Origin of the sequence: Streptomyces sp. NPDC048257, from assembly GCF_043201855.1 — a bacterium.
Taxonomy (GTDB): Bacteria; Actinomycetota; Actinomycetes; order Streptomycetales; family Streptomycetaceae; genus Streptomyces.
In genome coordinates, this window is sequence record NZ_JBICZI010000024.1 from 55634 (window position 1) to 103500 (window position 47867).

General features: G+C 71.2%; 35 protein-coding genes, 2 tRNA genes, 1 rRNA gene and 1 pseudogene (1 of these 39 cut by a window edge). 20 read left to right on the forward strand and 19 right to left on the reverse strand.

All coding sequences use genetic code 11. The features are described 5' to 3' along the window. The 5 genes from ACGFZK_RS31195 to ACGFZK_RS31215 all read left to right on the forward strand — a co-directional run. Positions 1-397, forward strand: partial view of a CrcB family protein gene (locus ACGFZK_RS31195; protein WP_393852197.1) — the 3' portion only. Its footprint begins 116 nt before the window's first position; only the last 397 of its 513 coding nucleotides appear in the window; its start codon lies beyond the left edge, outside the window; its stop codon occupies positions 395-397. Continuing rightward, complete coding sequence (crcB, locus tag ACGFZK_RS31200) at positions 394-768, forward strand: fluoride efflux transporter CrcB (RefSeq protein ID WP_393852198.1); 375 nt, start codon at positions 394-396, stop codon at positions 766-768. The genes ACGFZK_RS31195 and crcB overlap by 4 nt, the downstream gene beginning before the upstream one ends. A 100-nt stretch (positions 769-868) precedes the next feature. Beyond that, the gene (locus ACGFZK_RS31205; RefSeq protein ID WP_393852199.1) at positions 869-1405 is read left to right on the forward strand and encodes a hypothetical protein; all 537 of its coding nucleotides are present in this window, start codon (positions 869-871) and stop codon (positions 1403-1405) included. Positions 1406-1682: 277 nt separating this feature from the next. Then, a complete protein-coding gene (locus ACGFZK_RS31210; RefSeq protein WP_393852200.1) occupies positions 1683-4046 on the forward strand; it encodes a DEAD/DEAH box helicase in 2364 nt (787 codons plus the stop codon). Between the two features lie 180 nt (positions 4047-4226). Beyond that, a tRNA-Lys gene (locus tag ACGFZK_RS31215) sits at positions 4227-4299 on the forward strand. Between the two features lie 34 nt (positions 4300-4333). Here the strand turns inward: ACGFZK_RS31215 and xerC are convergent. The 8 genes and pseudogenes from xerC to ACGFZK_RS31255 form a co-directional block, all read right to left on the reverse strand. After that, positions 4334-5464 (reverse strand): annotated as a pseudogene (gene xerC / locus ACGFZK_RS31220) (tyrosine recombinase XerC); the annotation flags it as partial. A 32-nt stretch (positions 5465-5496) separates the two neighbouring features. Next, positions 5497-6549: a hypothetical protein gene (locus ACGFZK_RS31225; RefSeq protein ID WP_393852201.1), complete on the reverse strand. Its 1053-nt coding sequence runs from the start codon at positions 6547-6549 to the stop codon at positions 5497-5499. Further along, positions 6546-7568, reverse strand: coding sequence for a glycosyltransferase (locus ACGFZK_RS31230; protein WP_393852202.1), 1023 nt, complete (start codon positions 7566-7568; stop codon positions 6546-6548). Before ACGFZK_RS31230 ends, ACGFZK_RS31225 begins: the two co-directional genes overlap by 4 nt. A gap of 1 nt (position 7569) precedes the next feature. Continuing rightward, entirely contained in the window at positions 7570-8862 is a 1293-nt protein-coding gene (serS, locus tag ACGFZK_RS31235; RefSeq protein ID WP_393852203.1) for a serine--tRNA ligase, read from the reverse strand. Then, complete coding sequence (locus ACGFZK_RS31240; protein WP_393852204.1) at positions 8855-9571, reverse strand: histidine phosphatase family protein; 717 nt, start codon at positions 9569-9571, stop codon at positions 8855-8857. The genes serS and ACGFZK_RS31240 overlap by 8 nt, the downstream gene beginning before the upstream one ends. Continuing rightward, entirely contained in the window at positions 9568-10494 is a 927-nt protein-coding gene (locus tag ACGFZK_RS31245; protein WP_393852205.1) for an aminoglycoside phosphotransferase family protein, read from the reverse strand. The genes ACGFZK_RS31240 and ACGFZK_RS31245 overlap by 4 nt, the downstream gene beginning before the upstream one ends. Then, positions 10494-11744, reverse strand: coding sequence for a methionine adenosyltransferase (locus tag ACGFZK_RS31250; RefSeq protein ID WP_393852206.1), 1251 nt, complete (start codon positions 11742-11744; stop codon positions 10494-10496). The genes ACGFZK_RS31245 and ACGFZK_RS31250 overlap by 1 nt, the downstream gene beginning before the upstream one ends. 76 nt (positions 11745-11820) lie before the next feature. Further along, positions 11821-12717 (reverse strand): phosphotransferase, encoded by an 897-nt coding sequence (locus ACGFZK_RS31255; RefSeq protein ID WP_393852207.1) that lies wholly within the window; start codon positions 12715-12717, stop codon positions 11821-11823. Positions 12718-13067: 350 nt separating this feature from the next. Here ACGFZK_RS31255 and ACGFZK_RS31260 point away from each other — a divergent pair, with 350 nt between their 5' ends. Continuing rightward, positions 13068-14126, forward strand: coding sequence for a hypothetical protein (locus ACGFZK_RS31260; RefSeq protein WP_393852208.1), 1059 nt, complete (start codon positions 13068-13070; stop codon positions 14124-14126). 18 nt (positions 14127-14144) lie between these two features. Further along, the gene (locus ACGFZK_RS31265; RefSeq protein ID WP_393852209.1) at positions 14145-14879 is read left to right on the forward strand and encodes a creatininase family protein; all 735 of its coding nucleotides are present in this window, start codon (positions 14145-14147) and stop codon (positions 14877-14879) included. Positions 14880-14907: 28 nt separating this feature from the next. Here ACGFZK_RS31265 and ACGFZK_RS31270 read toward each other — a convergent pair whose 3' ends face one another. Then, complete coding sequence (locus ACGFZK_RS31270; RefSeq protein WP_393852210.1) at positions 14908-15444, reverse strand: hypothetical protein; 537 nt, start codon at positions 15442-15444, stop codon at positions 14908-14910. 441 nt (positions 15445-15885) lie between these two features. Between ACGFZK_RS31270 and ACGFZK_RS31275 the strand changes: the two genes are divergently transcribed. The 3 genes from ACGFZK_RS31275 (at position 15886) to rrf (ending at position 18728) form a co-directional block, all read left to right on the forward strand. Continuing rightward, positions 15886-16743: a DUF4231 domain-containing protein gene (locus ACGFZK_RS31275; protein WP_393852211.1), complete on the forward strand. Its 858-nt coding sequence runs from the start codon at positions 15886-15888 to the stop codon at positions 16741-16743. Between the two features lie 939 nt (positions 16744-17682). Beyond that, on the forward strand, positions 17683-18465 hold the full coding sequence (locus tag ACGFZK_RS31280; RefSeq protein ID WP_393852212.1) for a hypothetical protein: 783 nt from the start codon (positions 17683-17685) through the stop codon (positions 18463-18465). A 146-nt stretch (positions 18466-18611) separates the two neighbouring features. Then, positions 18612-18728, forward strand: a 5S ribosomal RNA gene (gene rrf, locus ACGFZK_RS31285). Positions 18729-18885: 157 nt separating this feature from the next. On the opposite strand, the gene ACGFZK_RS31290 is transcribed toward rrf, so the two are convergent. Further along, entirely contained in the window at positions 18886-19506 is a 621-nt protein-coding gene (locus ACGFZK_RS31290; RefSeq protein WP_393852213.1) for a BsuBI/PstI family type II restriction endonuclease, read from the reverse strand. 81 nt (positions 19507-19587) lie between these two features. On the opposite strand from ACGFZK_RS31290, the gene ACGFZK_RS31295 reads away from it, so the two are divergent. Beyond that, complete coding sequence (locus tag ACGFZK_RS31295; RefSeq protein ID WP_393852214.1) at positions 19588-20100, forward strand: GNAT family N-acetyltransferase; 513 nt, start codon at positions 19588-19590, stop codon at positions 20098-20100. Positions 20101-20171: 71 nt separating this feature from the next. Here ACGFZK_RS31295 and ACGFZK_RS31300 read toward each other — a convergent pair whose 3' ends face one another. Beyond that, positions 20172-21428, reverse strand: coding sequence for an LPXTG cell wall anchor domain-containing protein (locus ACGFZK_RS31300; protein WP_393852215.1), 1257 nt, complete (start codon positions 21426-21428; stop codon positions 20172-20174). Positions 21429-21762: 334 nt separating this feature from the next. Here ACGFZK_RS31300 and ACGFZK_RS31305 point away from each other — a divergent pair. The 3 genes from ACGFZK_RS31305 (at position 21763) to ACGFZK_RS31315 (ending at position 24585) form a co-directional block, all read left to right on the forward strand. Next, positions 21763-21836, forward strand: a tRNA-Met gene (locus ACGFZK_RS31305). Between the two features lie 196 nt (positions 21837-22032). Beyond that, positions 22033-23238 carry a PP2C family protein-serine/threonine phosphatase gene (locus ACGFZK_RS31310; protein ID WP_393852216.1) on the forward strand — a complete coding sequence of 402 codons (1206 nt, stop codon included), beginning with the start codon at positions 22033-22035 and terminating at the stop codon, positions 23236-23238. Positions 23239-23550: 312 nt separating this feature from the next. Beyond that, positions 23551-24585, forward strand: a complete 1035-nt coding sequence (locus ACGFZK_RS31315) for a M23 family metallopeptidase (RefSeq protein WP_393852217.1) — start codon at positions 23551-23553, stop codon at positions 24583-24585. On the opposite strand, the gene ACGFZK_RS31320 is transcribed toward ACGFZK_RS31315, so the two are convergent. The 4 genes from ACGFZK_RS31320 to ACGFZK_RS31335 form a co-directional block, all read right to left on the reverse strand. Next, a complete protein-coding gene (locus ACGFZK_RS31320; protein ID WP_393852218.1) occupies positions 24494-25879 on the reverse strand; it encodes a PrsW family intramembrane metalloprotease in 1386 nt (461 codons plus the stop codon). The two genes, ACGFZK_RS31315 and ACGFZK_RS31320, sit on opposite strands and share 92 nt — an antisense overlap. A 43-nt stretch (positions 25880-25922) precedes the next feature. Then, complete coding sequence (gene trmB / locus ACGFZK_RS31325) at positions 25923-26669, reverse strand: tRNA (guanosine(46)-N7)-methyltransferase TrmB (protein WP_393852231.1); 747 nt, start codon at positions 26667-26669, stop codon at positions 25923-25925. 295 nt (positions 26670-26964) lie between these two features. Further along, positions 26965-28197, reverse strand: coding sequence for an L-2-hydroxyglutarate oxidase (gene lhgO / locus ACGFZK_RS31330; protein WP_393852219.1), 1233 nt, complete (start codon positions 28195-28197; stop codon positions 26965-26967). A 45-nt stretch (positions 28198-28242) separates the two neighbouring features. After that, positions 28243-30078 (reverse strand): sporulation protein, encoded by a 1836-nt coding sequence (locus ACGFZK_RS31335; RefSeq protein ID WP_393852220.1) that lies wholly within the window; start codon positions 30076-30078, stop codon positions 28243-28245. 630 nt (positions 30079-30708) lie between these two features. On the opposite strand from ACGFZK_RS31335, the gene ACGFZK_RS31340 reads away from it, so the two are divergent. Beyond that, complete coding sequence (locus ACGFZK_RS31340; protein WP_393852221.1) at positions 30709-32901, forward strand: asparagine synthase-related protein; 2193 nt, start codon at positions 30709-30711, stop codon at positions 32899-32901. A gap of 110 nt (positions 32902-33011) precedes the next feature. On the opposite strand, the gene ACGFZK_RS31345 is transcribed toward ACGFZK_RS31340, so the two are convergent. Further along, a complete protein-coding gene (locus ACGFZK_RS31345) occupies positions 33012-34289 on the reverse strand; it encodes an MFS transporter (RefSeq protein ID WP_393852222.1) in 1278 nt (425 codons plus the stop codon). Positions 34290-34425: 136 nt separating this feature from the next. Between ACGFZK_RS31345 and ACGFZK_RS31350 the strand changes: the two genes are divergently transcribed. Then, positions 34426-34932, forward strand: a complete 507-nt coding sequence (locus ACGFZK_RS31350; RefSeq protein WP_393852223.1) for a MarR family winged helix-turn-helix transcriptional regulator — start codon at positions 34426-34428, stop codon at positions 34930-34932. Positions 34933-35420: 488 nt separating this feature from the next. Beyond that, on the forward strand, positions 35421-38672 hold the full coding sequence (locus tag ACGFZK_RS31355; protein ID WP_393852224.1) for an ATP-binding protein: 3252 nt from the start codon (positions 35421-35423) through the stop codon (positions 38670-38672). On the opposite strand, the gene ACGFZK_RS31360 is transcribed toward ACGFZK_RS31355, so the two are convergent. Further along, a complete protein-coding gene (locus tag ACGFZK_RS31360) occupies positions 38659-40695 on the reverse strand; it encodes a sigma-70 family RNA polymerase sigma factor (RefSeq protein ID WP_393852225.1) in 2037 nt (678 codons plus the stop codon). The genes ACGFZK_RS31355 and ACGFZK_RS31360 overlap by 14 nt on opposite strands. A 147-nt stretch (positions 40696-40842) precedes the next feature. Further along, the gene (locus tag ACGFZK_RS31365; protein ID WP_393852226.1) at positions 40843-41616 is read right to left on the reverse strand and encodes a TetR/AcrR family transcriptional regulator; all 774 of its coding nucleotides are present in this window, start codon (positions 41614-41616) and stop codon (positions 40843-40845) included. 338 nt (positions 41617-41954) lie between these two features. Between ACGFZK_RS31365 and ACGFZK_RS31370 the strand changes: the two genes are divergently transcribed. Both ACGFZK_RS31370 and ACGFZK_RS31375 read left to right on the forward strand, forming a co-directional pair. Then, a complete protein-coding gene (locus ACGFZK_RS31370) occupies positions 41955-43373 on the forward strand; it encodes an NAD(P)/FAD-dependent oxidoreductase (RefSeq protein ID WP_393852227.1) in 1419 nt (472 codons plus the stop codon). A gap of 135 nt (positions 43374-43508) precedes the next feature. Beyond that, a complete protein-coding gene (locus ACGFZK_RS31375) occupies positions 43509-45326 on the forward strand; it encodes a SpoIIE family protein phosphatase (RefSeq protein WP_393852232.1) in 1818 nt (605 codons plus the stop codon). An 80-nt stretch (positions 45327-45406) separates the two neighbouring features. Here ACGFZK_RS31375 and ACGFZK_RS31380 read toward each other — a convergent pair whose 3' ends face one another. Beyond that, positions 45407-46726, reverse strand: coding sequence for an MFS transporter (locus ACGFZK_RS31380; RefSeq protein ID WP_393852233.1), 1320 nt, complete (start codon positions 46724-46726; stop codon positions 45407-45409). A 124-nt stretch (positions 46727-46850) separates the two neighbouring features. Between ACGFZK_RS31380 and ACGFZK_RS31385 the strand changes: the two genes are divergently transcribed. Further along, the gene (locus ACGFZK_RS31385) at positions 46851-47387 is read left to right on the forward strand and encodes a MarR family winged helix-turn-helix transcriptional regulator (protein ID WP_030292304.1); all 537 of its coding nucleotides are present in this window, start codon (positions 46851-46853) and stop codon (positions 47385-47387) included. The last annotated feature ends 480 nt before the right edge of the window (positions 47388-47867 follow it).

Here is a 47867-nt window from a genome sequence, read left to right on the forward strand (position 1 = left end):
GGCGGGCGGCGCGCTCGGGGGCGCGGCGCGGTACGGGGTCTCCCTGCTGTGGCCGGCCGGGGCCGGGGCCTTCCCGTGGGCGACCCTGTGGATCAACGCCTGCGGCAGCGCGCTGATCGGCGTACTGATGGTGCTGATCAGCGAGGGCGGCCGGACGGCCCCGCACCCGCTGCTGAGGCCCTTCGCCGGGGTGGGCGTGCTCGGCGGATTCACCACCTTCTCCACCTACGCGCTGGACTTCTCCCGGCTCCTGGACGAGGGAGAGGCGGGCACCGCGCTGGCCTACGCCGGGCTCACGGTGGTGGCGGCGCTGGGTGCGGTGTGGGCGGCGGCTTCGGTGACCCGGCTCGCGGTCCGGGGGCGCGGGCCGGGCCGGGCCGACCGGGCCGCGCCGTGAACTGGCTGCTCGTCGTGGCCGGCGCGGCCGTCGGTGCGCCGCTGCGCTATCTGATGGACCGTGCGGTGCAGGCGCGGCACGACTCCTCCTTCCCCTGGGGCACCTTCGCGGTCAACGCGAGCGCCTGCCTGGTGCTCGGGGTGCTGGCGGGGGCGGCGCTGGCCGGGGCCGCCGGCTCGCGGCCGCAGTTGCTGCTGGGGACCGGGCTGTGCGGGGCGCTGAGCACGTACTCGACGTTCTCGTACGAGACGCTGCGGCTGGCCGAGCGCGGACACCGGTTCCTGGCCGCGGCGAACGTGGTGATGTCGGTGCTGGTCGGGCTGGGTGCGGTGCACCTCGGTTCGCAGGTGGCGCGGCAGCTCTTCGCCTGAGGCCCTTCGGCCGAGGGCGTGTCCCTTACGGGCCCAAGGGAGTTGGGCACATTGACCCGCTCATGCGGAATGTTCACCCTCAGGCTCCGGAGGTGCCCCCGTGCGCCAGTTGTCCGCTTCCCTCCGACTGGCCGTCACCGCGCTCGCGGTCGCGGCGACGGCCGGCTGCATGAGCGTCGGCGAGGACGCGGCGAAGCCGGGGCCCGCCGCTTCGGGGGACCGCCGCAGCGGCGCCGAGGCGGGCGCGGGGACCGTCTCGGGGCGGGGCTCCGGGGTCCACGGCAATGGGCACGGCACGAAGGACGGTACGGGGAACCAGGACGGCAGGCCCAAGGAGGACGGCAAGGCCTCCGGTGCGACCGGGGCCTCGCCGAGCGCGGGCGCGCCGAGCGGCCCGCCGGGAGTGCCCGCGCCGTCGGCGGGACCGGGCGGCGGGGCGGGCGGGCAGGGCTCCCAGCAACCCCCTTCGGGCGGGTCGGGCGGCGGATCCGGCGGCCCGGGCGGTCCGGGTGGCGGGCAGCAGTCGGCCAGTCCGACTCCGGAGCCGCCGGCCACCCTTCCCCCTGTGACGGAACCCACGCCCGAACCGCCGAGCCCGCAGCCGGAGCCGACCACCCAGCCGGCGCCGGAATTGTAGGCCCGGCGGCCGTCCGACGGTGTCCGTCCGGCGCGGCCGGGCGCCGGACCTCGGGGCGTTTATGCAGGTCAGAGGCGCTATTGCCGGAGCGACTTGCCAGACCCCGGGGAGGGTGCGTATGGTTATAGATCGTTTGATCCCATTGCCCGGCGCCGAATCCGAAGAGCGCCGTGTGGCGCGTACTCTCCCTAGCCGTGGCTGACCGCATTGAGGCGGTCGATTTGCGATTCACGGAGTTTGGGCGCGTGCCGAGACTCCGGAAGGTTTCGCATTTCGCATGTCCATTTCCAGCTCTGACCGTTCCGTCATGCCCGAGAACGACTCCAACGAGATCATCGACGCCGAGGCCCTTGTGGTCACCGAGGCGATCGAGGCCGCTGAGGCGGACGAGATCATCGAGGCTCTTGAGGCCGACGTGAACACCGACGAGTCCCTCGAGGACTCGACCACCGACTTCGACGACGACGCGGACGCTGACGCCGACGCCGAGCCCTCGATCACCTTCGGCGACCTCGGTCTCCCCGAGGGCATCGTGCGCAAGCTCGCGCAGAACGGCGTCACCGCCCCCTTCCCGATCCAGGCCGCGACCATCCCGGACGCCCTGGCCGGCAAGGACATCCTCGGCCGTGGCCGCACCGGCTCCGGCAAGACCCTCTCCTTCGGTCTGCCGACCCTGGCCTCGCTGGCCGGCGGCCACACCGAGAAGAAGAAGCCCCGCGCCATCATCCTCACGCCGACCCGTGAGCTCGCGATGCAGGTCGCGGACGCGCTCCAGCCCTACGGCGACGTGCTCGGCCTCAAGATGAAGGTCGTCTGCGGCGGTACCTCCATGAGCAACCAGATCTTCGCTCTGGAGCGCGGTGTCGACGTCCTCGTCGCCACCCCCGGCCGTCTGCGCGACATCATCAACCGCGGCGCCTGCTCCCTGGCGAACGTCCAGGTCGCGGTCCTCGACGAGGCCGACCAGATGGCCGACCTGGGCTTCCTGCCCGAGGTCACCGAGCTGCTCGACCAGATCCCCGGCGGCGGCCAGCGCATGCTCTTCTCCGCCACCATGGAGAACGAGATCGGCACCCTGGTCAAGCGCTACCTGACGAACCCCGTCACGCACGAGGTCGACAGCGCGCAGGGCAACGTCACGACCATGACGCACCACGTCCTCGTCGTGAAGCCGAAGGACAAGGCGCCGGTCACGGCCGCCATCGCCGCCCGTAAGGGCCGCACCATCATCTTCGTCCGCACCCAGCTGGGCGCCGACCGCATCGCCGAGCAGCTCGTCGAGGCCGGCGTGAAGGCCGACGCGCTGCACGGCGGCATGACGCAGGGCGCCCGTACCCGCGTCCTCGCCGACTTCAAGGACGGCTACGTCAACGCGCTCGTCGCGACCGACGTCGCCGCCCGCGGTATCCACGTCGACGGCATCGACCTGGTCCTGAACGTGGACCCGGCCGGCGACCACAAGGACTACCTGCACCGCTCGGGCCGTACCGCCCGCGCCGGCAAGTCCGGCGTCGTGGTCTCCCTCGCGCTGCCGCACCAGCGCCGCCAGATCTTCCGCCTGATGGAGGACGCGGGCGTCGACGCCTCGCGTCACATCGTCCAGGGCGCCGGCGCCTTCGAGCCGGAGGTCGCCGAGATCACCGGTGCCCGTTCGCTGACCGAGGTCCAGGCCGACTCCGCGAACAACGCCGCCAAGCAGGCCGAGCGTGAGGTCGCCGAGCTGACCAAGCAGCTCGAGCGCCTGTCGCGCCGTGCCGTGGAGCTGCGCGAGGAGGCCGACCGCCTGGTCGCCCGCTCCGCGCGTGAGCGTGGCGAGGACCCGGAGGCCGCTGTCGCCGAGGTGGCCGAGGCCGCCGAGGCCGAGGTCGCGGCGGCTGCCGCCGCCGCTGCCGCCGAGCTGGCCGCGCAGGAGCGCCGCGAGGAGCAGCGCGCCCAGCGTGACGACCGTGGCAACTTCGAGCGTCGCGACAACCGCGGTGGCGACCGCGGTGGTGACCGTGGTGGCTTCCGCCGTGACGACCGCGGTGACCGCGGTGGCCGTCCGTCGGGTGGCTTCAACCGTGACGACCGTGGTGGTGACCGTGGTGGTTTCCGCCGCGACGACCGTCCGTCGGGTGGCTTCCGCTCCGGTGGTGACCGTCCGTCCGGTGGTGGCTTCCGTCGTGACGACCGTCCGTCGGGTGGCTTCAACCGTGACGACCGTGGTGGTGACCGTGGTGGTTTCCGCCGCGACGACCGTCCGTCGGGTGGCTTCCGCTCCGGTGGTGACCGTCCGTCCGGTGGTGGCTTCCGTCGTGACGACCGTCCGTCGGGTGGCTTCAACCGCGATGACCGTGGTGGCGACCGTGGTGGTTTCCGCCGCGACGACCGTCCCTCCGGCGGCTTCAACCGTGACGACCGCTCCTCGGGCGGCTTCAACCGTGACGACCGTCCGTCCGGTGGCTTCCGCGCCGGTGGCGGCGACCGCCCGTTCAACCGCGACCGTCGTGACGACCGTCCGTCCGGTGGCTTCCGCGCCGGTGGCGGCGACCGCCCGTACGGCCGCCGCGACGACCACCGTCCGTCCGGCTCCGGCTCCGGTTCCACCGGCGGCTTCGGCGGCCGCCGCGACGACAAGCCGCGCTGGAAGCGCAACGGCTGACCGCAGCTGAGCTGAACCCCTGAGAGGGCCCGTACGACACCCAGGTGCCGTACGGGCCCTCTCTCGCTCCCGGAAACTGATGGTGCGTAACTCCCCCGGACCGGCGGCGACAGGCCGGTCGGTGGATACCCGATCGGCTGACCGGCGCGCTCCGGCTATGCTCTGGGGTGAGCACCCGGAGGGCCATTAGCTCAATTGGCAGAGCAGCGGACTTTTAATCCGTTGGTTGTCGGTTCGAGTCCGACATGGCCTACTGCTCGCAGGCGGGGGTTAACCCCTCTGACCTGCTACTTAGCGCCTCGATTGGCTTCGGCCGGTCGGGGCGCTTCGTCATTCACGGCCCCGTGCGGGAGCGATGCGGGAGCGGCGGTGCTGGAACTCCCGTTCGTCGCCACCGCCGGACGCGCCCTCGGCACCAGCCGAGCGGCTGCCTCCGCTGCGGCCTTGTCGACCTCGGGCAGCAGGCTCGTGTACGTGTCCGAAGTCAATGTGATGGTGGAGTGTCGCAGCGTCTCCTTGATGGTGTGGAGGTCGCCACCGCCGGCGTGGGTGAGGGTCGCCGTCCCGTGCCGCAGGTCCCGGAGGTTGATGGGCGGCAGGCCGATCTCCTCGTAGAGGCGCCGGAACTCCTTGGAGACGGTGTCCGGGTGCAGCCAGGTGCCGTCCTCCTTGGTGAAGACCTTCCCCGTGTTCTGCCAGCCCTTGCCCCACTTGAGGCGCTCTTTGTTCTGCCGGACCCGGTGCGCCCGCAGAACGGCCACGGTGTCGTTGTCCAGGCCGATGGTGTTCGCGCTGGAGTCGGTCTTCGGCTCCGACTCGTACGGCGTCCACCCGTCCTGCACGATTTCGCTCGCGACGGTGAGGAGCCCGGCGTCAAGGTTCACGTGCGTCCAGTCCTGGCCGACGCCCTCGCCGCGTCGGAGCCCGCGGAACGCGATCAGGTGGAAGAACGCGTACAGCCGGTGGTCTGACGCGTGGTCAAGGAAGGCCCCGAGCTGCGCCGGCATCCACACCATGACCGGGCTGGGCTTCTCGCCGGTCTCCAGCCACCGCTCCACGCGCTCAGCTGTCCACAGGAGCGGCTTGGGCCGCTTGCCCGACTCAAGCTCTACGTGCGCGGCCGGGTTGAAGGTGACGAGCTGCCGAGCGATCGCCGCGTTCAGGGCGGCCCGCAGCGTCCGCCGGATGCTCTGACGGGTCGCAGGACCCGTGAGCTTCCGGAACGGCTTCATCTCGGCGAGCTTCTCCTTCTCCAGGGCCAGCCTGGCCCGCTCGGCCGCCACGGGCCGCCCCGCCTTGCTCGGCTTGCACAGTGCGATCTGATCACGGCGCTCCTGGTTCTCGGCCGCGATCACCTCGTTCTCGTCGGCGATGGCGTCGAACATCTCCACGAGGTGCCCGACGCTGAGCCGGTCCAGCAACGGCCCGAAGAGGAAACGGCCCACCATCGTTACGTGCACGGTTGCGAGCGACCGGTCGATGCGTCTCCCACGCGCAGGAGACGGCGTGACTGGCCGTGCAACTCCGCTTCCATGGCAGCGGTCACAGAGGCCCACGGGACGGTGGGAGTCCCGAAGAGCGACCAGTAGTCGTACAGGTCTCGGACCACGGCGCTGACGCCGAGGCGCACAGCGGCTGGATCAATCGAACCGATGACCCGCCGCGTGATTCCGCCCGCTCCTCGGGCCGCAGGAGTAATCCCGTGGCTGAGGAGGAGCGTGGCGGTGCGGATGGCGTCCAGCGTCTCTGCTGGTGCTGCCTGGGCGAAGCGGCCGTAGATCAAGTCGTGCCAGCCCAGTTGGGTGCGCGCCCATGCCAGACGTTCCAGTCCGGTGCCGAGGTCCACGGCCATGTGCTCCGGGCTCTCGACGTTCCAGAGGAGGACGATGTCGCCGAGGGTGAGGTCCAGGTGGCGAAAGCGCAGCGTTACGCCTTCGACCTGTCGTCGCCGCCACGTCGTGAGACTGCCGTAGATGCTCAGATGCCGGCTGTGGAAGCCGAGCTGGGACAGGACAGACAGCCAGCCATCGAGGATGGATCCGTACGCGTCCAAGTTCTGCACGGGTTGGACGCGGGAGATGTTGACGAAGGAGGTCAGGAATCCTTCGCACAGGGCGCCGGCGGTGTCGCGCTGGCCGGTGAAGCGTACGACGGGCTGAGGGAGGAAGCCGGTCCGGTACGTGTGGGGCTTGCCCTCCTTGAGGAGTGGGTCGAGGGCTTGGACCGCGGAGATGGTCAGTTCGGTCTCACGGCCCCATCGGAGCGGGAGACAGAGGGCACGCGGGGCGCCGTCCCTTGCGAAGCTGCTCTCCAGCTCGTCGAGGAGTTCCCGCCATGAGGGCGGGCGGCGGGGTGGTCGATAGGGGGTACCACGCTGCGGATGCCGGATCTCGATGCGGGAGTCGGCGACGGTGAACTCCCAGTGCCCGCCTAACGCCGCATGGAGCGCAGCGGGTATCCGTTCCGACAGAGACTTTCCGTCTCCACTGGCCGTGCTGGTCATGCTGACCGTGCCGCCATCGCCCGGAAGTGCCGGGCGGGATCGAATCGGTGCTGCCCGATCTCCTGGACCTGCCGGTGGTCGAGGCTCTCCGCTCGCTCGATGGCTTGAGCCAGCTGGCGGGCCGCTGTCTCGTCGTCCTCGTCTGGGTTGCCCACGGTGATCGCGCCGGTCTGGTCGCAGAGGGCGGCTTCGGCACAGGTGCCTGTGCGCCAGGTGAGGGCGGCCATGGGGGTGCCGGCGCGGAGGGATTCGCCGAAGACAGCGGCGCCGGCCTCCACGTAGGTGCGGGCGTAGGTATAGACGAAGACGGACGCGTCGCGGATGGCGGCGGTCTTGGCGGGGCCGCCGAGTTCGCCGACCCACTTGACGTGGTCCGCGCTGAAGAGCCGGTCGTGGCGTCGTACGTAGCCCTCGTCGAAGACCGGTCCGACGATCCGAATCCGGCGGCCGAGTATCTGAGCAGCACGTACGGCGATGTGCGGAGCCTTCTCCTCGTCGATCCGGCCGAGCCACACGAGGTCGGTACCGGCGACCGCCGCCGGTTCCTCCTCGTTGAGGCCGAGGTGCACGGCCAGCTCGGGGATCGGCTGGTGGTCGGCGTACCGCTCGATCATCTCGGGCGAGTAGCAGTAGAGCCGTGACCTTTTGCCGTCGAAGGCGGTAGCGGCGTGCTGGAACACCGGAGAGTGCTGGAACGTGGCGACGTCGCAGTCCAGTTCGGTCCACGTCCGGGTCCAGGCGGGCAGCGAGGGGTACTCGTGCCCCACGACCAGGAGGTCGTATCGGGCGCCGCGGAGCTCGCGCTCGGCGAGCGATCCGGCGGTGATGTCCTCCAGGCGGACCGGCTTACGGACCCAGTCGTTCTCCAGGTCCGTGAGCCAGCCCGGCCCCAGGAGGTGTACGTCGGCGCCTGCGGCTCGGGCGCCTACGGCGACCGCCCACAGCCATCGTTCGATCCCGCCGTACCCGGCGGGTGGAAAGGCGTAGCTACCAGGGAAGTCGCAGACGCCGACGAGCACGTTATGCCTCCGGTGTTCCGTCCGCCGAGATACGGCGGAAGCCGAGGTACGGGAAAAGGGATTCGGGAAGGACGAGGGAGCCGTCCTGCTGCTGGCACTGTTCGAGGAGCGCGGCGACGGTGCGGCCGATGGGGAGGCCGGAGCCGTTGAGGGTGGCGACGAGCTTGGGCTTGCCGTCCTCGCCTCGGGTGCGGATGTTCGCCCGGCGGGCCTGGAAGGTGCCGAAGTTCGAGATCGAGGAGATCTCGCGGTACGTGTTCTGGCTCGGGATCCAGACCTCGATGTCGTACGTGAGCTGGGCGGAGAAGCCCGTGTCACCGGCGGCCAGCTTGACGACTCGGTAGGCGAGGCCGAGTTCCTTCAGGCACGCCTCGGCGTGGCCGACCATCGTCTCCAGCGTGGCGTCCGCGTCCGCCGGGTCGACCATCTGGACGATCTCGACCTTGGCGAACTGGTGCTGGCGGATCAGGCCCCGGGTATCGCGGCCGTACGAGCCTGCCTCGGACCGGAAGCACGGCGTGTGCGCGGTCAGGGACAGCGGCAGGTCGGCCGGCGGGATGATCTCGTCGGCATAGAGGTTGGTCAGCGGTACCTCGGCCGTCGGAATGAGGAACAGCTCACGGTCGGCTACGCCGGTCTTGAACAGGTCCTCCTCGAACTTCGGCAGCTGTCCGGTGCCGGTCATCGTCTTGCGGCTGACCAGGTACGGAACCGCGTGCTCGACGTACCCGTGCCGACGGGTGTGGATGTCGAGGAAGAGCGTCGCCAGGGCACGCTCCAGGGCGGCTCCCGCCCCGCGGGAGACGACGAACCGGGGGCCCGACAGCTTCGTCGCCCGCGCGAAGTCGAGCATGCCGGTGCTCTCGCCGAGGTCGACGTGGTCCTTCGGCTCGAAGGAGAAGGCCGGCGGGGTGCCGACACGGCGGACCTCGACCGCGAACTCGTCAGAGTCGCCGTCCGGGGCTGCGTCGTCCGGCAGGTTCGGGATGGTCAGGAGCAGCTCGGTCAGCTCCTCCTGCACCTGTTCCTGCTCGGCGTCGATGTCCCGGATCTGGTCCTTCAGCTCGCGGGCACGCTCCTTTAGCTTGGAGATGTCGCCGCCCTGCTTGGCCGTCTGCTGGACCTCGCTCGCCGCCCGCTTGGCCTCCGCCCGCAGCTCGTCGGCTGAGCGGATGCTCTGGTTGCGCCGGGACTGGAGGTCTTCCAGCCGGGACAGGTCCAGGGAGTAACCGCGACGAGCGAGCCGACGAACTGCTTCGGCACCCATTTCAATCAGGGCGCGGGCGTCATGCATGAGGAAGATCCTTTTTATCCAGCGAGTGGGATGGGGATACCGCATCGACGGTAGCAACCGTCGACCCCTCACTGATCCGCAATATCGTCGAGTCACCATCGGTGGCTGATTCGTGGTGATCGCTCGTATCAAGATCGTCCAACAGTGCCGTGATGAGGATGGGGAGCTCGTCATCGGGTATGGCGACCGGCTCGACGTACGGGGCCTCCGGGAAGAACAGCGGGATGGGGTCGTCTGGCGAGCGGTCCCGGTGCCAGAGCAGTACGGAGACGAGCAGACCGTGGCTGACGAGTACACGGGGACCGGGGTGCTCCAGGGCGGCGAGGACCCCGGAGAGCATCCTCCGGATGCCCTCGCGCTGGGATTCTGCGGCACCGGGTGGACGCTGCCCCGCACCGTGAGTGTCGAGCCAGACCGCGTATTCGAGGAACGGGCTGCCCTCGAATTCCCCGTAGTCGAGTTCGTTCAGCCGGCCATCGACAACCAGCGTGGCCGCGGGAACGCCCATCAGAAGAGAAGTCGTCTGCTTGGCTCGCGGGAATTCGCTGGTCAGCCACGTGGACACGGAGTGTAAGGGGAGGATGGTCCAGGCACGGCTCAGTGACTGCCGGCCTTCCTCGTTGAGGTGGATGTGCTTGGTCGGGTCGCCATTGACGAGGTACCGCTTGCTGTAGTTCGTCTGGCCGTGGCGAACGATGTAGGTGGTCACGTTCCGCTCCGTGGAGTTGATGCCGAGAGGTCGGAGAGCACTTCCGCCATCTGCGGTGCTCTCGGGTCGTCGGTCTCCAGGTAGAAGAGGAGACCGTCGAGGGCGAGCAGGCGGCACCAGGGCGCGAGTACGGGGATGGGGATCCGGGAGATGCGTGAGGCAGTGGTCAGCCGCTCCCCGGTCCTGCGGGCGAGGTCGTAGTAGACGGTCCAGAACGCCCAGTCGAACGCCGGGTCACCCACCATGGGGAGCGGGTCGATCAGGCGCGGGTGCGCCAGCCAGTCGAAGGGCACGTTCTCCCGGTACAGGTCCGCGTGCAGGACCGTCACCCGGCTCGGGTCTTCCTCAAGGTCGGTGAGTGCCGGCAGGGTGGCGTCAACGAGAGGGCGCCAGGCGCCGGTGTCGAGCGCGTGCTCCCGTCGCTGGATCCGGGGGAAGACTTCCCCGCCGAGGTAGGTGGCGAGCCGGGGGAAGTCGTTCGGTCGGTTTCTGCGCCGCCCGAGGGTGTGGAGTCCCTGGAGGGCAGCGGCGACCATCGGCGTCTCACGCGTCGGCCGATCCGCTCCCCCGGGCCGCCCCCCTACGAGTTCGAGGGCGGCCACAGCCAGATCGTCCGCAGCCTCCAAGACGTCTGCCGTGGGTCCACCGGCCCACAGGCGCAGAGCGTCCACCTCGTGGCGGTAGCGGTCGGGGTCGAACCAGGCTTTGAGGAGCAGCGGACGCCCGTCGAGGTCGGTCGCCGTGGCGATCACCGAGGCGTGTCCGGCGTCGAAGTAGTCCCCGAACGAGAGCTTCCAGCGTTCCGCAGCCACCGCTAGCAGGCCCGGGGCTGCATCGAGCCAGCCCTCGGCTCCGTTGCCGTAGTGCGCGAACAAGCGCCGCCGGCAGCCTGCGGGGATCTCTCCGAGCGTCCGCTTCAGCATCAGCTCAGCACGATCCCGTCGGAGACGAGTTCGTCCGTGAGGGCCGGGAACTCGGTGAGGATCTCCGCGACCAGGGCCTGCACCTTGTCGACCTCGGCGTCAGGAGCGGAGAGGCGGACGAGGATGCGCCAGGGCTCGTCGAGCCGCTGCCCGGTGGTGCTCACGAGGTGCACCTCCGCGTGGCCCGCGGTCGCCTCGTGGAGCCGGGAGGCCAGCCGCTGCGCGGCGATGTTGTAGAGCTTGCCGACGTGGTAGACGGGGTTCTTGCCGTTCGCCCCCTCCAGGTTCATCGGCCGCAGCGGGGTGATGAGACCGTTCACGCGGTTGCCTCGGCCGACGACGCCCTCGTCACCGGACTCGATGGAGCTGCCGGTGTACGTCAGGTACAGCTCGTCCTTCTCCGGCACGTCCCGGGCGTTCAGCCGGAAGCGGGTCTCCGCCCCGGACATCCGGAGGGCGGCGAGCCGGTGGCACTCGGCCAGAACGCTCTCCGAGTTGCGGACGTACTCCGCCCGGCTGGCGACATGGCGCGACTTCTGGGGGACGCACAGCACGACGTCCGCCCGGTCTCCGTCCCAGTAGCCCATGAGCTTGACGTCGGAGCCGCACCAGGCGTGGGCGAGGGTGAACTCACTCTCGCCGGAGAAGTGGTCCACCAGCTCGCGGACGAACGACTCGAACGGGTTCTCCGGCGCCCAGCCCGTCCCGAGGGACGTGTCATTGGAGAGCCGCACCCGCCGCTCGCGGAGGTCGTCGATGGAGCGCGGGTTGAACCAGCGGGTGCGGTCCGGTACTCCGTCACCGGTGAGGACGGCGCCCGGGCTGGAGTTGCTGGTGATGTTGAAGGTGATGTCGAGGTGGTTCGACACCTCGGGGAGCCGCTCGGCGAAGAAGGCCCCGACCTCGGCCTCGACGATCTCCTTGACGGGGATTCGTTCCCCGCCGCACATGGGCGCGGCTCGCCCGTTGACCAGGACGCGGACGGGGGACGTCATCCCGCCGGCGCCGTAGCGGACCTCGCTGGCCCCACCGAGGAGGGCGAGCTTGTCGAAGTTGTGGTGCAGGACGGCACCGAAGTGCTGAACGGTGTAGTGGCTGTAAGCGCGGGACAGCCGCTCGGCGAGGTGGTCCGCCAGGGTGTCGGGGTGGCCGAGGCCCTTGCGCTCCACGATGGTCGTCGCGTCCGGCGTGGCCCTGCCGGTCTCGATGACGAGGTGGCTGTTTCCGATGGTCGTGCTCGTACGAGGCATCACGAACTCCCAATCAGGATCGGAGAAGGGGTGAGCGCAGGCGTCAGCGCGCCTGGTCGAGCGAGAGAGCGGAGGTTCAGCGGGGAACGCCAGCGGCACGAAGGAACGAGACGACCCGAGCAAGCTCCATGCATGCGGCTGCGGGATGCTCTTCGGTAGTGAGCCGGTCGACGTCGTGCGTGAAGATCAAGTCGAGGGCCGATGGCCGCCGCCGATCGAGCCAGAGAAGCAGGCGCCAGGCCAGCACTGGACCCTCCAGTGGCAGCTCTGACATGCGATCGACTGGGATGCGGCCAGGCAACGCGTCCTCGTAGATCAGATCGCGGACGAGGTGAAACACCACGTCCGCGTAGTCCACGACAGCCGGACCGCGTCCGCTGGCCTCCCAGTCCACGACATGCAGGCCCCCACCATCGACCAGCAGGTGCTCGGGTTTGAGATCTCCGTGGAGGTGGACGACTGGATGCGATTCGAGCGGCCGGAGGGCCTTCTCCATCGCCGCCCACCAGGGCTTGGTCCTGCAGCGTCCGGAGAGCTGGGCCAGGAGGAAGCAAGACTGCGTCGTAGGGTCGCCTGGACCCGCCGTCCAGCCAGATCCTGGCGGGAGGTCGACAGCGGGCTGATGTAGTCGGCCAGCCACATCACGCACATGGCCGAGGTACTCATCGATCGCCCTGTCCGTGCCGATCGAGCAAGGAGTGCCGGGCAGCATCCGGAACACGGTCCAGGAACCGGCTGTGCCGTGGCCTGTGGCCAGGACGGCCGGAACCGAGAATCCTCGAATCGCAGCGAGCCCGACTGTCTCGACCTCACGCCGACGACGACCTTCCGGGTCAATGCCCAGATAGACCTTCATCAGCGCACTGCCGTCCACCGACCGCCGCGTCCTGGAGTACGGCTTGACGGTCGCCAACCCGAACGGACCGAGACGGTGTTCGGTCTCTAGCTCTGTCGCCTCAACGTTGAACCCCATCTCACCTCCGCCTTCCGTGTCCGCTTGAGTGGTACAGACGGAGGCGAGGTGACCCCGCCGCCGTGCTTGCGCCAAGTAAGCCCGACTCCCCCCAGTTCGGCAGTGGACGGGGTTAACAAGGGGCTCCGTTAACTGTTAACTCGCCACGCCAGAGGCCCCTTTGGCCGCATGATGAGAAGGGGCGGACCGCGAGGTGTTTCGGGGGAGCGATGAAGTCCAGGAGCAGGCTCCAAGAGGTAAGGCAGAGCCGCGGATGGAGACAGGGCGACCTCATTGACGCCTTGGTCGGCGCCGCTGAGCGCCTCGGCGTCGAATCGCCCTCAGCGGCCAGCTGGAAGACGCTCATCTCCATGTACGAGAACGGCCGGCGCCCGGTGAGCGCGGATCACCAGCCGCTCTTCCGTGAGGCGTACCAGGCAACGGACCGGGAGCTCGGCTTCCCGGAGTCCGAGTTGCTCTTGGGCGGCCAGACACCGCACCCGACCGGTTCCTTCCTGCGGACCAAGTTCCCCGTGCCTGTCAGCCCCGAGATGTTGCGGTACCTGACGTCCCTCCTCGACCAACACGCGCAGGCCGAGCCGCTTGTCGGCCCGCAATTCCTGATGGCCCCTGTCCAGAGCCAGATGCCCCTCATCGAGCAGATGTGCCGAGATGCGTACGGCCCCTTACGCGAAGACGTGCTGCGCATCGGCGCGAGATACACAGAGTTCCTGGGCTGGCTGCATCAGGACACAGACCGCGCGGACGAGGCCATGCGGTGGACCGGCCTGGCGATGGAGTACGCCCAAGAGCTGGGTGACCCGATGCTGATCGCGTACCTGTTCCAGCGCCGCAGCAACATCGCCACCGAGGCAGGACACGCAGGCCACGGTGCGGGGCTCGCCGGCGCCGCCCTCCGGTACGCCGCTGAACTCTCACCCCGGGTCCACGCCGTCGTGCTGCGCCAACTCGCGAACAGCAAGGCCAGCCTCGGAGAACATGCCGAGACCGCTCGCGCCATCGACCAGGCCCTTGTCGCTGCCGACAGAGGCGATGACGCAGACCCCATGGCTGGGTACTGCTCGGTGGCGTACATCGAGATGGAGGGTGCGAACTGCAACGTGCGCCTGGAGCGGCCCACCCAAGCAGTGGAGACCTACCGGGAGAGCCTGAGCCACTGGCCGGCGGTGCAGGAGCGTGACCGCGGCTTATGCCTCGCCAGGCTCGCTACGGCGAACGCCATCCTCGAGGACGTTGAAGGCGCCCACCAGGCTGCTGAGCAAGCCCTCGGGATCGCCCAACGAACAGGCTCGGCACGCATCCTCAACGAGCTGTACCGACTTCAGACCCGTCTTGCGCGTTGGCACAAGCTGGTGGAAGTTTCAGAATTGAACAGGGAGCTGGACGCCATGAAGAGAGTCGCTCCCTAGCCGACTTGAGGGAGTGCTGTGAACCTGCTGCCGACCGCCACGAGCACAGACGTCCAAGAGCAGCAGCCTCGTGTCGCCGTTCTCCCAATCGGATCCTTCGAGCAGCACGGCCGCTACCTACCGCTCATCACGGACACGGCCATCGCCTGCATCATCAGTCAGGAGATCGCCGACGCCTACCCCGTGCACCTGCTCCCGCCGATCACCATGTCGTGCAGTCACGAGCACGCATCGTTCCCAGGCACCGTCAGCATCAGCGCCAAGACTCTGTTCGCCGTGGTCGACGACATCCGGGCCTCCCTCGCACGATCTGGCATAACCAAGCTGGTGATCGTGAACGGGCACGGGGGGAACTACGTCCTGTCGAATATCGCTCAGGAAGCCAACGTCGACGGCCCCGCTGTGTCCCTCTTCCCGCTCGGATCGGACTGGGACCGCGCGCGGGACTACGGAGGACTGACCTCGGACAGGCACGGCGACATGCACGCCGGCGAGATCGAGACCTCGATCCTCCTGCACGCTGCCCCAGAGCTGGTGCGGGAGGGCTATTCCGACGCGGACCACGATGGCGGCGCCCGCCCCTTCCTCCTCGTGCAGGGGATGAGCGCCTACACGGAGTCGGGCGTGATCGGCTATCCGTCCTACGCAACTGAGGCCAAGGGCAAGGCCGTGCTGGAAAGCCTGAGGATCGGCTTCGCCGCACACCTCAGCCTGCTTAGCGGAGTTGATGAAGCCAGCCCCCAAGGTCGCTGAAGTCAGCGGGCAGAGCGAAGCGGGCGCGTCAGGACTCGTCGGAGGTCGTTGCCTTCAAGAAACGCTCGACTTCATTGGCGACGCCTGGTTCGGCTGTCGACGCGCGGGATCCGAGACGCGTGGAGCCCTCATGCACTCCCAGCCCGCCCACCCACACGTATCCGAACGACGACTCACCATCGATGTTCGGACTGATCTGGATGTCCAGCTGCTTGAGCTGCGTTGGGGGCGCCGCAAGGTAGAGGGTGGCGGTCACCCTTCGCTGGGGGTAGAGGTTGAAGTCACGGATGCGGTCGGAGCCGCCCTCGTCGATGAAGGCGCCATGTCCCCCCGCCCCCACGCGGACTTCGTAGTGGTACGGATGCGAGCTCAGACTGATCGAGAAGTACTCGGAGCCGCGGTTCTCGAACGTCACCTGGAAGCTGACGTACGTCAGCCCCTTGGCGGCCTGGTCACGACCACGTGGCGGCACGGCCTTCTTGAGGCTGTGCACACGGACGCGCAGCCCAGCCCACTCCTTAGACTGATAGTCCTGCCAGTCCCCAACGACGTTCGGCACGTTCACGTCTCCACCCCCTGTGAGGCCATGAAGCCTAAAACGGCCAGGACCCACCAGGGAAGCCGAGGCCCTGGCCCCCTCCCCGCAGAGACCGCCCCGCCGCGGGGTAGCTGACTTACGCAGGCGATGCCCCGCTCGACGACAGCCCGAGAGGGGCGTCGCACGCAGTCACCCGCTCGGGGGTGTGATTTCTTCCGGGAAACCAACTCGATGGGATCTCGAAAAGAGTTTCGATCATGGCTTGAACCCCATTTCGAAGGGCTGTGCGCCTGCTCGGATGGGCTGTCTTTTGCCATGAGGATCTTGGCTTAAGTTCACCTGGCGAGACTGGCCTGTAAGTCGCTCTTGCTCACCCGCTGAGCCAGATTTACGATCGCCAACTTATGTCGCTGATGGTCTGGATATTCAGTGGCTGCTGGGGCGAGTGGGACTAGGCGGGGGCCGCGAATGAGTCAGGGAAGTGCCGAGCCGACTGCTGTCATCTCTGAGGCGGATGAGGCGGAGCGGCAGGAGTATTATCGAAACCGCGTAAAGATCTTCGACGAGATCGAAGATGATCTCCGGACGTCGCGGACTTTTCAGAGGATCTACGTTCTGTGCCTGATGGGCGGGATCATCCTCACCTTCCTGCTGGGCTACACGGTCATCGTGGGGCTGTGGGAGTCGCAACCTGTCTTCACTCGGTGGGCTGGCCTCATCATCGTCAACTGCCTGTGGATCGCGATGGGGTGGGCGCTGTGGAAGAACCGCAAGAAGATCGTCAACCGGACTGGTGCACTGCGTAACGCACTTCAGGACCGGCAGACCGCCGCCGCCCGGCTCCCCCTCGACTCACCCTCCGGACTCCGTATCTATCGTGAAGCATCCCTTGATCTGATTGACCAGTATCGGAAATCAGCGAACAAGAATCGACGCATCCACAACTTCTTCCAAGGCATCATCATTACTGGGTCGATCGTCACGTCCACGCTTGCGGCGATGAATGAGGGAAGTAGTCAGGTCTTACGGATCTCCGCATCTGCCCTCAGCGCACTCGTCGGCATTTCGGCCGGCGTGACTGGATATTTCAAATTCCGCGAGCGTGGATACAACCTCCAGTCGACGGCCGATGACATTGAGAAGCACTACAACGCGTCGCAGTTCATGCTTGACGAGTACGCAGGTCGAGATGATGAGCCACCACTGCTTGAGGCTGAGCGGCTCAGGATGTTCGCGCGTTACGTGGAACGGCTGAAGGAAGAGCAGAGGAAGCGCGAGCTTCAGCTCGAAACGTCCAGCTCCGGCAATGAGGAGCGTGCGAGCTGATGTTCGTTCAGTGTGCTCCGGCGAGCCTGTGCTGTGGATGTGACAGAAGGCCCGAAGCGGGCCGCGACTTCGCCGAGGTCAGGCGCTTGACGTGGCTTCCTGGAGACCCGCAGTGAGCCCGCACACAGCGAGATGGTTCCTAGCCCCACGTTGGCAGTGGAAGGCCCGACGACTCATCGCTGCTCATGGTGCATCTATGTCCCACACGACCGCCTGGTGCCTTGTCGCGCTCGCACGAGATCCGGGGTACATCCCTTTCGTGCGGCACATCGTTGCTCAGCGACCGCCAGGCGAATCGGTGGCGCCGGGGGTAGTCCTTGACTCGTGGCAAGGCCTTGAGCCGCGTGAGCAAGCGAGACGCATCGCCTGGCTCGACCGGCATAAGGCAACGCCTCTGCACCGACTGGGTGTGCCTGAGGAGGTCATTGAGTTAGCCGGCCTCCACGTAGTTGAGTGGCGGCTCCCGCCAGGGCGAGACGTGGCTTCCATCGTTGCCCAGAACCGCCCACGCTCCTCAGGCGATTTCTCGTGAGCCCTGAAGCCGTCTGTTGATCGGCTGAGCGGGGGGCGCCTGGTCGGGAGAGGAAGAGCAGCAGCCTGTGTTGCGGTTCTCCCGATGGGGTTGGACCGGGACCGTGTGCCACGACGAAGGACTGAGCCCAGGTCGACACAGTGACATGCACGCCGGCGAGATGGATACCTCCGTCCTCCTGCATGCTGCCCCGTGCTGGTATGGGATGAGCGGCTACCCCGCCTCCGGGGTGAGCGGCTGCCCGTCTGCCACTGAGGGCAAGGCTGTGCTCGAATTTGTCGCACACCTCAGCCCGCTGGGCGAAGTTGATGAACGGGCCCCCGAAATCGCTGAAGATGGAGCGCGGCACGGCGGCGCCGAGCCAGGAGCCAAGAGCAAGCGAGGGGAACGGGGACAGCGTGACTGACGTGGAGCGCATGCTCGAAGAGGCGCAGGCCATGATGACGGAGGAGGTCTTCGAGGGGGTGCTGAAAGCGCAAGGCATCGATCCCGATGACCTGGCCTCGCTTCAGGACCTGCTCGCCATCGGTCTCACGAACGGGGCATGGCGCAACAGCTGCGTGGAGAACTGGCATGCCGAGGGGCGTCTGTCCGACGGCGACATGCTGCGGATCAACAGCCACACCACGCTCGGTATACGCCAGCGCCTCCGCGGATGGTGCACGGAGTACGGCATCACCTCGGGGAGCAGCGAAGCGTTCGAGAGCGTCACGGTCGAGGACGTGGACGTCCTTGGGCATCGACTCTTCAAGTGGCTGACCAACCCCGACCGCAAACTCCCGAGCGGCATGACCTTGGGCGAGCTCGCGCGAACCGATGAAGACCTCGCGGAGTACGAGGATCATGCGGACGGAAAGCTGGGAGCTTTCGCAGGCCAGATGGAGAAGAAGGGCATCCGCCACGGCATCCTCTACACGGCTGGCCACGGCGCACTGGCCTGCGACCGCTGGTGGGGTCATCCCACCTGGCCCGCGCGCGTCGACCGTTTCATATCCGTACTGGACACCCCCGCGGATCCCCACTGGGGCATGGACGGCGAGCGCCTCAAGCGCCTGGGCCCAGAGCCGGCCGCCTTGCAGGATCGTGCCGCCCTGCGCGGGACAATGCTGCGGACGCCGTGGGAGCTCGACGCGGAGGCTGCGGAGTGGGTCGCGGACTCCGGGATCGGGTACCTGACGGTGACCGTCTGAGGGCGATCTCCAGCCCGCTACCCGACGGTGACCGGACCCATGCTCTTCGCCCATGTGTGCGGCAACGCGCGTTCCTGGGATGTGTAGAATCTGGCGCAGAGGGTCGGACCTGACTGCACAGTCTCACGGTCTGGCAATCGAAGAATTTCGGTGGTCATTGCGTTAGGGAAACGCCCGGTTACATTCCGAACCCGGAAGCTAAGCCTTTCAGCGCCGATGGTACTGCAGGGGGGACTTTGTGGGAGAGTAGGACGCCGCCGAATAGATTTAGGAGGCCCTGTCTGCGAATTCGCAGACAGGGCCTCTCTTTGTGTTCCAGGGTTGTTCCTTCTCACCTGGCCGGGTGGATTGAGCTCCGTAGGCGCCCGAGGGTAAGCAATCTCGGGCGCCGCGCTGCCGGCTGTTCGGGTCAGGCGTCAGTCAGGCGAAGCGCAGCTCATCCCAGGAGAGAAGGCCGTCAGGTTCGTTCGCGAACCAGGCGTAGGAGCCGTGGGCGAGGACTGGAAGCGACTTCTTGGCCTCGGAGGCCGTCCGCGATTCGAAGGCTGTAAGGAACCGGCACTTCTCGGCCTCAAGGCCGTGGGCCGTTGCCCAGTCGATGAGGGCCTGCCGGCGTTCCTCGGTGACTGGCCCGTCGCTTGCCACCACTTCGATGAACCAGAACTCGTCGCGGCTAGGGGCCAAGTCAGCCATAAGGCAATCCGGGAGCAGGGTGGCCTGGTCGACTTCCAGGCCCATGTCCTTCAGCGCCTTGCCATCGAGAAGGTTTACCTTTTCCCCGGGCTGAGAGATGAAGAGCACGTTGGGCTCAACCAGGCTAGCGGCGAACTTCTCCACTACGCCCTTCAGAATCCAGCTGCTCGCGCCAGGGTGGAGCGTTCGCGTGCCCGCCCCCGGCAGTCGTGAGCGGGATTGAGACTCTTCAAGCTGGACGCACACCTTTCGACTTTTAATCCGTTGGTTGTCGGTTCGAGTCCGACATGGCCTACCGCTCAGAGCGCCCCACCCGATCCGTCGGGTGGGGCGCTTCGCTGTGCCCACCGAGCGGATGCCCCGTCACCCCCATGAGCCGCGCGGTAAACCCGGTGAAGACGGCGGGGGGAGTGGGTAGCGTCCCCGGCCATGACGCCTGTTCTGCGGACCGAACGACTGCTCCTCGACCCGTACACCCCCGAGGACGAGGGAGACTTCGTCGCCCTCTTCCAGGACACCCGGGTGTCGCGGTGGATGGGGGACGGACCCACCGGCGAAGCCGAGGACCGGGCGCTCTTCGGGAGGGTCTTCACGAAGGTCTACGCCGAGAACCTCTTCGACGTCTGGGCGGTGCGCCGGGAGGGCCGGCTGGTCGGGCACGCCGAGATCAAGTGGACCGCCGGAGTCGACGGATACGAGATCATCTACGCCCTGGCCCCCGCGGCCTGGGGAGCGGGCCTCGGCACCGAGATCGCCGAGGCGGTCGTCGCGTACGGCTTCGGCACCCTCGGCCTGACCGAGGTGCACGCCACCGTGGCCGCCGCCAACGCGGCCTCCCTGCTCCTGCTGGAGCGCATCGGCTTCGTCCACGTCCGGGACGTACGGGAGGGCGACGGGAGCACCACCCGCGTCCTGACCCGCCGCAAGGCTCCCGTCGGCTGACGGCACCGCACACGAAGCGCCCCACCCGAAGGGATCGGGTGGGGCGCTTCGTGCGTGCGGGGAGGGGGCGGTCAGGCGGCGGTGCGGCGACGGCGGCCGAGCCAGGCGGCGGCCGCGCCGAGCACGACCAGGGCGGCCGCGAGACCGGCGTACAGGCCGGTGGAGGAGCCGGCTCCGGTGTGGGCGAGGGAGCCGGTGGACGCGGCGGTGGTCGTCAGGTTGGCGTTGCCCGTGGAGGTGGCGACGGCCGGCTGCACGACGGGGGTGGCGGGGGCCGTGGTGGGGGGCGTGGTGGGCGGGGTGGTGGAGGGCTTGTCGGTCGGCGGCGCGTTCTCCACGATCGGGACGAGCGGGAACTGCACGGAGCTGTTCTGGAACGGGAAGGTGTTGCCCTCGGCGTGACGGACCTCGGACTCCATCGTGATGACGGTCTTCTTCGTCAGCTGGGTGTCCAGGCCCAGGCAGACCCGCAGCGGCAGGGTGTGGACGCCGGCGGAGGAGCCGAAGCCCTTGGGGATGCGCGGCAGCTCGTAGCGGCCGTACTCGCCCGTCACGTCCTGCCAGCGGCCGTCGATCAGGGCCTGCAGCCGGAAGTCCGCCTTCTGCTCGCCCGGGTGCGACAGGATCAGGGTGGTCGCGAGGGCGGTGCCGAACGTGCCCTCGCCGGTGGCCTGGTAGTTCAGGTTCAGGTACGCGCGCTGCTCCTGGCCGTCCTTGCCGGAGCTGACCTGCTTGAACCAGGTCTTCAGCTCGCCCGTCTTGATCTGCGGGTCGACCTTGAAGAGGTGGGAGCCGGCGCCGCCGGGCGCCACGGAGTTGTTGTAGCTGGTGGCGGTGAAGGTGAAGTCCCCGTCGTTGGTCGGGTAGTTCGCGCCGAGTCCGAGGGTGACCTTCCAGGTCATCTTGCCGTTCGCGGGGATGTCGAAGCCCTCGCCACTCTCCTTGCCGCCGGCGGTGGCCGGGTAGAACAGGCCCTGCCACCCGCCGTCCTGCTGACCGACCGAGGACTTGGTCGCCGGGGCGTCCACGGCGTCGACCTTGAAGACCACGTCGTCCTTCTGCAGGCGGCTCGGGCCGGTCTGGTCGAGGAGCATCCACGGCTTGTACGAGACGGCCTTGCCGGTCGGGTTCTTCACCGTCAGGTCGAAGGTCTCGGTGGCGCCGCCGCGGCTCAGCGGGCCGCTGGGGACCGGAGTGCCCATCTCCGTGCGCAGCACGGCCTGGTCGTCGGTGACGGGTGCGGCGGACGCGGCGGTGGCCGCGAGCGGAAGCAGAGTGGTGACGACGCCGGCGACGACTGCGATGGCGGCTGCGGTGCGAACGGACATGGTGGACTCCCCCCAGGAATCACAAGGGCATCGGCAGAGGGCCGAGCCGGAAAGGTGTGGTCTTGTCGCCCGGCCGGTTCGTGTTCCCCCTGGCCCTTGCGACAGGTGAATCTTCACCCGGATCCGATCCCGGAACCATCCTCGAAGTGTCACTGCCGTGCAACAGAGATGATCTTCGCTCGCGGATGCCGTTCCCGGGTCGTTCCCGGGGCCGTTTCGAGCTGGGTTCGAGCCGGTTTTAGGGCTGTGACCTGCGGTGATTCGTATCTGCGGGTGAGTGGGGCGTCAATTGGCGAAGGGCTCCCCCCGGATGGCGTAGAGTTGTGTTTACCGACGCGGGGTGGAGCAGCTCGGTAGCTCGCTGGGCTCATAACCCAGAGGTCGTAGGTTCAAATCCTGCCCCCGCTACTCAGTACGAAGGCCCGGTTCCTCACCAGGAACCGGGCCTTCGTCGTGTTCCAGTCCCGCCCGGTCCCCTTCTCACGTTCCGTCACCCGTCCGGCCGCCGTCGGCTCGCCGTACGGGCGCCCCTGCCGCCAGCCTTGAGGGGCGAGGCGGCGGCGGGCCCGCACCCGTGCAACGGACCGGGCGGCAGGAGAGCAGCGTGGTGGGGCTGGGCCGGCAGGGCAACGGCGGCGGGAGCGCGGGCGCGGGCGCAGGCGCAGGTGCAGGCGCGGGCGCCGGAAGCGGTGTGGCCCGCCGGGTGGTCCGGGTGCTGCCGGGTGCGCTGATCGCCCTCGGGATGGTCTTCGACGTGCTGACCCCGCCCAGCTTCACCGGATCCCCCTTCTTCACCGCGGCCCCGCTGATCGCCGCCCCGCTGTTCACCCTCCGGGCCACGGCCCTGACCGGCGCCCTGGCCGTGCTCGCGGTGTTCGTGCTGCACATCCTCAACGGCAGCAGCTGGAGGGTCGAGGCGCTGACCGAGCTGGTGACCGTACTGACCGTCTCCGGGCTGGCGCTCCTGATCAACCGCGTGGTGCGGCGCAGCGGCGAGCAGCTCGCCTCGGCGCGCGGGATCGCCGAGGCCGCGCAGCGGGCGGTGCTGCCGAAGCCCGCCGAGCGCATCGGGGGGCTGCACGTGTCCGCCTGGTACGAGGCCGCGCAGGCGGACGCCTTCATCGGCGGGGACCTGTACGCGGTCCAGGAGACCCCGTACGGGGTGCGGCTGGCGGTGGGCGACGTACGCGGCAAGGGGCTGGGGGCGGTGGAGGCCGTCGCGGTGGTCCTCGGGGCGTTCCGGGAGGCGGCGGACACCGAGCCCACGCTGGAGGCGCTGGCGCAGCGGCTGGAGCGGGCGCTGGCCCGCGAGGGCACCCGGCGGGACAGCCTGGACGCGGTGGAGGGCTTCACGACGTGCGTGCTCGGGGAGGTCCCGTCGGGCACGGGCGTGCTGCGGCTGCTCAACCGGGGCCATCCCGAGCCGCTGCTGCTGCACGGGAACGGTGAGCTGGCGGTCCTCGCCCCGGCGGAGCCCGCCCTCCCGCTCGGTATGGGGGAGCTGGGCGGCTGGCCGGACCTGGTGCAGGAGTGGAACTTCCCGGCGGGCACCACCCTGCTGCTCTACACGGACGGGCTGACCGAGGCCCGGGACGGGGCGGGGGACTTCTACGATCCGGCGGCCCGGCTGCGCGGGCGCATCTTCCCCGGGCCGCAGGCGCTGCTGAGCGCGCTCAGCAGCGATGTGCGCCGCCATACGGGGGGCGGGGCGACGGACGACATGGCGCTGCTCGCGGTGGGCCGGCCGGGCGAGCGGGAGCCGGAGCGGCGGCGGACGGTGCCGGTGGTGCCACGGGGCGACACGGTGTGACGCATCATGACTGCGAGTGACTCAAAGCGTGTTCTGCATAAAGGGATTGACGATCCGTCATGTGTGGTCTGTGGCTGAAGAGATGGGGGAGTCACTTGATTTTTGCCCCAGTTAGGGTGTGTTTGCCCGGGAAAGGTAGGGCCAAAGCCAGTCAGTGAGTGGCTGATTGGTGGGAACGATCAAGCGGAGAAGCTTGGAATCACTCCCCTGCGTCTATTACCTTTCGATAACGCAGCGCGGTCGTCCCAGCCGTCGCAAGAGACGGCACCGTGCGCGCGCGCGTCCCTGCGCGTCAATGAGGAGTGTGCCCCGGTGGCCTCCAACTTGCCTGCCCCTGAAGGCACCGAGATCCAGGAGCCGCCCACCGCGGGTGCCTGGGGCGAGTGGAACCCCACCGAGGATTCGGTGCGGCCGGTCCGGGGCAAGCACCGGGTCGCCAAGCAGCGCGGAGGACTTGCCCGCAGCTCCACCGTGCTCGGCGTCGGTGTCATCGCGGCGGTCGGCGCCAGCGGCATCGCCACCGCGCAGGACCGGCCCCAGGTCGCGATATCCCTGCCGTCCCTGCCCGACCTGGTGGGCGCGGACAAGTCCCGGCAGGAGGACGGCGGTTCCGGATCGGCCGACTCGGCGGACGGGCGGATCGGGATCATCGCGCAGCAGTCCGTCCAGGGCGCGGACGCCGGTGAGGTGCTGCGCAACCGCATCCTCCAGCAGGCCGAGTCCCAGCAGGTCGCCGCCGAGGCGAAGACGCGGACCGAGGCGCAGGCGGAGGCCGAGCGGGCCGCGCAGCAGGCCGCCGTCCAGGAGGCCAAGGAGAAGCTGGAGGCGGCCCGCAAGGCGGCCGAGGAGGCGAAGGCCCAGGCCGAGGCGAAGGCCGGGGAAGAGGCCGCCGCGAAGGCCGCGAAGGACGCGGAGGCCAAGGCCGCGCAGGAGCGCCTCGCCAAGCCGGCCGGGAGCTACTTCCTGCCCACCTCCGCCTACACCCTCACCTCGCACTACGGGGACTCCGGCTCCATGTGGTCCTCCGGCCACCACACCGGCCTCGACTTCGCGGCCCCGACCGGCACCCCGGTCAAGGCCGTGTCCGGCGGGAAGATCACCTCGGCCGGCTGGTCCGGCGCGTACGGCTACCGGATCGTGCTGGAGCTGCCGGACGGCACGGAGATCTGGTACTGCCACCTCTCCTCGATGTCGGTGACCTCCGGCGCGGTGGGCGCCGGCGAGACCATCGGCCGCGTCGGCGCCACCGGCAACGTCACCGGACCTCATCTCCACCTGGAAGTACGCAAGGGCGGATCGACGACGGACCCGCTGGCGTGGCTGGGCTCCAAGGGCCTGAACGTCTGAGATCCGGCTCCCGGTCCGGGTCCCGAGCCGGGTCCGCGGGGGCGCGGTCCGTCCGTCGCGGCCGGGGTACGTCCGCCCGCGCGCCCGCCGGGGCCAGCGGGTCGAACCACGGCGGAAGCAGCTCCTCCATGACCGCGGCCCGGGCCAGCGCGGGACCCGCCGTCGCCCGGCCCTGCCAGAGCCGGTGCAGCAACTCCCGCTCCCGGCCCGCGAAGTCCCGGTCCCCGGCGGGGCCGCCGCGCCGCGCCCGGTCCCGTAGCAGAGCCAGGGCGGCCGCGTCCGCCTCGTAGCGGGCGACCGTACGTCCGGCGGCCCGGCCCCCGCTGCGCCGGGCCAGGGCGCGGGCCAGCGACCGGGCCGGCATCGACGCCAGGGCCGGCACCTCCGCCGGACCGAGCCAGCCCGCGGCCGCGTACAGCGCGAGCTCCCCGGCGACGGCCCGCAACCGGTCCCGCCGTATCCGCACCGCCAGCCACACCAGCAACCCGAAGGCCGGGACCATCACGCAGGCGTAGACCATGTAGAACCCGTGCTCGCCGAACTGCGAGGAGCCGTTCCACAGCGCGTGCATCCCCATGGCCAGCGCCAGACCGAGCAGCGGCAGGCAGATCCGGCGCGAGCGGCGGGCACTGACCGCGGCCACGCCGAAGCCCAGCCCGGTGAGCACGGTGAACAGCGGGTGCGCGAACGGCGACAGCACTATCCGTACGAAGAAGGTCGCCGCCGTCACCGAGTCCAGCGCGCCGCTGCCCTCGGCCAGGTCTTCGACGAAGGCGTTGCCGAGGTAGAGGATGTTCTCGGTGAAGGCGAACCCGGTGGCGGTGAAGCCGGCCACGACGAACCCGTCGGCGGGGCCGGTGAAATGGCGTCTTCGGAACACGAACACCAGCAGCAGGGCAGCCGCCTTGGCGCTCTCCTCCACCACCGGGGCGATGGCCACCGAGCCGAGGTGATCGGCGGCGGAGGCGTCGGCGGTGGCCGCGGCTATCCACTCGGTGGCGAAGTTGTTGGCCAGTATGGCGATCAGCGCCGCGGTGCAGGCCCCCCAGCCGAAGCAGAACAGCAGCTGCGACCAGGGCGCGGGCGCGGCCCGGCCCAGCCACCGGAAGGCCGCCAGGAGCGGCGCTACCGGAAGCAGGGCCAGGCCGAGGCCGACGAAGAAGCCGGAGGTGCCGGTCTGCTCCCGCACGAGTTCCAGGATGGAGATCCCGGTGGCGGCGAGCAGGGCGAGGAGCACGCACGTGCGGACCGTGCCGGACGGGCGTGGGAGCACATGGTGGGGCGCTCGGTACACACCATGACCCTAGCGAGCCGCTCTGACACGCGCTGTGACGTTGTCAGTTCTGCGTGCGGCGGAAGAGCAAGTCGTGTACGACGTGCCCCTTGTCGAGACCCTGGCCCTCGAAGCGGGTGAGCGGCCGGAACGCGGGGCGCGGGGAGAAGCCGCCGTCGGGCCGGGTGTTCTCGAAGTCCGGGTGCGCGGTCAGCACTTCGAGCATCTGCTCGGCGTACGGCTCCCAGTCGGTCGCGCAGTGCAGTACGGCCCCGGGCGCCAGGCGGGTGGCGGCCAGCGTGAGGAATTCGGGCTGGATCAGCCGGCGCTTGTGGTGGCGGGCCTTGGGCCACGGGTCCGGGAAGAACACGCGGATACCGGCCAGCGAGTCGGGCGGCAGCATCTCGCGGAGCAGGATGATGGCGTCGCCGTTGGCCACCCGGATGTTGCTCATCCCGCCGCGCTCGGCGAGCGCGAGCAGGTTGCCCTGCCCGGGGGTGTGCACGTCGGCGGCGAGGATCCCGGTGCCGGGGTCGTCGGCGGCCATCTGGGCGGTCGCCTCGCCCATGCCGAAGCCGATCTCCAGGACGACGGGGAGGCCGTCGAAGAGCGCCTTGAGGTCGATGACCTCGTGCCCGTCGATGTCCAGGCCCCAGGTGCCCCACAGGCGCTTCAGGGCCTCGCCCTGGCCGGTGGTGACCCGGCTGCGCCGGGGCTGGAAGCTCCGGATGCGCCGCTCGTGGTGCGAGCCGGCCGGGTCAGGCGAGGGCCCGTCGGGGAAGCGGGGCTCGGTGCGCCACTTGGGCGGCACGTACGAGTTCGCCTCCGGCGCGGCGTCCGGGAGGCGGGGCGACTGGGGGTTCAGGGACTCAGACACAATGCGCTGATTCTACGACGGGGGGAGCCACCGGTCGGGTGCGGCGCCGTTGCGGGGGCTCCGCCCCCGCCCCCCGCGCGCAGCGCACGGAGGGAGTCCGGGGGCGGAGCCCCGCGGAAACGGAGAAAGGGCGGGGCGGGGAGAGGCTCCGCGCAGCGGGGCCTTCGCAGCCGCCGGTCCCGGCAAGGCTCAGGCCCCGGCAACGCTCAGGCCCCGGCCCCGGTCCCGCTCAGGCCGAGCCGAGGGTCCGCAGGGCCCGGGACGCGATCTCACGGCCGATCGGGAGCGAGGCGGTAGCCGCGGGCGAGGGCGCGTTGAGGACGTGGACCGTGCGCGGGGCGTCGCGGATCAGGAAGTCGTCCACCAGGGTGCCGTCCCGCAGCACGGCCTGGGCGCGGACCCCGGCCGCGGCGGGCTGCAGGTCCGCCGCGGTGACGGCCGGCAGCAGGCGCCGTACCGCCCGGGTGAAGGCCTGCTTCGACAGCGAGCGGTGGATCTCGCCCGTCCCGTACCGCCAGTGCCGTGCGGCCATCCGCCAGGATCCCGGCCAGGCGAGCTCGTCCGCGATGTCCCGGGGCCGCACCTTCGACCAGGCGTAGCCCTCGCGGGCCAGCGCGGGCACGGCATTGGGGCCGACGTGGACGCCGCCGCCGATGCCCCGGGTCAGGTGCACCCCGAGGAAGGGGAACGCCGGGTCGGGCACCGGGTAGACCAGCCCGCGGACCAGGTCCGGCCGGGCCAGGTCGTAGTACTCGCCGCGGAAGGGGATGATCCGCATCCCTGGGTCGTCTCCGGCCAGCCGGGCGATCCGGTCGCACTGGAGGCCCGCGCAGTTCACCAGCACCCGCGCCCTGACCACCAGGCCGGAGGTGGTGCGGACCGCCACCGCCGACGCGCGGCGGGAGATCAGGTCCACCGCGCCGCCGTAGACGATCTCCGCGCCCGAGGACTCCGCGAGCTGGGCGGTCACCCGGCCGTAGTCCACGATCCCGGTGCTGCCCACGTGGATCGCGGCCAGCCCCCGGACCTCCGGTTCGTACTCGGTGATCTGCGCCGGGCCCAGCTCGCGCACCGGAATGCCGTTCTCCCGGCCGCGCTGGACCAGGGCGTGCAGCCGCGGCAGCTCCTCGCGCTCCGTGGCGACGATCAGCTTGCCCGTCACCTCGTGCGGAATTCCGTGCTCCGCGCAGAACTTGACCATCTCGGCCGCCCCGCTCACCGCGAAGCGCGCCTTCAGTGATCCCGGGCGGTAGTAGATCCCGCTGTGGATCACCCCGCTGTTGCGGCCCGTCTGGTGCCGGGCCGGGCCCGACTCCTTCTCCAGGACCACCACCCTGGTCCCCGGAGCCAGGCGCGACAGAGCATGCGCCGTCGACAGGCCGACGATTCCGCCGCCGATCACCAGCACATCGCAGTCCACGCCGCCACCCACGCTGACACCTCCCACCCCTGCATACTGCACCCCGGCACCGACAACGCGGCCACGCGGCCCCCCGGAAGACGGGTCTTACGCCGGCGCCACCAACAGCGGCCGGGCCCGCTCCCTCAGCTCCGCCACACGCGGCTCGTCCCCGTACGGTTCCAGGCGGTGCAGCAGGTCCCGTACGTATTCGGTCGTCCGCGCCGAGGAGATCCGGCCCGCCACCTCGACGGCCCGGGTGCCGGCCGCGCACGCGGCGTCGAGGTTGCCCGACTCCAGCTCGGCGACCGCGCTCACCACCAGCCGCAGTCCGTGCGACCGTACGTACTCCTCGGTGGGCCGTGACAGGGCCTGCTCGGTGAAGCGCCGTACCTGACGGGGCAGCTTGAGGTCCCGGTAGCACTCCGCGGCATCCGCCGCGAAACGGTCGTACGAGTAGAAACCGAGCCAGGTCGGGTCCGGATCGCCCTGCCGGGACCGCTCGAGCCAGCCCTCCGCCGCCCGCAGCGCCGCCCCGGCGGCCGCCGAATCGCCCGCCTTCGCGTGCGCCCGTGCCTCGACCAGCCGGAAGAAGCTCATGGTGCGGGCGGTGGCCAGGCCGCGATTGCGCTCCACGGCGGCCTGCGCGAGGTCCACGCCCTCGTCGGGGAAGTTCCGGTAGGTCGCCTGCAGGGACATCGAGGCCAGTACGTAACCGCCGAGCGGTACGTCGGCGGCGGCGCGGGCGAGCCGCAGCGCCTGGATGTAGTAGCGCTGGGCCGCCTCCTGCTGGCCGGTGTCGAAGGCCATCCAGCCGGCCAGCCGGGTCAGTTCGGCGGTCGCGCCGAACAGCGCGCGGCCCACCTCGTCGGTGTACGAGCCGAGCAGCAGCGGCGCCGCGTCCACCCGCAGGCACTCGGGCACCATCGACGAACGCCAGTCCCCGCCGCCGTACTTGGAGTCCCAGCGGCGCGCGTCCTCGGCGGCCTCGCGCAGCTTCGTCACGTCGCTGTGGCCCACGCGCTGCACGTGGTCGCGCGGCGTTTCGGGCCCGGGCTGGGCGGGCACAACGGTGGACGGCGGGCCTGTCGCCGGGCCTGTCATCCGTCCCGTCGCCGGTCCGGTCGTGAGGCCTTCCGGGGAGGACCGGAGACCTGGACCTGGCGCGTGCGCCGGCGCGTCGTGAGCCGAGGGGGTCGCGGATACGGGGCTCTGGATCATGGAGTGCTGCGCCGCGGGGTCGTTCGCCGCGGAGGTGCCGCCTGCCGGGCTGCTGCTTGCCGGGCTGCCGCCGGTGGAGTCGTCGCCTGCGGAGCCGTCGTCCGTGGAGCCGTCGGGCGCGGGGTTGCCGGCCGCGCGGTCGTGGGCCGCGGGTGTGCGGGCCGAGAGGTGCTGGGCCGTGGGGTGCTGGCCCGAGGGATGCTGGGCCGTGGGGTGCTGGGCCGTGGGGTGCGGAGCCGAGCCTGCCGGTTCCCGGGCCACCGAGCTGTCGGCGGGAGATATCAGCCAGCGCGAGGCCGGCGTCGCGTACGCCGCCACCGAGAACGAACCCGCGAGCGACTGCCAGATCCCGCCACCGCCGCGCCGTCCGGCGAGGTCGAGCCGGTAGAGGTCGGTGGCCGAGCGCACCGCCGCACCGATGTCGCGCGGGAAGGCCAGCCCGACCTCGGGCGCCGGGTCCGCGTCCGCCAGCCCGATCTCGTGCAGCGGCACCGGCCGCCCCAGCTTCGCGCCGATGGCGGCGGCGATCAGATGCGGGGCGGCGCCCTGCGGCACCATTCCCTTCGACACCCACCGGGCGACCGAGGTCTTGTCGTACCGAAGTGTCAGGCCGCGCTGTGCGCCGAGGTCGTTGACCCGCCGGGCCAGTCCGGCGTTGCTGATGCCCGCGAGGGCGAGGACGGCGCCGAGCTTCTCATTGGGCTCGCGGAGCTCCCTGGACATGCGCCACCCCTCGTCACACGCGGAACGCAGACGCCGCCGGGGCATAGGCGCCCGGCATTTCGTAAACCCAGCGTAGTTCCCCGCCTCCCAAGCGTTAAGGCCCTTACTTCCGTATGGCGGGATTGTTGTCCGTTTGCACAGTCCGCCCCGGGCCCGGCGCCGGGGCGCACGTGTCATCGCGTGCTCCGTCCGTGTGGCCGTGCGCCCGCCCGTGCGCTCTGGCCGGTCCCGGGGCCCGGCGATTCGATGTGCGGTGCGTGGGTCGGCCCGCTGCGTGGACCGGGCGGGTCGGGGGATGCCGCTACCTCAATCCCCGCGGGTGGCGGAACGGGCCGGGGGGCGGATTCCGCCTCCCGGACCGCGCCCGCACGCCGGGCGCCGGCGGCCCGCGACGGCTCTTCCGGCAGCCGAAGAATGGCTGAAAGCGACCTATGGGGCGGTGGGAACGGAACGCCAAATACCGCGTGGCCGGGGCGTGTTCCTTTGCGTGTGCGCCCCCTTTAACCACTCTCGCACGCCTGTCCCGTGGCAGCATGGACCCCGAGCCACCCGGGGTCCCGCGGCCGCGCCCTCAGCGCCGTCCGTGCTGCCTGTGCCCCGGTCATGTGCCCACGGGCTGGGGAGGCGGCGGTGCGCTGGTTGGTGGGTTGGAGCAGTATCGCCGCGAGCTTCGGCACGGCCGGAAGGGTCTCCGGCCCGGGCTCCGGCCACGGCCCCGGCCAGGGCGGATACGGCGACGGCGGCGCGCCCCTGCGCGGAGGCATCGCGGACGCCGCCCATCCGGACGATCCGGGCGCGGACGCGGAACGCACCGTCCACCCCGTCGGTGCACAGCTGCTCTGGGGCGACCCCGACCCCCTCTGGGCCGTCGGCGACTGGCGCCCCGACGAGATCCGCACCCTGACCGCCGATCCCGCCGACCCCTTCACCCGCCTCGCCGTCCTCGGCTGCTGCGGCGCGACCGACGCCGAACTGCGCCGGGCCCTCTACGCCGCCCGCGGCGGCGCGCTGCGCCACCTCACCCAGTGGTCCGGCAGCTACACCGCCGTCGTCCAGGCCGGCCGCCGCATCACCGTCGTCGGCGACCTCGCCGGTGCCCGGCCCGTCTTCTACACGCCCTGGGCGAGCGGCACGGCCTACGCCACCGCCGCCCTCCCGCTCGCCGACCTCATCGAGGCGCAGCTCGACATCGGCCATCTCGCCGCCCTGCTGGCCTGCCCCGACAGTCCCGAGGCACTGGGCGACGGCACACCGTACGCCGGGGTCCGGCGCATCCCGCCCGGGCACGCGCTCATCCTGCGCGAGGGCTCCCGCGAGATCACCGGCTACGAGCAGGTCGCCTCGCTCGCGGTGGCCGCGCCCGAGGCCGATGCCGAGCGCGCGGTGGAGGGCGTACGGGAAGCGTTGGTGGACGCCGTGCGCGCCCGGCTCACGGCTCCGCGGCATGCTCCCGACCAGTTGCCGCCGTACGATCCCGGCCCCGTGCCCGGAATGGGACCCGCCGACCGGCGTGCCGCCCGCGGCGCCCCGGCCCCCGGGGTGGGCGCCGACCTCTCCGGCGGCAGCGCCTCCGCCACGCTTGCGCTGCTGGCGGCCGGTCTGCCGGGGGCCCCGGGCACCCTGCTGAGTCCCGCCGGAGCGCGGCTGCTGGCCGTCACCTTCAACGACCTGGCCACCCCGCAGGGGCGCGAGGCCGAACTGGAACGGGCCAGGGCCATCGCGGCCGACCCGCGCCTGCACCACGTCGTGGTGGCCGCCGCCGAGGAAGCCCTCCCGTACGCCGAACTCGACGGCCCGCTCACCGACGAACCCGGCCCCTCGCTGGTCTTCGCCGCCCGCGAGCGGCGCCGGCTGGCCGCCGGCTCGGCCGACCACTTCACCGGCCACGGCGCCCGCCAGGTCCTCGACGCCCACCCGGCCCGCATGGCCGACCTCCTGATGGACCGGCGGCGGCGGCACCTGCTGCGGCCGGTGGCGGCGCTGGCCCGTTCGGCCTCAGCCTCCGGGGAGTCCCTGCTGGTGCCGCTCACCGTGTACTCGGCGGCCCGCAGACTCGCCCGTACGACGTACCGCGCGGGCATGGAGGCCGCCGCGGCCCGGCTCCGCGAGGGCGGGGTCACCGAGCGCACCACCGGTCCGGTGGACGCTTCCCTCGCCGCCCTGACCTGGTCGCGCCCGGGTCCGGCGGCCGGCTGGCTCACGGGGGAGGCACTGGCGGAAGTGTCGATCCGCCTGACCGTCGCGGCCGGCCGGCCGCCGCTGTCGCTGCGGCCGGGAGAGGCCCGCGCCCGCTCGCTGCTCGCCCGGCACGCCGCCGACCACCGGGTCTTCGAGCAGGCCGTGGAGGTCCGCAGCCAGCGTCTGCACGCCCCGTTCCTCGACAACCAGGTCGTCCGGGCCGCCCGCGCCCTGCCCGAGTCGCTGCGGGTCCAGCCCGGGGCCCGGGCCGCGATCCTGCGCACCGTCCTGTCCTCGGCCGGGGTGCGCGAGTTCCCGCCGGGGTGGGGCGCCACGGACCGCGTGCCGAACGAGACGGCGACCCGGCTGGGGCTGCGCGCCGCGCTGGGCGACCTGCTGGACCTCTTCGCGTCGCCGCTGCTCGCGGACGCCGGGCTGATCGAGGCCCGGGTCGTGCGGCAGGCGCTGCTCGACGCGGCGGACGGGCGCCCGGTCCCGCTGGACGGTCTGGCGGAACTCGTCTCCATGGAGCTGTGGTTGCGCCGCCTGCTGGCCCGGCGCGGCACCTGCTGGACGGGCACCTCCACGGCGCGGCGCCGGGCGGTGCCCGAGGGAGTCCCCGTGCACCGCCCGGCGCTGTCCTGACGGTCCTGCTCCACGGCAGGTCCTGACGGCCTTGACGGTCCTGCCGGTCCTGCCGGTCCTGCCGGCCCTGGCGGCCCTGGCGGTCCCGCTCGGGGGCTGACGTTCCCGGCTCAGGCGGCGAGCACCAGGGCGGTCGCGATCGCCGGGCCGAAGGCCCCGCCGAGCTGGTAGCAGAGGGCGAACAGGCCGATGGCCGTGGGGCGCTGGGCATCCGGGACGCTCGACGCGGCGTGCATCGACAGCACGGCGTTGGACCCGGTCGCCGCGAACACCCCGCCCAGGGTGGCGACCAGCAGCAGCGGGCCCCAGCTCGCGAACACCGCGATGGCCGCGGCCAGTGTGCCGACCCCGGCCAGCACCGTACGTACGGCCGCCCGGCTCATGCGCGCCGAGGCCGCGGCCAGCAGCCAGGACAGCGCGGATCCCGTGAGCAGCGCCACGAGCTGACCCGTGCCCGCGGTGGTGGCGTCCCAGCCCGCCCGGTCGGCGAGCAGCCGGGGTACGGAGAACAGCAGGGTGAAGTACGAGCCCGACAGCGCGAGGGCGAGCAGTGCGGAGCCGAGGAAGAGCGGCCCCCGGACCAGCGCGGCCGGGACGAATCCGTCGGGGCGCAGCCGTACGTGGAGCGCGAGCAGCGCGGCGGCGAGGACCGCGGAGCCGGCGGCGACGGCCGGTGCGTGGGGCAGCAGGACCAGGCCGGTGGCGAGCGCCGTCAGCAGGGCGGCGCCGCGGGTGTCGAACCTGCCCTGCGGCGGGGCCGCCGGGGCCTTCGCGTACCGGCTCACCACGGGCACCGCCAGGACCGCGATCACGGATATGGAGAGCGAGAGCCGCCACGACACGGTGTGCGAGAGCTGGGCGCCGAGGAGGGGGCCGGATGCGCCGAGGATGCCGAAGCCCGCGCTGATCACGCCCATCCGGCGGGCCGAGCCGGCCAGGCTCATCGCGACCGCCGCCAGACCGGCGCCGCCGGCGGCCTGGGTGGCCCGGCCGGCGAGGGTGAGCGGCAGCCAGGGGGAGGCGGCGACGAGGAGGGTGCCGCCGACGAGGAGGGCGCCCGCCAACCGGAGCGTCGGCCGCAGGCCCCGGCGGCGCAGCAGTCCGGCCAGCAGGGGGGTGGCGACGGCCATGGCCCAGGCGTATGCGGCGACGAGCCAGCCGGCGGTCGAGGCGGTCACCCCGAGGGAGCGGGCCATGTCCGGAAGGATCAGTACGGGGGCGTTGGCTCCGGCGGCCAGGGGGGCGGACATCAGCGCCAGCCAGAAGACGGGGACGGGGCCGACCCGGGTGCGGGTCTTGGTGGACGCCTTGGCGGGGGCCGGGGTGGTGGCGCTGCATGCGGTGGCGGTGGTGGTCGCGGCGGTGGTGGTCGCGGTGGCGGTGGTCATGTGGCGTCCGCTCCGATTCGTCTCAAGGCTCAGAATCTCAACGTTGAGATAAAAACATCCGGTCCTCTCAACGTCAAGTCTCTCAACGTTGAGATATCCTGGTGGGACGGTGACAGACGGCGGAGGAGACCAGCGCATGAGCGACGCAGTGGACGCAATCGTCGGCCAGTGGACGGCAGAGCGTCCCGATCTGGCGGCCGGCCTGTGGCCCGTGGAGGTGATGGCCCGCATCCAGCGGATGAACCGGATCATCGACAAGCACCAGAAGGCCTTGGCCGCCGAGCACGACCTGGAGGTGGGCGAGCTCGACATCCTCTTCACCCTCTGCCGCTCCGGCCCCCCGTACGCGCTCACCGCCGGCGCCCTCATCCCGGCCGCCATGGTGACCTCCGGCGCGATCACCAACCGCATCGACCGCATGGAGGCCAAGGGCCTGGTCGAGCGGGTGAGGGACGGTCAGGACCGCCGCACGGTGCGGATCCGGCTGACCGAGGAGAGCCGCGTGCTCACCGAAGCGATGATCGCGGAACACCTGCGCCGTTACGCGGAGGTGCTCGCCCCGCTGGACCCCGCCACCTGCGCCACGATCGCCCAGGCCCTGCGCACTCTCCTCGAGGCCGCCGGGGACACCTCGATCACCTAAGGGCTGTCCCGTTTAATCCCGCTAATCCCGCGCGGGCGCGCGACGCCGGCTACGGCATCTCGCTGCGTTGTCGGCAGCGTCCGGGTACGCCCCGTACGAGGACGTGCCTCCGCCTTGCGATGCACCGCGTCTGACGCCGCGCGCTGTCCACCCCGGATTACGGGACAGCCCTGAGGCCCTGGCCGGCGGTCTTCGCGGGCCCGCGAAGCCTGGCACGGCGCCTCGCCGCGTTGTCGTAGCGCGCGACTGGGGCCGAGTACGAGCTGCGATCCTCCGCCGTCCGATGCACCGCGCCGGACAACGCGGGCCGACCCGCCAAGACCACCCGAACAGGTCCGAGGGGGCGTCGTGCCGGTCGGGCCGGGCTCGCGTCACCCGGCACGGACGCTCCCCGGCGTGCACCGGCCTGATCCGGCCTGATCCGGCCTGATCGACAGGACACCCCCCGGGCCTGCGCACCGACCGAACGGGCCGGGCAGAATTGCCCGGTGCGGTATCTCATCCTTGGCGTCACCGAGGCGCGCGACGAGACCGGCGCCCCCCTTCCCGTCGGCGGCGCCCGCCTGCGCGCGCTCCTGGCCGCCCTCGCCCTCCGGGCCGGCCGCCCGGCCTCCGTCGGCGAACTCGTCGACGACGTCTGGGGCGACGACCCGCCCCAGGACGCCCCCGCCGCCCTCCAGGCCCTCGTCGCCCGGCTTCGCCGCGCCCTCGGCGCCCGGGACGCCGTCCACTCCGCCCCCACCGGCGGATACCTCCTGGCCGCCGCCCGCGAGGACGTCGACCTGCACCGTTTCAACCGCCTGGCGGTCCAGGGCGGCCAGGAACTGGCCACCGACCCGGAAGCCGCCGCCCACACCCTGCGCACCGCCCTCGCGCTCTGGCGCGGCCCCGCCTTCGCCGACCTGCCCGAGCCCGCCCGCGCCGCCCATGCGCCCGTCGCCGAGGCCCGCCGCTCCGGCGCCCTCCGCCATCGCATCGAGGCGGACCTGCGCAGCGGCGCCACCGCCCCGGCCTTACTCCTGCCGGAGATCGAGACACTGGTCCACGAGGCTCCGTACGACGAAACGCTTCGCGCGCAGCAGCTGCGTGCCCTGCGCGCCGCCGGCCGCCCCGCCGAGGCCCTCGCCGCGTACGAGCGCACGCGCCGCCTCCTCGCCGACGGCCTCGGCGCCGACCCGGGTCCCGAACTCGCCGCCCTGCACGCCGAACTCCTCCAGCCGGAGCCCGAGCGGCCCCGCAGGCTCCAGCTCCCTGCGCCGGAGGTCCCCCGCGGGAACCTCCGCCCCCGCCTGACCTCCTTCGTCGGCCGCGAGCCCGAACTGGCCGCCCTCCGCGACGATCTGGCCGGCCTGCGCCTCGTCACCCTCACCGGCCCCGGCGGTTCGGGCAAGACCCGCCTCGCCGAACACGCCGCCGCAGCCCACCCCGAAGCCTGCTGGATCGTCGAGCTCGCCCGCCTGGACCACCCCGCGGCCGTCCCCGGCGCCGTCGTCAGCGCCCTCGGCCTGCGCGACAGCTCCCTCGTCGCCCGCGAGGCACCGAACCCGGCCGCCGCCGCCGACCCCACCGCCCGCCTCGTCGAACACTGCGCCCACCGCAGCCTCCTGCTCGTCCTCGACAACTGCGAGCACGTCATCGGCGCCGCCGCCGAGCTCGCCGAACGGCTGCTCACGCACTGCCCCGGCGTACGGATCCTGGCCACCAGCCGCGAACCCCTCGGTGTCCCGGGGGAGACGGTCCGCCCCGTCGAGCCCCTGCCGCCCGACCCCGCCCACCAGCTGTTCGCCGACCGCGGTGCCTCGGCCCGCCCCGGCTTCAGCCCCGCCGACGACCCGGCCGCCGTGGCCGAGATCTGCCGCCGCCTCGACGGTCTGCCGCTGGCCATCGAGCTGGCCGCCGCCCGGCTGCGGCTGCTCACCCCGCGCCAGATCGCCGACCGCCTCGACGACCGGTTCCGGCTCCTGACCAGTGGCGCCCGTACCGTCCTGCCCCGCCAGCAGACCCTGCGCGCCGTCGTCGACTGGTCCTGGGACCTCCTCGACGAGGCCGAACGCACCGTCCTGCGCCGGCTGTCCGTCTTCGCCGGCGGCTGCGACCTCGCCGCGGCCGAGGCCGTCTGCGCCGACCCCTGCGACCCGGCCTCGTACGACGCCGCCGAGATCGTCGGCTCCCTCGTCGACAAGTCCCTCGTCCTGGCCGAACCGGACCCCGAACCCGAACCCGGTGGCCACGCCATGCGCTACCGCATGCTCGAAACCATCCACGAGTACGCCGCCGAGCGCGCCGCCGCCCACCCGGCCGGCGCCCGGGCCACCGCCCGCCGCCACGCCGCCCACTACCTCGCCCTCGCCGAGGAGGCCGAACCCCTGATCCGCTCCGCCGCCCAGCTCCCCTGGATCCGGCGCATCGAGACCGAGCTCGACAACCTCCGCGCCGCCCTCCACACCACCGCCGTCGAGGACACCGACACCGAGGCCGCCCAGCGCCTCGGCCTCGCCCTCGGCTGGTTCTGGTGGCTGCGCAACTACCGCACCGAGGGCGCCGAGTGGACCTCTCGGATCCTCGCCCTCACCCCGGTCGCTCCCCCCGAGGGCACCCCCGCCTACTGGCCCTTCATGCGCCTGCAGGTCCTCGACATGTTCCTGCTGGCGGAGAGCAACTCCGTCGAGAAGTTCCGCACCCCCGGGCAGCGGGACCTCGCCGCCCGCATCAAGGAGGCCTTCCGGCACGGCTCACCCGAGACCACCCGCTTTCCCGGGATGCTCTGGCCCGCGACGACCTTCCTCACCGACACCTCCCCCGAATTCCACGAAGACCTCGACCGCTCCGTCGCCAACTGCCGCGTCCACGGCGGTGAATGGGAACTCGGCATCGTCCTCATGCTCCGCACCCACGTCGCCATCGACGTCACCGGCGGCTTGCACACCGTCGACGCCGACCTCGCCGAGCTGCACGAGATCGCCCACCGCGTCGGAGACCGCTGGACCCGCGCCCAGGTGGCGAGCGCCGCCGGGGAAGTCGCCCTCTCGCGCGGCCGGTACGCCGACGCCCGCGCCGAGTACGAGGAGTGCCTGCGCCTCGCCCGCGAGGTCGGGGCCAGCGTCGAGGCGCCCTTCGCCATCGCCCGGATCGCCGAGACCGCCTACTGCGCGGGCGACCTCGACGAAGCCGACAGGCTGCTGGTGGAGGCCGAGAAGGAGTCCGCCCGGTACGGCGGGGTGTACAGCGTCAGCACCTTCGCCCGGCTCCTGTCCGCACTCGTCGCCCTCCAGCGCGGCGACGCCGCCCGGGCGCGCGAGGAGTGCGAGCGGGTCCGCGCCGAGGCCGAAGGGTTCACCGTGCCCGCCCAGCTCACCGCGGGACTGGCCACCGTCGATGCCGTGCTCACCGGCCGCGAACAGGGTCCGGAGGCCGGTCTGGCCCGGATCGGGCCCGGCCTTGCCGCCGCCGTCGAGGCCCGGTGCGCCGAGCGCATCCTGGCGGGCATGGCCGAGGCGGCGGCCCTGCTGCTGGCCGACGCCGGCCGGCCCGCCGAAGCCGTACGGGCCCTCGCGGCGGCCACCGCCTGGCGGGCGGGCCATCCGCGCTCGGTTCCGGAGAGCGGCGCCGTGGACGGCCTTGCGGAGCGGACCCGCGCCCTGCTCGGCGCGGACCGCTACGGCCGGGAGGAGCAGGCCGGCGCGGCGCTCGACCCGGTCGCCTTCGGCGCGATGCTGAACACGGCCCTCACCGGCAGCTGAGCACGGCGTCGGCCCAGCTCGCCAGCGTCGGCAGACTGCCCGGCCCGGCCCTCTCGACCATCAGCCGCAGCGTTTTGCGCCCGGTCAGGGGGACCTGCACGGACACCGGCGGGTCCTCGTGGCCGACAGCGGCGGACTGCCACACGCGCTGTCCGTCGGCGTAGACGGAGAACCGCACCGCGCCGTCGGTGAACAGCGACAGGCCGTCCACCCCGGCCTGCGCCGAGAAGCTCGTGCACTGCCGGTTGAGGGCGATCTCCACCGAGGAAGGCGAGTTCACCGTGATGCCGTGCGCGAACCGCCGGCCGCCCGCCTCCAGCCCCCGGCGCTGCCAGACCCAGCTGCTGCGCCAGGTCTGCAGCTCCGGGCTGCTGTGGTCCCCGTACGCCGAGTGCGCCAGCCCGGCCAGTGCGAACCCCTGCGGCGGCTTCGGGGGAGGCGGCGACGTCGGCTTCGGCGCGGGCCGGTCCGGGGACGGCGTGGGCGAGGCCGTCTCCCGGCTGGGCGAGGGCGACGGGGACGCGGAGGGTGAGGGCGCGGGAGCGGCGGAGGGCCGAGCCGAAGGGGTCGGTCCGGGCCGCGGCGCTACGGAGCCCCGCGCGACCGGCGGCCCCTGCGCGGGCGGTTCCGGCTCGGCCGAGGGCGGGGCGGAAGCATCCGGCACCGCAGGCGCCGCCACCGTGGGCGCGGGTTGGGCCCGGGCCTGCGGCTCGGTATCGTCCCCGGCCAGCGCGAACACCACCCCGGCGGCCGCGGCCACGGCGATCCCGGCGGCGATGGCGGCCTTGGCCGGCAGCCCGAGCCCCTCGGCGGCCAGGGCGCCTCCGCTCCCGCTGCCCGCCCCCGCACCACCAGCCCCGGCAGCACCACCAGCCCCGGCAGCACCACCAGCCCCGGCAGCACCACCGGCGGCGCCACCCGCGGCCCCGGCCGTCCCGGCCCCCGCGGTCGACCCACCGGCGGCAGCCGCCGCGGCCCCGGCCCCGCCCGCGGCGACGGCCCCACCGGCCACCACCCCGGCGGCCTTGCCCGCGTACCCGGCGGCGAACCACCCGATGACGGCGACCGGAAGCAGCGCCGGAATGCCCGCGTTGACATCCTTGAGCTCCCCGGCGGCCAGCCGGCACTTCGCGCACTCCGCCAGGTGCTTGCGCAGACCCCGCTCCGCCCGCATCCGCAGCCCGCCCCGCGCATAGGCGCCCAGCCGGTCCGCATACCGCGCGCAGTCGCCGCCCTCACTCAGCGCCGAACTCACATGGGCCTGCAGATACGCCTGCTTGAGCCCTTCCCGTGCCCGACTGGCCAGCACCGCGGTCGCGTTGGCGCTGAGCCCGAACAGTGGCGCGATCGCACTCGGCGACGCCTCCTCGACCGTGGTGTGCCACAGCACGGCCTGCCACCGCTCGGGCAGGCTGCGGAAGGCCTGCATGGCCAGCGACTGCTCGGCCTCGTGCATCGCCCGTACGTCCGCGCCCAGTTCGAGCGTGTCGTCCCCGGACAACCCGGTCAGCCCGGACAGTGCGGCCCCGCCCTCCGCACCCGTGGAGGCCTGCTCGGCGAAGAGGGCGAAGTCCTCGACGAGATGCTCCCGCTTGGCGGTCTTCGCCCAGGCGGAGGCGACCCTGCGCACGGTGGTCAGCAGGTAGGCCCGCACCGACTGGTCCGGCCCGGCCCCGCCCCGTACCGCCTGCAGCGTCCGCGCGAACACCTCGGCGGTCAGGTCGTCGGCGGTGTGCCCGTCGCGGCAGCAGGTCCGGGCGTAGCGACGCACGGCATCGGCGTGGCGACGGAACAGGGCTTCGTACGCACCGTCGTCACCGCCCCGCATCCTGGCGATCAACTCCGCGTCGGACGGCGGCAGCTCGCTCCCGACGCCTCCGGAGCCGGGTCCGGAAGAGCCCGAGGAGCGTGCGTGCCGCCCGCCCGGGTCGCGCTGCGCCGGCACCTGCCGGGCGGGCAGACTGCCCGTCTCAACCTCGCTGCTGCCGCCACCGAGTGGCTCTTCCCGACCGTCAACGCTCATTGCGGAGACTCCCGCACGACACACTCAACCGGTACACCGATCAAGCGTGTCACACGGGCGACGGGCATCGAACCCCTCTGCGCCCCATCCACTCATCCGGGCACATTTCGGCGAATCGCCCTACCGGGCCCTCGCCGACCCGCCGAGTCAGACCGTCCGGGACCGCAGCCCTTCGAGCAGGATGTCGAGCAGCCGGGTCGAAGCCGCCGCCTGCTGCGCCGGGTCGGGCAGCGCGGGCGCCGCAGTCGCTATCACCAGCAGCACATCGGCCACCGTGACATCGGCACGCAGCTCACCGGCCTCCCGCGCCCGGTGCACCAGCCGGCCGACGACCTCCAGCAGCGCACCAGCACCCGCGTCGTCCGAGGGCTCGTCCTCGACCGCGCCGCGCGCACCCACGACCCGCAGATCGGGAGCCCCGGCGGCGACCACGGCCTGCCGCTGGTGCGGAACACGCGCCGCCTCCGCCTCCTCGGCCCCGTCCTCGACGGCCGAGCCGACCCGCAGCACCTGCGGCGGCAGCAGCCGCCCGGCGCCGGAGGCCACGGAGGTGCGCAGGAAGCGCGACAGCGCCTGCCACGGCTCCTCCTCCTGGCCCAGCGCGGCCTTGGCCTGCTCGGTCAGCCGCGCCGTCTCCTCCTCGGCTATCCGCCGCACCAGGACGTCCTTGCTCGGGAAGCGCCGGTACACCGTGCCGACACCGACGCGGGCGCGGCGTGCCACGTCCTCCATCGGAGCCCCGTAGCCCAGTTCGCCGAAGACCTCACGGGCCGCCCGCAGGACGTGCTCCAGGTTGCGCTGGGCATCGACGCGCAGCGGCGTGGACCGGCCTACGCCGTGCGTGGTGCCGCCCGCGAGACCGCGTCCGCTGCTCTCGACCGAGAGCGCGGTCGCAGAACCATGGAAATCGGAAATGTTCATATGTATCCCCCGGTAATCATTTGTCTCCCCCCGGAGACACTCCCCGCCTTCACGCCGAGGGGGCCACGGTCTCGGGCCCGGTCCTACTCCTCGACGAGATACGAACATAGTTGAGCCAGAGTCAATTCAGAAGAGGCAGCCCCGGACGGAGCACCGCCCGATCGGAGCATTCACCCCCATTTCTCCGGTCCACACCTCCGGAATCTGCCATTCCGCACGCTCTGACCTGCGGACTTCTGCCACGACAGGAGCCCCGGTTCCACCCCGCCCCACCACCACCTCCGGTCACACAATTTGTCGGGCCTGTGGACAAACTCCCGGCCACGTTGCGTCATGGGATGGTGAAGGCTGCTAACTCACGGGGCACGGCCCCCGGTACCCCGCCCCGCACGCGCATCCTGATCGTCGGCGGCGGCTACGTCGGCATGTATACGGCGCTCCGCCTCCAGCGAAAGCTGAGAGCCGGCGAAGCCGAGGTCACGGTGGTCAGCGCCGAGCCCTACATGACGTACCAGCCATTCCTCCCGGAAGCCGCCGCGGGCGCGATCTCCCCCCGCCACGTCGTCGTCCCGCTGCGCCGCGTCCTCGGCAAGTGCCGCATCGTCATCGGCGAGGCCCAGAGCATCGACCACGCCAAACGGACCGTGACCGTCAGCACCCTCGCCACCCCCGACGAGGGCACCGGCCCCATCGAGATGCAGTACGACGAACTCGTCCTCGCCCCGGGCTCGATCTCCCGCACCCTCCCCGTCCCCGGACTCGCCGACTACGGCATCGGATTCAAAACGGTCGAAGAGGCCATCGGCCTGCGCAATCACGTCATCGAACAGATGGACATCGCCTCCTCCACCCGCGATTCCGCCCTCCGCGACGCCGCCCTCACCTTCGTCTTCGTCGGCGGCGGCTTCGCGGGCGTCGAAGCCCTGGGCGAGCTTGAGGACATGGCCCGCTACGCGGCGCGGTATTACCACAACATCAAGCCCGAGGACATGAAGTGGGTCCTCGTCGAGGCCAGCGACCGGATCCTCCCCGAGGTCGGCCCCGAAATGGGCGTCTACACCGTCCGTGAACTGCGCCGCCGCAACATCGACGTCCGCCTCGAGACCCGCCTCGACTCCTGCGAGGACCGCGTCGCCGTCCTCAGCGACGGCGCCCGCTTCCCCACCCGCACCGTCGTCTGGACCGCCGGCGTCAAACCGCACCCCATCCTGGCCGCCTCCGACCTCCCCAAGAACGAGCGCGGCCGCCTGGCCTGCACCTCCTTCCTCACCGTCGAAGGGGTCGAGCACGCCTGGGCGGCGGGCGACGCCGCCGCCGTCCCCGACATCACCGCGGACGAGAAGGGCCGCGAATGCGCCCCCAACGCCCAGCACGCCGTCCGCCAGGCCAAGGTCCTCGCCGACAACCTCCTCGCCGCCCTGCGCGACGAGGTGCTGACCGAGTACGCCCACAAGTACGCGGGCTCGGTCGCCTCGCTCGGCCTCCACAAGGGCGTCGCCCACATCTACGGCCGCAAGGTCAAGGCCTACCCGGCCTGGTTCATGCACCGCGCCTACCACCTCAGCCGCATTCCGAGCTTCAACCGCAAAATGCGCGTCCTTGCCGAATGGACCCTCTCCGGCCTCTTCAAGCGTGAGATCGTCTCCCTGGGTTCCCTCGAACACCCCAGGGCAGAATTCGAACTGGCCGCAGGCGGCGGCCCCAAGCCCCCTCCCCCGCCACCCGCCCCCAACCCCCCGCAGAACGGCCAGGGCTGACGTTGTCAGTGCGGTCGGCCACACTGGACGTGTGACCATAGGTGGTTCCACCCCTGCACAGAGTGACATCGTCCAGTCCGTGACCGCCCACGAGCGACACAGCGACCACTCGCGACACCACGAGGCTTGAACGCAGTGAACTTCACGCGCTGGAGCGCCCGGTTTCCCGGAACGCAGCGCCGCGCCGCCGCCCGGTCCGAACACGCCGCCGCCCAGGCCAAGCGGGGGGAAGGCGCGGTCCCGGCAGCCCGCGGCGGCCGCGCCGACCCCGGATCCGAGCGGCCCACGCCGGCCGCCGACGGCCACGCCGCCGACCCCACGGTCTCCGGGACCGGCACCGGGACCGGCAGCGGCGGCAGTGGCAGCGGCAGCGGCAGTGGCGGTACCGCCACGGCCCCGTCCCGGCGGACCGGCGTCCTCACCGCCGTGCCCTCCCTCGACGAGCTCTCCGTACGCGAGGTCCTCGGCCGGCTCCCGGCCCTGGTCGCCCTCGTCCACGGCCCCGAACACCGCGTCGCCTACGTCAACGACGCCTACACCACCGGCTTCGGCGCCCGCACCCCCGGCGCCCCCGCCCACGAAGCCCTGCCCGAACTCGGCGAGCTCGGCCTCCTCCCGCTCCTCGACCAGGTCCAGCGCAGCGGCAAGTCCCGTACCGCCAAGAACCGCACCGCACCGGGCGGCGGCAGCTCGTACACCGTCACCTGCACCCCCGTCGAGTTCCCCGAGTCCGACACCGACGGCGAGCCCGACCCCCACCACACCGGCGTCCTGATCCACCTCGCCGACGTCACCGACCACGCCGAAGCCGTCGAACGCCTCCGCGCCAGCGAACGCCGCCAGCGCGAAGCCGCCGTCACCCTCCAGCGCTCCCTCCTCCCCCAGGAACTGGAACAGCCCGACGACCTCCGCATCGCCGCCACCTACCAGCCCGGCGGCACCGAGGCCGCCGTCGGCGGCGACTGGTACGACGTCATCACCCTCGGCGCCGGCCGCACCGCCCTCGTCATCGGCGACGTCATGGGCCGCGGGGTCCGCGCCGCCGCCGTCATGGGCCAGCTGCGCACCGCCGTCCGCGCCTACGCCCGCCTCGACCTGCCCCCGCACGAGGTGCTCCAGCTCCTCGACGGCCTGGCCGCCGAGATCGACGCCAGCCAGATCGCCACCTGCGTCTACGCCGTCCACGACCCCAACGAAGGCCTGCTCGCGTACGCCTCCGCCGGCCACCTCCCGATCCTCGTCCGCGACGAGGACGGCACCGTACGCAGAGCCGCCGACCCCACCGGCCCACCGCTGGGCACCGGCGGCTGGCTCCACACCTCCGGCACCATCCCCCTGGGCCCCGGTTCCACCGCCGTCCTCTACACCGACGGCCTGGTCGAACGCCGCGGCGAGGACATCGACGAAGGCGTCGCCGCCCTGGAACGCGCCCTCTCCGGCGCCCAGGGCACCCCGGCCGTCATCTGCGACCGCCTGATGCGCGCCCTCGGCGTGGACGCCGACCACGACGACGACGTCGCCGTGATGGTCCTCCAGCAGCCCGCCCGCACCGGATCGGACGCCGAGCTCTTCCACAACGCCGCCCTGGAACTCCTCGGCGGCATCGAGGCGGCCCCGCGCGCCCGCGCCTTCGCCCAGGGCGTCCTCGCCTCCTGGCGGTTCCCCGTCGAGCTCTGCGACCTCGGCGTCCTGGCCGCCAGCGAGCTCGTCGCGAACTCCCTCCAGCACGGCACCCCACCCATGCGCCTGCGGCTGCGCCGCACCGACCGCCGGCTGATCATCGAGGTCACCGACGGGGACGACCACCTCCCGCGCCGCCGCCGCGCCGAACCGGCCGACGAGACCGGCCGCGGCATCTCGATCATCGCCACCATCGCCTCGTCCTGGGGCTCCCGCCGCACCCCGGGCGGCGGCAAGGCCGTCTGGTGCGAGTTCGCCCTGCCGGACAAGTAGCCGGGTACGAGGAAGGCCCCGGTCCACACGGACCGGGGCCTTCCTCGTACCCGCACATATATACGTACGGTCCTACGCACCTACGCGTGCACGGGCTCCGTGGCGGGCTCTGCGGCGGCGCCCGTAGCGGCCTCCTTGGCCACGACGGCCGGACCACCCTGCGCCACGACCCTGCTCGCCATCCACGGGTTGTCCTGCATCGGGCTGAGCCGCCCGCCGAGCCGCAGCGCCAGAGCGGCGATCCCGAGCGACACGAGCACGAAGACCCCGATGTAGAGCATCGGAACACCCGCACCGAGCGGCACCCCGAGCGGCCCGAGCGCCAGCGCCATCTGCTTGACCAGCGCGAAGGCAGAGTTGTACTGGCCCACCGAGCCCTCGGGCGCCAGATCGGCCACGAGCGGCGCCAGGGTCGGCGACAGCATGGCCTCGCCGATGCCGAAGAGCGCGTACGTGGAGACGAACGCGGCGGCGGCCATCATGGCGCTGCCGTGCCCCAGACCCGAGAACCCGGCGATGACCCACGCCACGGTCCAGATCAGGCCGACGAGCGCGATCACACGCGACCGACGGCGCTTCTCGACCAGCCTGAGCACGACGAACTGCGCGACGACGATCGCACCGGTGTTGGCCGCGAGCGCGAAACCGAGGGTGGAGGGGGAGATCCCGGCGGCCTCGGTACCGAAGGCGGCCAGACCCGACTCGAACTGTCCGTAGCAGGCGAAGAACACCACGAAGCCCAGCACGCACAGCTGCACCATGGCCTTGTGCCGGAGCAGCCGCTTCCAGCCGCTGCCGCCCGCCTGGGACGGGTCCTTCGGCACGGCGTCCTTGATGCTCGGCACCTGCGGCAGCCGCACGCTGAGGATGACGCCCGCCAGCACCAGGAACATCACGGCCTCGATGCCGAACAGCAGGGTGAAGCTGCCGGGCCGGCTCTCGTCGACGATCTGACCACCGAGCAGACCGCCGATGCCCAGACCCAGGTTCTGCATGAAGAACTGGAGGGCGAAGGCACGGGTCCGGGTGGACGGCGTGGAGCACCACACGATCATCGTGGCGAGCGCGGGCTGCATCACCGCCTGCCCGGCGCCGAGCGCCAGGGCGGAGAGCAGGATCGGCGCGATACCGGTGGAGAGCCCGAGCGAGAGCGCACCGGCCGATGCGGTGAGGGCCGCCCCGATGACCACGGGCACCGGACCACGTCGGTCGATGACCCGACCGGTGAAGGGCAGCGCCACGAGAGCGCCGAGGGCGAAGGCCACGAACGCGCACGTGGCGGCCATGGAACCCAGATCCCGCACCTGCGCCACGTAGATATAGAGGAACGGAACCGTGAAGCCGATGCCGAACGCCGTCAGCGCGTTCCCGGCCTGGATCCGCTGCATCGCAGCGCCCATCACCCTGGTCACTTTCACCTGCCTTTGAGACCTGAAGCCTGAAGACTTCATACCTAAACTTCAAGCCTTAACAGTACACACTGAAGGAGTTAGACGCCAACGGGCTCGTGCGATACTTCGGTCCATGGGTGACACCCCCGACGGCACTGCGCCCGTCCACGAGCCGAGCCTCGACGAACAGATCGCCGTCTATCAGCGCGAGTTCCAGGACCTGGACCCCCAGGTCGAGAAGGTCGTCTCGGCACTGAGCCGCCTGAACCGCCGCATGAACGTCGCGTACGGACGTCAGACGGCGGCCCTGGGCATCAGCAACGCGGAGTGGGAGGTCCTCAAGGCCCTCGTCATCTCCGGCGCCCCCTACCGGATGGGCCCGAGCGAACTGGCGAAGCAGCTGGGCCTCACGCCGGCGGCGATGACCCACCGGATCGACCGCATGACGGCGGAGGGCCTGGTCACCCGCGAACGGGACGAGTCCAACCGGGTCCGCGTGATCGTGGAGCTGACGGACGAGGGCCGCAGCAAGTGGCTGGACGCGATGCGCGCGGCCACGGTCTTCGAAGAGGACCTCCTCCAGGACCTCTCCACGGCGGAGCGCGGGGTGCTCGGCGACATGCTCACCCGCCTGCTGGACCGCGTCGAAGACCTCCAGTCACCCAGCTGACCACCGGGGTTGACACGAGCGCGGGGGATCCGTAAGGTTCTTCGAGTTGTCCCTGAGCCGGAAGGTTTCGGCGACAACGAATCCCGCCGCCTCGTTGCGGCACCCAACTCAGCACGATCTCCCACTGGGAACGAATTCGGCGTGCCCGAATTCATTTCCGAAGGCCGATTATGAATCGCCGGGGAAATCCACTAGAGTTCAGGAGTCGGAAGGGCCCAACAGCCCGGAAGACAAACCCCGCTGACTGGGGGTCAGGCCCGAAAGGATCTGATAGAGTCGGAAACGCAAGAACAGAACGAAAGCCCGGAGGAAAGCCCGCGAGGGCGAGTACAAAGGAAGCGTCCGTTCCTTGAGAACTCAACAGCGTGCCAAAAATCAACGCCAAAAGTTGATACCCCGTCCACTTCGGTGGATGAGGTTCCTTTGAAAAAGACCTGTAGGGCTTCCTTGTGGAGTGCTTGCAGGCAACAAACACAGCGA

What these genes read in the sequence shown, in the direction of transcription:
- ACGFZK_RS31210 (WP_393852200.1), top strand. Translation starts at nt 1,683, where the DNA reads ATGTCCATTTCCAGCTCTGACCGTTCCGTCATGCCCGAGAACGACTCC.
- ACGFZK_RS31225 (WP_393852201.1), bottom strand. Translation starts at nt 6,549, where the DNA reads ATGACCAGCACGGCCAGTGGAGACGGAAAGTCTCTGTCGGAACGGATA.
- serS (WP_393852203.1), bottom strand. Translation starts at nt 8,862, where the DNA reads ATGCATGACGCCCGCGCCCTGATTGAAATGGGTGCCGAAGCAGTTCGT.
- ACGFZK_RS31245 (WP_393852205.1), bottom strand. Translation starts at nt 10,494, where the DNA reads ATGCTGAAGCGGACGCTCGGAGAGATCCCCGCAGGCTGCCGGCGGCGC.
- ACGFZK_RS31250 (WP_393852206.1), bottom strand. Translation starts at nt 11,744, where the DNA reads ATGCCTCGTACGAGCACGACCATCGGAAACAGCCACCTCGTCATCGAG.
- ACGFZK_RS31255 (WP_393852207.1), bottom strand. Translation starts at nt 12,717, where the DNA reads ATGGGGTTCAACGTTGAGGCGACAGAGCTAGAGACCGAACACCGTCTC.
- ACGFZK_RS31260 (WP_393852208.1), top strand. Translation starts at nt 13,068, where the DNA reads ATGTACGAGAACGGCCGGCGCCCGGTGAGCGCGGATCACCAGCCGCTC.
- ACGFZK_RS31275 (WP_393852211.1), top strand. Translation starts at nt 15,886, where the DNA reads ATGAGTCAGGGAAGTGCCGAGCCGACTGCTGTCATCTCTGAGGCGGAT.
- ACGFZK_RS31295 (WP_393852214.1), top strand. Translation starts at nt 19,588, where the DNA reads ATGACGCCTGTTCTGCGGACCGAACGACTGCTCCTCGACCCGTACACC.
- ACGFZK_RS31300 (WP_393852215.1), bottom strand. Translation starts at nt 21,428, where the DNA reads ATGTCCGTTCGCACCGCAGCCGCCATCGCAGTCGTCGCCGGCGTCGTC.
- ACGFZK_RS31335 (WP_393852220.1), bottom strand. Translation starts at nt 30,078, where the DNA reads ATGTCCAGGGAGCTCCGCGAGCCCAATGAGAAGCTCGGCGCCGTCCTC.
- ACGFZK_RS31345 (WP_393852222.1), bottom strand. Translation starts at nt 34,289, where the DNA reads ATGACCACCGCCACCGCGACCACCACCGCCGCGACCACCACCGCCACC.
- ACGFZK_RS31350 (WP_393852223.1), top strand. Translation starts at nt 34,426, where the DNA reads ATGAGCGACGCAGTGGACGCAATCGTCGGCCAGTGGACGGCAGAGCGT.
- ACGFZK_RS31360 (WP_393852225.1), bottom strand. Translation starts at nt 40,695, where the DNA reads ATGAGCGTTGACGGTCGGGAAGAGCCACTCGGTGGCGGCAGCAGCGAG.
- ACGFZK_RS31365 (WP_393852226.1), bottom strand. Translation starts at nt 41,616, where the DNA reads ATGAACATTTCCGATTTCCATGGTTCTGCGACCGCGCTCTCGGTCGAG.
- ACGFZK_RS31370 (WP_393852227.1), top strand. Translation starts at nt 41,955, where the DNA reads ATGGTGAAGGCTGCTAACTCACGGGGCACGGCCCCCGGTACCCCGCCC.
- ACGFZK_RS31380 (WP_393852233.1), bottom strand. Translation starts at nt 46,726, where the DNA reads ATGGGCGCTGCGATGCAGCGGATCCAGGCCGGGAACGCGCTGACGGCG.
- ACGFZK_RS31385 (WP_030292304.1), top strand. Translation starts at nt 46,851, where the DNA reads ATGGGTGACACCCCCGACGGCACTGCGCCCGTCCACGAGCCGAGCCTC.